The following is a 56921-nucleotide window of genomic DNA, read 5'->3' on the forward strand; positions in this document are numbered from 1 at the left end:
CCTTCTCGTCCGAGTAATACATGGACATTAGGATTGTTTTCAATATCTGTTATCTTTTTTGATTTCCGATCTGTTGCAATATATAACACAAAATCTTCGTGGAAAAACATCATAAAGGCACTATGAGGTTTATTTTCACGTACAGTAGATAATACACCAGTTCGTTGACCGCATATAATAGTTTCAATTTTTTCTTTTAAATGCATGCTTTTAGCCTCTTTTCATACTTTGTAGTTTTCTTCGTCAAAATAAGAATGAAGTATCTTTCATACTCTTTTCATCAAGATGATTTTTTAAACGTAATTGTGATGAAATCGGACAAGTTAGGAGAAGAATAATAATAATATTGAGGAGAAATACATACGATGGAAGGGTGAAAAGCATGTTTAATAAAATATTTCTTATAGTAGCACTTATAGGTGTACCACTATCTGTACTTGGAAAAACACTTCATTGGCCAGAAACAATTATGTTCGCTGTGTATTGTATTACGATTATCGCGTTAGCTGGTTTTATGGGGAGAGCAACAGAGAGTTTAGCAATTGTATCTGGTCCTAGAATAGGCGGATTATTAAATGCTACTTTCGGTAATGCAGTTGAACTTATCATTTCAATTTTTGCACTTCAAGCAGGGTTAATTGAAGTGGTGTTAGCTTCTTTAACGGGTTCTGTACTTGGAAATTTATTATTAGTAGGAGGACTATCCTTCTTTGTAGGTGGACTTAAATATAAAAGGCAAAGCTTTAACGTTTACGATGCAAGGCATAATTCAGCTTTATTAATATTTGCTGTTGTCGTAGCCTTTGTTATTCCAGAGATCTTTTCAATGAAGATGGACGCTGGCAAGACGTATCAATTAAGTATAGGTGTTTCTATTATTATGATTATCATGTACCTTGCTGCATTACTATTTAAGTTAGTTACGCACCGTGGTGTATATCAACATAAAAGTGACGAAGTAGCGCATGAAGAAGAGCCAGAGTGGTCGAAAGGGAAAGCACTCCTTATTTTAGCGATAGCAACACTGGCAGTAGCTTATGTGTCAGAGGCGCTCGTGCATACTTTTGAAACTGTTGCAAAATCATTTGGTTGGTCAGAATTATTTATAGGGGTTATTATCGTTGCAATTGTTGGAAATGCAGCGGAACATGCATCTGCAATTATTATGGCTTATAAAAATAAAGTAAATATTGCAGTCGAAATTGCAATAGGTTCTACATTACAAATCGCCATGTTTGTTGCTCCTGTACTAGTATTGCTATCTATGTTCTTCGCGCAGAGGATGCCTTTAGTATTTACCATACCAGAACTTGTATCTATGATTACAGCTGTTTTCTTAACGATTGCGATTTCAAATGATGGAGATACAAACTGGTTTGAAGGCGGCACTTTACTAGCGGCGTATGTCATTATGGGAATTGGTTTTTATTTATTATGAAAAATAGGCATAACAATTGTGCTCAGAGAAAACAATAAACAAAGTAGTATATATACCTTTACATAGGAAGGAGCCAGACAGGTGAAACGAGTATACAGCATATGTCTTTCAACTATGGTCTCGTTTATTTTATTATTTCCTAACATGAGTTTTGCAAAGACAACAGTAGGAACAAAAATGCCTTCATCTGTTTTAAATATTTCAAAAGACAATACATTTCCAAATGATGCGCAAGATTTGCCACGTTTACAGCCAAGTAAGTTTGCTCAAGAACTATTGAAAACAGCTAATATTAAAATTGAAAATCCAGACTTAATTCGGATGTTTAATGAAACGACAATTTCAAATGCGCCGCTTGCAGTAGGGTACCGGGCAAAAATTTATTTAGGTCAATGGGCTTTACATTATGAATCAGTAGACACATCGATTAATTGGGAATATAAACAAGTGAATCGAAATGTGTATGATAATCGCGGAGGAGACCGTTTATATCCACTTCGCTATAAGCAAGAAACACAAAAGACGGTTGAAGGCGATTTAACAGCAGATATGAAAGATGCTGCAGATGTGAAAAAAATGATGCTTCTCAAAGCGCTTGAAAAAGTACAATTGCCCCTTTCGTTTAAAACAACTATTGGTTATGGTACTGGACATGAGCGTGTGTATAATATTAGTCCGAGTCAACTCGGATATTTATACGCTTATACACCAGCAGTAAATGAAAAGGGAAAAGTAACATTTGGAGAAGTGTATCTTGTATTAAAGGGAAATCAAAAAAGACTTGTTGTGAAAAATATTACTTCTCAAGGAATTGGAGCGGCGATTCCAATTCATGATCATTTATTTTTTAAATTCATTTCTTCTTCCCACTCGCAATAACATAAAAAAACGTCAGCTTATAAGCTGACGTTTTTTTATAATGTAATGTTTGCTGTTTTTGATAAGAAATCTTCTGTCGGATAGTAGCTGTTTTTTACAAGAACATTTGGTCCAAGACATTTTACTGCAGGACAGTGACAGCTTAATGATTTTGCTGTTTTTGAAGCACTCCATTTGTCATATGCTTCTTGTAATGTGTTTGTTTGTATGTTTCCTAGAAGTGGAACATCACCAAAGTCCGTCACAATAATATTTCCATCGAAAATATTTACATTTAAACGAGAACGGCCATCTGGATCATTACGAACAGTGACATTTTTGCTCTCTTGTAATTTTTTAAATGTGGCAATGTCTCGCTCGTCATCGCTACAAGCATAGAAAGGTAACGTTCCAAATAACATCCATACATTTTCATCGCGAATTTCTAGTAAATGCTCAATTGCATTACGAATTTCAGCTTTTGTTAAAATCTCTAGATTACTCGCGAAGTCACTTGGATACATTGGGTGAACTTCATGACGTTTACAGCCCATCTCTTCGACGATTTGACGGTGAATATGTTCAATATGTGGTAGAGTTCTTTTGTTTAACATTGTTTCGGCCGATACAAGTACACCTGCATCTGATAGAGCCTTACTATTTGTAATCATTCTTTCGAATAATTTTGCACGTTGTTCGTAAGTAGGTTTACGCTCCATCATTGCAAATCCGCCTTCAACGAAGTCATCAATTGTTCCCCAGTTATGAGAGATATGCAACACGTCTAAATAAGGAATAATTTGTTCGTAACGTGCTAAATCTATAGTTAAGTTAGAGTTGATTTGAGTGCGAACGCCTCGTTCATGGGCGTATTTTAAGAGTGGTGTTACATAGTTGTCGACGGATTTTTTTGAAAGCATAGGTTCTCCGCCAGTAATACTTAAAGAACGTAAATGAGGAATCTCATCTAATCGTTTTAATAAAAGATCCATCGGAAGCGGATTTGGGTCTTTCGGCTGTAACGTGTAACCAACAGCGCAATGCTCACAGCGCATATTGCATAACGTCGTCGTTGTAAATTCAACATTTGTTAATAGTAGTTTGCCGTACTCTTCAAGGTCCATATACGCTTCCCATGGATCGTAAGAAGGAGTAATCGGCTTCATTTTTTGTGATATCGTCATATGAAATACTCCTTTGACTATTGAAATAACAATTTGTCCATTCTCTATAATAGAAGAATATGTGCTTTTTATAAAGTGAAACTTTTTAGCGTGAAAAGAGAGAGGGCTTACATTATAGTGGATGACTGTGACAAAATTGATGAAATTTCATGCCCATAGCAATCATTTTTGCGGTATAATAAAAGCAACTCGAATTAAAAGGAGAGTGCCTTCATGGGAAAAGCAATTCAAGATAAAGATACACAATTAGTATATTTAAAAGAGCGTTTAAATATGTTCATTGAAGTAATTGATACAATTGAACCTGAAGAAGTAGAATTAGAAGATGTAGATCGTCTTCTTGCAATGTTAGATGAATTAGAATTAAAATGTGAGCAATTTAAAAAAGACGAATAATATATTAAAAAGGCTGCCAATTCCAATTTGGTAGCCTTTTTCTGTGCGGATAATAGAAGGACGATAGAAAAAGAGGTATAATCAAGTTGTGAAAAATTTCATTTATGCTTTAATAGCGTGAAACAAATAAAAAGCTAAAGAGCATAACAATGGAATTTTCAGCTCATAACGTTTTGGTAGCGTTCACAATTGAGGGGGAAGTAACAATGGAAAAGCTTCAAGAAAGCATGTATCAACTAATTGTTGAAACGTCAACGAACTTACCGAAAGATGTTCGTCGTGCGATTCAACAAGCGAAAGAGCGAGAAAATGCAGGGACTCGTTCTGCGATGGCACTTGGCACAATTACAAATAATATTAAAATGGCTGATGATAACATCTCACCGATTTGCCAAGATACAGGGATGCCAACGTTTAAAATTTATACACCAGTTGGTGTGAATCAATTAAAGTTGAAGGAAGCTATCTATAATGCGCTTGAGCGGGCGACAAAAGATGGTAAACTTCGTCCAAATTCTGTTGACTCTCTTTTTGGAGACAATAGTGGAAATAATTTAGGACCAGGTACACCGGTTATTAAGTTTGAACAATGGGAAAAAGATTATATTGATGCACGTTTAATCCTAAAAGGTGGTGGCTGTGAGAATAAAAATATTCAATATAGCTTACCGTGTGAACTAGAAGGACTTGGACGAGCTGGCCGTGATTTAGAAGGAATTCGTAAATGCCTTCTTCATGCAGTATACCAAGCACAAGGTCAAGGATGTAGTGCTGGTGTAATTGGTGTTGGTATCGGGGGAGACCGCACATCAGGTTATGAATTAGCAAAAAATCAATTATTCCGTACATTAGATGATGTCAATCCAGTACCAGAGTTACAACAACTTGAAGAGTACGTATTAGAAAATGCGAATAAGCTTGGCATTGGTACAATGGGATTTGGTGGAGAAACAACTTTACTGGGCTGTAAAATTGGCGTGTATAACCGCCTGCCGGCTAGCTTCTACGTATCTGTGGCGTATAATTGCTGGGCATATCGCCGCCTAGGTGTAACAATCCATCCTGAAACAGGTGAAATTATGGATTGGTTATATCAAGAAGGTGAAGATACACTTCAGCATGAAGCACAAGAAAAAACAGAGCAACGTGAGATTGTATTACAAGCACCAATTACAGAAGAGCAAATTCGTGGACTTCGCGTTGGTGATGTTGTAACAATTAATGGCATGATGTATACAGGTCGTGACGCAATCCATAAGCATTTAATGGATAATGATTGTCCAGTAGATTTAAATGGACAAATTATTTACCACTGTGGTCCAGTTGTTGTGAAAGATGACAATGACAATTGGCAAATTAAAGCGGCGGGTCCAACGACAAGTATTCGTGAAGAACCGTACCAAGGCGATATTATGAAGAAATTTGGTATTCGCGCTGTTATTGGAAAAGGCGGTATGGGTGCGAAAACATTAGCGGCTTTAGAAGAACACGGCGGCGTGTACTTAAACGCAATTGGCGGTGCGGCGCAATATTATGCTGAATGTATTAAAGAAGTGAAAGATGTTGATTTCTTACAATTTGGTATTCCAGAAGCAATGTGGCATTTACGCATTGAAGGTTTTAAAGCAGTTGTAACGATGGACTCTCATGGTAATAGTTTACATGCAGATGTTGATAAAACATCACTTGAAAAATTAGCGAGCTTTAAAGAGCCGGTATTTAAATAAACAAAAATGCATCTCGAATCTTTCGAGATGCATTTTTTGGTATATATAGAAAAACATGCACAGCATGAAAGTAAGTAAGGAAACAGAAACTACAGGTACGATTATATATGGAAAGGAGACTATTTATGAAATATAAATGGTTATATATCGGTCTCATTTTTTCAATTATGATGGCACTTGTTCCAGTTTCGGCATTGGCTTATACAAATACTCCACATAACTGGGGAATCCCGCGTCCTAAAAATGAAACAGTACCAGATGCAGGAAAGTTATATACGGATTTACTGCAAAAAAATGGCGGGTTTTATTTAGGAGATACGAAGAAAAAAGATATTTATTTAACATTTGATAATGGATATGAGAATGGATACACAGGGAAAATCTTAGATGTATTAAAAGAGAAAAAAGTACCAGCAACTTTTTTTGTAACGGGGCATTACATTAAAACACAAAAAGATTTATTGTTAAGAATGAAGAATGAAGGACACATTATTGGAAATCATTCTTGGAGTCATCCTGATTTTACAGCGGTAAATGATGAGAAGCTTCGTGAAGAATTAACGAGTGTAACGGAAGAAATTAAAAAAGTAACTGGGCAAAAAGAAGTGAAATATGTACGTCCTCCGCGCGGCGTATTTAGTGAAAGAACGTTAGCTCTTACGAAAGAAATGGGCTACTATAATGTATTTTGGTCACTTGCATTTTTGGATTGGAAAGTGGATCAGCAAAGAGGATGGCAATATGCGCATAATAATGTTATGACGATGATTCACCCAGGATCTATTTTATTACTTCATGCAATATCAAAAGATAATGCAGAAGCACTTGCGAAAATCATTGATGATTTGCGCGAGAAAGGGTATCATTTTAAAAGTCTAGATGACTTAGTAAAAAGCAATCAACCGTAAGCATGTATGCTTACGGTTTTCTCATGCTATAATGATGTGTAAAAAGGATGGGGAAACGTATGTGGAGCGAACATGTTACGTTAGAGTATCCGTATCATTTTGAAGAAGTATTAAAACGTTTATCTTTTGATCCTCTTAACGTCATTCAATTAGATGAGAAAGTCATTTATATCCCGCTTTGTATAGACGAGGAACAGGTTATTGTTCGCTTGCAAGGGATTGGTACTGTTCAAAATCCACAGTTTTGGATTTCTAGTCAGACAGGAAATCCGGAGAAAGTTATGAAACGAATGAGGGCCATTTTTCATTGGAATGAACCGTTTCAAGATATACAAAATCATTTTTTAAACACATCATTACGTCCACTATTTGAAACATATGCTTATACTCCAATTATTTTAGAATTTGATTATTTTGCTTGTCTTCTTCGCTGTATCATTCACCAACAAATAAATTTGAAATTTGCTACTGTGTTAACAGAACAATTTGTGAAACGGTATGGAACAGAGAAGAACGGTGTATTCTTTTTCCCCACTCCGGAAATAGTAGCAAATATTTCAATAGAAGAATTGAGAGAGCAGAAGTTTAGTCAGCGAAAGGCTGAATATATAGTAGGATTAGGTCGAAGTATTGTCAGTGGTACATTAAATTTAGCGAGTATAGAAAATGAGACGGAAGAAGAAGTTTCAGCACAATTGTTGCCAATTAGGGGAATTGGTGCATGGACAGTGCAAAACTTTTTAATGTTTGGGCTTGGACGGAAAAATATGTTCCCGAAAGCGGACATTGGGATTCAGCGTGCAGTGCAAGGTATATTTCAATTAGATGATAAACCTGATGATGTATTTTTAGAAAAAGTGAAACAAGAGTGTGAACCATACTGCAGTTATGCAGCGTTATATTTATGGAAAAGTATAGAGTAGAGGTGTAATAATGATACAAAAGCAACATGAGAGTAAGTTGGAAGTTGGTCAAACGTTTCCTGTGACAATTAAACGTCTTGGGATTAACGGAGAAGGCGTTGGTTATTTTAAGAGACAAGTTGTTTTCATTCCAGGGGCATTACCAGGAGAAGAAGTTGTTGCAGAAACAACGAAAATTCAGCGTGGCTTCGCTGAAGCGAAAGTGAAAAAAGTTCGTAAAGCTTCACCGCATCGTGTGAAAGCACCGTGTCCAGTATATGAGGAGTGTGGCGGTTGTCAGCTGCAACATTTAGATTATAAAGAACAATTGAATCAAAAGCGTGATATCGTTGTACAAGCATTTGAGAAGTACATGAAAAACAGTATGGAAGAGAAAATTCGTCCAACGCTTGGCATGGAAAATCCATGGCATTACCGTAATAAGAGTCAATTACAAGTGGGGCGTAAAGACGAAAAGGTTATTACAGGGCTATATAAACAAAACTCACATCAGTTAATTGATATTGCTCATTGTATGATTCAACATAAAGCAACGAATGAAGCGACAAAAGTTGTAAGACGTATTTTAGAAAAATTAAATGTTTCTATTTACAATGAGAAAAAACAAAAAGGTTTAGTACGCACAATTGTAACACGTACTGCAGTTCAAACAGGGGAAGTACAAGTTACACTTATTACAACGAAAGAAGAATTACCAAATAAAGAACAATTTGTTGCAGAAGTACAAAAACAGATGCCAGCGGTTAAATCAATTATGCAAAATGTAAACTGGCGTAAAACATCTGTTATTTTTGGAGACAAAACATTTAAATTAGCTGGAAAAGAAGTAATTCAAGAAACACTTGGTGATTTATCATTTGAATTATCAGCACGTGCATTCTTCCAGTTGAATCCAGAACAAACAGTTGTTTTATATGATGAAGCGAAAAAAGCAGCTGCGTTAACAGGTGATGAGAAAATTGTAGATGCGTATTGTGGTGTTGGTACAATCGGACTTTGGCTTGCGAACGATGCAGCGGAAGTACGTGGTATGGATGTAATTCCAGAAGCGATTGCAGATGCAAGGAAAAATGCGAAGCGTCACGGATTTACAAATACGAAATATGAAGCAGGTAAAGCTGAACAATGGTTACCGAAATGGGTAAAAGAAGGATGGCGTCCAGATGTAATTGTTGTCGATCCACCACGTACAGGTTGCGATGATAAATTACTGGAAACAATTTTAAAAGTGAAGCCGAAACAAGTTGTGTATGTGTCTTGTAATCCTTCTTCATTAGCACGTGATGTACAAGCATTAATGAAGAGCTATGAAGTGGAGTATGTGCAACCAGTTGATATGTTCCCGCATACAGCTCACGTAGAAAATGTAGTGAAGCTTGTTAGAAAGTAAAGTTTATTAATATTCCCTCATGGTATGAGGGAATATTTTCTATGAAGGAGAATATTATGCATAATTATAAATTAACGATTCAGTACGATGGTGCACGTTTTAAAGGATGGCAACGTCTCGGTAATAATGATAATACGATTCAAGGAAAAATTGAAAGTGTCATATCTGAAATGGTCGGAAAAGAAATTGAAATTATCGGTTGTAGTAGAACAGACGCTGGTGTACATGCTTTGAATCAAGTTGCTAACTTTCAAAGTGATGAGAAGTTAGTGGAACATAAAGTGAAAAAATATTTAAATCAATATTTACCTAATGATATTAGCATTACGAATGTGGAAGAAGTATATGATCGTTTCCATGCTCGTTACAATTCTAAAGCAAAAACATATCTGTATAAAATTTGGAATGAAGAGCATACAAATCCATTTATGCGTAAATACAGCATGCATGTGAATAAAAAATTAAATGTGGAAAGCATGAAAGCAGCTGCGAAACATTTAGTTGGTTCACATGATTTTACTGCTTTTTCAAATGCGAAATCAAAGAAAAAATCTATGGTTCGAGAAGTATATACACTTGATGTGATGGAAGAGGCAGGGTTTGTACAAATTAGAGTAAGTGGTAACGGCTTCCTTCATAACATGGTAAGAAAAATTGTTGGAGCATTAATTGAAGTTGGATTAGGACAATTAGATGCTGAAGCAATTCCACAAATTCTAGAGGCGAAACAACGTAATCAAATTAATTGTCTTGCTGAGGCGAGTGGTTTGTATTTGGAGAATGTTGAGTTTTAATGGCAAATAAAAAAATCGGGCTAAGTAGCTCGATTTTTTTAGTATTACGAAGATTTCTCTTTTTTTATACGTATCTTCAAATTCCAAAAAGCAGCAAGCATAATAGCTGCAAAGGAGCCGCTAATTGTTCCAAATAGTTTTGCATAAGGAGAGCTGCTTACATCGGCATTAATGAATAACATCATACAGAGCATGGCAGGGAAAAAGTATAAGTATTGTAATAACTTTAATTTTTTATCATTACTCATATATATAGCCCCTTTCTAGCATGTTATATGTTTATTATAACATATTTTACCAAGTTGTTTTTACACTTGGAGACATGTTCATTTCATATGTGTAAATGCAGTTTTTTAATTCGATATTGTAAGTTTTGCCTACTTAATCCTAAAAATTTTGCAGCTTGTGAGATGTTACCATGATTCTCTTTAAGAATTTGGTTAATGTAGTTCTTTTCCATTTTTTCTATTGTGTGTTTTAAAGTTTTTGGTGCATCAGTATTGTGATTAGTTAGTGCATGTTGCATATTGAATTCTGTTTTTATTCGTTCACGGAAGCGAGTAGGCATATGAAACGCTGTAATGATGGTTTCATCTTCTATTAAGTTCATGGAACCTTCAATTATATGTTCCAACTCCCGTACGTTCCCAGGCCAATCGTATGCATAGAAAAATTCTCTTACATTTACATCTACATCGGTTACGTTTAGCCCGAATTGAGTATTATATTTTTCAATAAAGTGCTGAACAAGAGCTAGAATATCTTCTTTTCTTTCACGTAAAGGCGGAAGACATAAAGTAACGACGCTTAATCGGTAATATAAGTCTTCTCTTAATCGATTATGTGCGATGGCTTCGAAAGGATCTTCATTGATAGTTGCTATAATACGAACATCAATTTCTTTTTCGTGTGTGCCTCCGATTCTTCGTATTTTTTTTTCTTGTATAGCTCGTAGTAACTTCGCTTGAAGTGCTGGACTTAATGAGTTGATTTCATCTAATAACAAAGTTCCTCCGTTCGCTTCTTCAAATAAACCAGCTTTATCGATAGCTCCTGTAAATGCACCTCGGTTTGTACCGAATAATAAGCTTTCCATGAGTGTATCAGGTATAGCGGCACAGTTCTGTGAAATAAAGGGTTTTGTTGAACGCTGACTTTCATTATGGATGCTTTGTGCAAATAGTTCTTTCCCAGTGCCTGTTTCTCCTACTAGAAGTATGGAGGAAGATGTACGAATTACTCTTTTTCCTTCAGTAATGATTGATTGAATAGCTTCAGAATCACCAATTATGTGATCAAAGGTAAATTTAGTACTTTGTTTTCGAGAAGGGCCCATTCTTATTGTTTGCTTTAAGTTACTAATTTCTTTTGATATTTCAATAGCGCCTTTAATTTTTCCATTTTCTATTATAGGGAAAGTATCGTTAATCGTTGTAATTTCTTGTCCTTTATTGTTAAAATACGTTTGTTTTATATTTTTGTTTGTTTTTCCTAATTTTAATGCCTCTATAAGAGTACTATTTTTATTTTCTTCAAATGCAAATATTTCTAAAGGACTTTTATATAATACATCTGAGCGTTCCATTGATTCAATTTCCATCATTTTGCGGTTATAGATAATCGTTTTACTTTCCTCATTAATAATATGAATCCCGATATCGAGTTCATTGAGTAAAGTTTCATATAGCATGTTCATTTCAATGATCTGTTTAAAATTAATGTCTTCTGTACGCATAGATTATCTTCTCCTCATTTCACCCTATGAAGACTGACTTTTTATAATTTTATTAAAATTCTTATAAAACCGCAAAATTTTTTTGCTATTTTCCTTTTAAAACTTTTCAAATGATAGAAAAATTTTGCGGTTGTGCACGCTTTTTTGTGTAAAACTCTCATTTAATATATGAATTAGAGACTTGGTACGCATTTTGCATAAATAATATTTGAAATCTCTAGAGGGGAGAATATGAATTTTTACAGGATATACAACGTTTCGGTGTCAATTAATAAGAGGGAGGGGTTTATAAAGTGAAGACAGTTATAGAAGGTGTGTATAGTCCTTGTTATGGAAAAGTAGAGAAGTTATTTGTTACGGAAAGTTCTTACGTATACGAGTGGGAGAAATTAGCGTTAATTGAAACGATAGATAAACAGAAAGTAGAAATTAAGATAGGAATCAGTGGTTATATTGAATCATTAGAAGTAGTAGAAGGACAAGCTATTGCTGATCAAAAGTTATTAATAACAGTAAGGGATGACCTTTTAGTAACAGGCAGTGATTAATGTAAGTGATGTGTATTTTTGCTCTTTTAAATCATTATTTTTACGGTGAATAATTTTAAAAACGCTTACATTAAATGGATTGGCAAAGTGAAAAGGGGGGATTTATATGATGGATCAAAACCAAGGATTAAAAAGAGAATTGAAAAGCAGGCACATATTTATGATTGCACTCGGTGGAGTTATTGGTACAGGACTTTTTTTAGGATCAGGTTATACGATTCATGAAGCTGGGCCTGGAGGAGCAATTGTAGCCTATCTTGTCGGTGGATTTGTAATGTATTTAACGATGCTCTGTCTTGGAGAATTAGCGGTTGCGATGCCTGACGCAGGGTCTTATCAAACGTATGCGACAAAGCATATTTCTCCTGCAGCAGGTTATGTAGTGGGATGGATGTCGTGGTTAAACTGGTCTGCTACGATAGGCATTGAATTAATTGCAGTTAGTATTTTGATGAAACGTTGGTTTCCTGATGTACCGTCATGGATTTGGTGTGTAGTGTTCGCGGTATTGCTCTTTGCTATTAATGCGTTATCTTCAAGAAGTTTTGCGGAAGTGGAATTTTGGTTTGCAAGTATTAAAGTAATTACAATTATTGCATTTATTATTTTGGGCGGGGCAGCAATGTTTGGTTTTCTAGATATGAAAGGAAATGAACCAGCGCCAATGTTCTCTAGCTTTACTGATTATGGTGGATTGTTTCCAAATGGATTATCAGCCATTTTAATTACAATGATTGCAGTTAATTTTTCTTTCCAAGGAACAGAATTAGTTGGTATTGCAGCAGGTGAGAGTGAAAATCCAGAGAAAACAATCCCGAAGGCAATTAACAATACAGTTTGGCGTATACTTGTTTTCTTTGTACTATCTATTTTTATTCTTGCTGGACTATTCCCTTGGCAGCAAGCAGGAGTAATAGAAAGTCCATTCGTAGTTGTATTTGATAAAATTGGTATTCCTTATGCAGCAGATATTATAAATTTCGTTATTATTACAGCAGTACTATCCGTTGCGAATTCAGGATTATATGCAACTTCGCGTATGCTATGGTCTATGTCTAATCAAGGAATGATTAGTCCAATTTTTGGCAAGTTATCTAAAAACGGTGTTCCTATTTATGCATTAATCGTAAGCACAATTGTAGGGTGTCTCTCACTACTATCAGGTATTTATGCGGAAGATACAGTTTATTTATGGCTGCTTTCTATCGCTGGATTCGGAGCGATACTAGTTTGGGCATCTATTGCTTTATCAAATTTATTAGCTAGAAGGTCATACATGAAGCGGGGCGGGGATGTTAAGGACTTGAAATTTAAAACACCATTGTATCCATTTGTACCACTTCTTGCGTTAGTATTAAATTTAACAGTAATCGTTGGCATGGCCTTTATTCCAGAACAAAGAATGGCATTGTATTGTGGTATTCCATTTATGATTGTTTGCTTACTGTTTTATCGTGCTACAAGAAATAAGGGAAGTAATGTAGAGCATATTGAAAAGACAAATACAACGGAACTAGAGAGTTTATAATAGTGATTAATTAGGAGACTGTAAAATTGTAAACAGTCTCTTTTTTTGTGAAAATAAAGCTGGAAACATACTATGTATGCAAAGGGGAATTAGCGATGAATCCAGAAGTTTCGCAGTTGTTAAACCAAATAGATTCAAGGAAAGAGGAATTACTAGAACTTACAAAAACTTTAATTCGTTTTGAAACACCAGCACCGCCAGCGAGAAATACAAATGAAGCACAAGAATTTGTTGCAGAGTTTTTAAGAAAACGAAATTTTAGTATTGATAAATGGGATGTATATCCGAATGATCCGAATGTTGTTGGGGTAAAAAAAGGGATAAAAAGTGACTCATATAAAAGTCTTATTATTAATGGACATATGGATGTAGCCGAAGTGTCAGCAGATGAGGCGTGGGAAACAAATCCATTTGATCCATTTATAAAAGATGGCTGGTTAGTTGGACGTGGCGCAGCAGATATGAAAGGTGGGCTGGCTGGAGCGCTATTTGCCATTCAACTTTTACAAGAAGCTGGTATTGAATTACCTGGAGATTTAACTTTTCAATCGGTAATTGGAGAAGAAGTTGGAGAAGCAGGTACACTTCAATGCTGCAAAAGGGGTTACGATGCTGATTTTGCAGTAGTAGTGGATACGAGCGATTTACATATGCAAGGACAAGGCGGTGTCATTACTGGATGGATTACAGTGAAAAGTCCACAAACGTTTCATGATGCAACGCGCAGACAAATGATCCATGCTGGAGGACGTTTATTTGGAGCGAGTGCGATTGAAAAAATGATGAAAATTGTACAAAGCTTACAAGAATTAGAGCGCCACTGGGCAGTTATGAAAACATATGAAGGCTATCCATCTGGAACAACAACAATTAATCCAGCTGTTATTGAGGGAGGAAGGCATGCGGCGTTTATTGCGGATGAGTGCCGATTGTGGATAACAGTGCACTTCTATCCGAATGAAACACATGAACAAATAATAGACGAAATTGAAGAGTATATTGGAAAGGTGGCAGCTGCCGATCCATGGTTAAGTGAAAATCCGCCACAATTTAAGTGGGGCGGAGAATCAATGATTGTAGATCGTGGGGAAATTTTCCCTTCATTAGAAGTAGATAGTGAACATAAAGCTGTAAAAAAACTTAGCTCAGTACACGAGTCTACTCTATTAAAAAATGCAATTTTAGATATGTCTGCAACGGTAACTGATGGTGGTTGGTTTAGTGAGTTTCACATTCCAGCGATTATATATGGACCAGGTACATTAGAAGAAGCACATTCTGTAAATGAGAAAGTTGAAATTGAACAGTTAATTGAATTTACAAAAGTGATAACAACATTTATATATGAATGGTGCCACACGAAAAAATAGATTTGTATAGTAAAATCGTACGAGTATGTATACTTGTACGATTTTTTAGTGAACTATTTCAGAGTTGAATATAAACAACTGAAATAGTTCTTTATTTTGCTATGTCTTTCGTTTCATTTCAAGTAATTTCTCTTTTGCTAATTCAACGGCAATCGCATCATCTAAATAGCCAATTGGAAAGAGATAGTCGGGAATAATATCTGTCGATAAAATGAAATAAAGTAATGCGCTCCCAAGAACTGCACGTTCTTCTTTTGAAATGGTTTCATTGCAAAATTGTTGATACATATCTGTTAATTGTTCAATAAAAGGACCAGCACTATCAATTTGCTCTAATTTGCTTGCGAAACTGTCACGAATACGATTTTCGCCTTCTGTTGTCTGGGCATAGCGTTCGTAATTTTCGAGTTCTTGTTTTACGCGAGTTGTAGTGTAATCGAAATCGAATAAGTTAGAGGATTGTAAAGTTTGTTGAATGGTATCAAGAGATGTGTACATATCCGTTTTTTCTTTATTTATGTGAGGAGAATCAGGGTACATTTCATCAAATAACAATTGGGGTGGAACTTGAAGACATTCTGCAAATTTTTGTAGATGTTTTTGTTTTGGCGGTTGTTTGCCATTAATAATTCTTGAGACTGTTGCAGGATCAATATTTGTAAGTATTCCTAGTTGGCGCATAGATAGGGCGCGTTCTTTTAAAAGTTTTTTTATTAATTTACCAAGCCGATCATTCGGATTTTCATTAGCCATAGTGTAGGCACTCCTTTTTTAGTGTTGAAAAAATGTTGAGCATTTATTACAAGTATATGAAACAGACAGGCACAGTTGCTCAACATTTTCATAATATGCATTGAAAAGTGAGAAAAAGGGGTGACTATTTATGAGTACGGCAGGCTTATTTTCAATTTTTTTAATTGGGATCGCTTCTAATTTAGATAATGCAGGTGTTGGAATTGCGTATGGCATTCGTAAAATTCGTATTTCGTGGTTTAACAATTTTATCATCGCATTCTTCGGGTTTTTATTTACTTTACTAGCTGGATTTTTTGGGAACTGGATTGCGTTATTTATTTCAGAGTTTACAGCAAACCTGATTGGAGCAATCGTTTTAGGGATAATCGGGGTGTTTATTTTATGTCAGCCTTTCTTGAGTCAAAAAAATACTGTAGGTTCTAAAGGTGATAATGTACTTATGGGAATTTTACGTGATCCAGAAAAAGCAGATTTTGATGGCTCTAAAACAATTAGTTTTTCTGAAGCACTTGTTTTAGGAGTTGCATTATCTATTAATAATATTGCAGGTGGGTTTGATGCTGGGGTAACAAATTTAAATCTTTGGCTTACAGCGACTATTTCTGGGGTGTTTAGTTTTATTTGCATAAGTGGTTTTGCATATGTAGGGAAACGATATTTAGCAGCATACTTAGGGAAATGGGCGACGGTTATTGCAGGAGTGTTATTAATACTTATTGGGATTGATCAGTTGTTGTGAAAATAGAAAAGCAATGTTCGAGCATTTCCTCGGAAATACTTGAATAAATTGCATATATCGACATCGGATATTTACTTCTTAATAAATAAAAAGCACCTACATACTACATAGGTGCTTTTTAGCGTATGTCTTCAATTAATTGCTCTGATTCTTCATGCATACTGTATTCACTTAACACTTGGATGCAAAGCCATTTTAATTCCTCGATAGTATGCTCAAGTTCTTCAGGAAGCACATGATGAATGTCTTCAAGTCCCATCCCGAAATGAATAAGTTCAAGTACTTGATCATCGATGTTCCGATCCATTAATAATTCAAGTACTTCTAAATTGAATATGTATCGGTGAGCTTCGTCGAGTGAAACAACTTTTAACTTCAAGCTTTCTACAATACTCAATATAAAAAGAAGGATTGTTTTTTCAAGAACAGGTTGTTTTCCCATTTGAAATATTAGTTTCATCTTTCACACCTCCACATATAGCGCTAGGTTGTACTATATTATTCAGGAGGGGGGAACAAATATGCATGATATAGAGAAACTTTCAGCACTGTTTTTGTAAGAGGATTGATAACTGACAAAAGTGAGATTTTGGTGAAATAAAAAATCCTGCCAGTATAGCAGGATAACTCGCGATTAAAAAATACTCCAGCCTTCTTGAGCAGAAAGAAGTTCAAGAATTTTAAAACCAGCAATACTATTTCCGTTTGCATCTAAAGCTGGTCCGAAAATGCCGATTCCCATATCGCCTTTTACGCAGCCGAAAATACCACCCGCTACACCACTTTTTGCAGGGATACCAACGCGTATTGCAAATTCACCAGATTCGTTATACATACCACATGTGACCATAAATGTTTTGCAAATTTTTGTAATATGTTTAGGGATGATTTGTTTCTTTTTATATGGATCATATCCATCCATTGCAAAAATTAAGCCGATACGTGCTAAATCGATGCAGTTTACTTCAACTGCGCATTGACGAGTATATAAATCCATAAGTTCTTCAATATCACAATCGATAATACCGTTTTGTTTCATATAATAGCAAAGCGAACGATTTAGATAAGCTGTCTCTAATTCTGAATCGGCAACTTTAGAGGAATAATTAATAGTAGGGTTATCTGTTATTTCACGTACAAAATGAAGAATACGTTCCATTTTTTCCTCGTTATCTTTTCCTGCTAACATGCTTGTAATAGCTAATGCTCCTGCATTTATCATTGGATTAAGGGGTTTGGATGGACTTGTCGTTTCTAACTTAATAATAGAATTAAATGGGTCACCCGTTGGTTCCATTCCAACTTTGGAAAATACATATTCTTCACCACGGTCTAAAAGGGCAAGGGCAAGTGTAATTACTTTGGAAATACTTTGAAGAGTAAATAGTGTTTGTGAGTTGCCTGCATGGATATATTCTGTTTCTTTATGGAAAATGGCAATCCCTAAATCGTCTGGATTTGCATTTCCTAGTTCGGGGATATAAGTAGCAAGTTTTCCTTTTTTCGTATATGGTTTTACTTGTTCTAACAACTGCTGTAAGTTGTTTGTTTCAATGCACTGCATAGTACCAACGCTCCTATTTCGAATTAACTAAGTTTACTTTTCCCGATATGCTCGGAAATAAATAATAACATGAAAAAGTGGAATGATAAAACGAAAGTTATATGTTCTATAGTAGGTCGTTCTTTCAAGTCCTTTGTATTAAAAAAGGAGAATTTCCCTTTTATATAACAGTTTGGAAATAGGAGATTTATCCATAAAAAATTCGAAAATAAAAACTACACATCTATACAACTATATGTTATTATGGTTATGTAAATAGAAAGCGTTTTCTAAGGCGTACTTATAATGATAACGATTTCATAAATTTGATAGGGGGAATTAAAATGTTGCAGTTTTTACAACGTATTGGTAAAGCGTTAATGCTTCCAATCGCCGTACTACCAGCAGCAGGATTATTGCTTCGTTTAGGGCAACCAGATGTATTTGATATTCCTGTTATGGCACAGGCCGGTGCAGCAGTTTTTGATAATTTAGCACTCATTTTTGCAATTGGTATTGCAATCGGTCTTTCAGTTGATGGTAGTGGTGCAGCAGGTCTTGCAGGTGCAATTGGTTATCTAGTTATGAAAAACAGTATTGATGCACTTAGTAAGGGATATTCTACTGTAGAATTACAAGATAAATTAGGCAAAGTCCAAGATTTAATAGGTAATAGCGCTAATGTTGATCCATCTAAGCTTGCAGATACAATGACACAAGTATCTAAGGCAGCCGAATTATCGACTAAAGTGGATATGAAAGTTTTAGGTGGTATTATTGTTGGTGTTATAGCGGGACTTCTTTATAATAAATTCCATAAGATTAAACTTCCAGAATGGTTAGGGTTCTTTGCTGGAAAACGTTTCGTCCCAATTGTTACATCGGTTGTGATGTTAATATTAGGAATTCTATTCGCACAAATTTGGCCAGCAATTCAAAATGCTATCGATGCATTAGCTCATGGAATTGTTAATTTAGGGGCAGTTGGTTCAGGTCTATTTGGTTTATTAAACCGTCTATTAATTCCAATCGGTTTACATCATGTAATGAACACATATTTCTGGTTCGTACTTGGTGACTTTACAAATGCAGCAGGTAATGTTGTAAATGGTGATATTGCTCGCTTCCTTGCCGGAGATAAAACAGCGGGTATGTTTATGACTGGTTTCTTCCCAGTTATGATGTTCGGTTTACCAGCAGCATGTTTCGCAATGATTGCGGCTGCTAAACCAGAAAAACGTAAAATGGTTACAGGTATGTTAGGTGGTCTAGCATTAACTTCATTCTTAACTGGTATTACAGAACCAATTGAATTCTCATTCATGTTCTTATCACCAGTATTATATGGTATTCATGCTGTATTAACAGGTCTTTCTTTATTCATTACAACAACTCTTGGTATTCACGATGGTTTCACATTTAGTGCCGGTGCAATCGATTATTTCTTAAACTTCGGTATTGCAACAAAACCATTATTACTAGCGGGAGTGGGCTTAATTTACGCAGTAATTTATTTCGTTGTATTCTACTTCTTAATTAAGAAGTTCGACCTAAAAACTCCTGGTCGTGAAGACGAAGAGGAAGTAGCTGAAGGTGAAGAAGCTCCAGTTGCAGGTTCAATTGGTGAAACTTACGTAGCAGCTTTAGGCGGAAAAGAAAACTTAACAGTTATTGATAACTGTGCAACACGTCTACGCTTACAAGTAAAAGATGCTGGTCAAGTAAATGAAGCAGCATTAAAACGTGCTGGTGCAAAAGGTGTTATGAAATTAAGTAATACAAGTGTACAAGTTATCGTAGGTACAAATGTTGAATCTGTTGCCGATGATATGAAAAAACACGTATAAATAATGAGATAAGAGGATGTCTAAAAAGATTGATAACATCAATTTTTTACAGGATATCCTCTTTTTTTGTTAACAATTTAACGGGAATCTTACTTTTGTAAATTTTCTTTTTCTTTTTTGTACATATGGGTTGGTAATATGTGTAGTGCGTGATAAAGTAGGGATGATATAGAATGGATTATCCATAATCTACTAAAATAAATCTTTAGTAGAGGAATTAAATTATTGGTGAGTAAGGGGAAAAAAGCAATTATGGATCAGGAAAAAAATAATGCGAATGGGAAAGCAAATCGGCCGATTGTATACATAAAAAGGACAATCATTCTCGTCTTACTATTATCACTTGTATATTTCATGTATACAAAAATTGTTGCGCATAATAAGAAAGAAGAAACTTTAAAAGCGGCAGCAGAAATGAAGAAACAAGAAGAGCTAAAAAAGAAAGAAGAAAAAAAGAAACAAGACGTACAGAAGCAAAAACAAAAAGAGCAGGAAGAACAAGTGAAGCAAGCGCAAGCTGCGGAACAGCCTGCTGAAGGACCACCTCAAGAAATTAATGAAAACGCTCAATTGGACCAGTATTTACAAAACGCAGGATTTAGCGGGACAGCTGTTATTGTGAAGAACGGAAAAGTTCTTCTGAATAAAGGGTACGGTATGGCAAATAAAGAGCAGCAAGTACCGAATAATTCAGAGACGACTTTTTATATTGGCTCTATTTCAAAGGCGTTTGTAGCAACTGCTATTATGCAATTGAAAGATCAAAATAAATTACAAGTAGAAGATACTGTTGCGAAGTATATTCCAGATTTTCCACAAGGTAATAGTATTCAGCTAAAACATCTATTAACACATACATCAGGGATTCCCGAATATGAGCAAGGAAAAGAAGATATTTCTCATGAAGAACTGATAAAGCGAATAGGAAATCAAAAGCGTATTGGTGGTCCAGGAGAGAAGTGGAAGTATTCCGATTCGAACTACTCTATACTTGCATACATTGCCGAGAAGGTAAGTGGACAGTCGCTTGAAGAATATATTAAACAACATATTTTTGCTACTGCTGGTATGAAACATTCTGGTTTTGGCACAGCGTTAGAACAAACAAGATTCCCATCAACGGGTTATAAAATAGTAAATAATAATATGACAACACCTAATATTCCGAGCATGTCACAACTATATGGTTGTGGTGATATATATACGAGTGCACATGATTTATATTTATTTAACGAAGCGTTATACTCTGGAAAGTTAATTTCAAAAGCGAGTTACGATCAAATGTTTACAGCCGTGAAAAAAGATTACGGATTTGGCTGGTACGTAGACCCAGGAAGCTATTCGAATCACGGTGTAATGCCAGGTTGGAATTGTTTAAATGGATTTAGTAAAAACGGTAGTGTGTATGTTGTTTTATTATCTAACATTCAAAACAACATTAAATCATTTGGTAAAGTGAATAATGACATTTATACGATGTTGCGAAATATTGAAGTGTAAGAAACTATCCTTTTGGATAGTTTTTTTTTGCCCTGAAACAAATATTTCTTTTAGAAAATGTATGCCTTACCTATCACAAAAACATCTATTTTGTATACATTAAGATGTATGGATGTAAAATTTTATAATCTAAAAATAATAGGAGGAGAAGTGTATGTGTCTGTTCAGAAAATATTGGCATAAATTATCAAGATTGTTTAATAGACAATTAAGCTATTTTTTAGATGATAAATTATTGCCTGCTGTGGAACGACTTTTATTTTCGCAAAACTTTGCAAGGTTTATTCAAAGAAACTCTAAGCAAGCTACGGAAGAATTTATAAAATCAAGCCAATTTCAATCTATTATTTGTAACATTTTAAAAGAATGCAATACATCACCTTTTAAAGAAATTGCAAAGCAGTATTTAGGTAAAAACGTTGAAATTACGGTGACAGTTGGACAATTAACAGGTGTGATTGTAGCAGTTGGTGATGATTTCTTAACACTACAAGAAGGAATAGGGACGGAAGTTTTATTACCATTTACAAGTATTATATCAATAAAAGAAGCGTAAGAAAGGAGACTTATATATGTTATTTACTGATGAATTGCGTAACCATGTTGGTGAGTTAGTGCAAGTTGTTACAGCTGTAGAAATTGTTGCAGGCATTCTGTTATCTGTGACGGATGGGGCAGTAAGTGTTCGTACTTCTCCTTCTTATGGACCACCGGAAGATGTAATCGTGCGTACTCCTATTATTGCTTATGTTCGCTTGGAAGGGTAAGTGTGATACAAGTATGAGAGTATCAGTTGTTATTCCAGCGCACAATGAAGCGAGTACTTTATCACAAGTTTTAGTAGAAGTGGAGAAGCTCAAGCCTTACGAAATTATTGTAGTAGATAATGGCTCGACAGATGGAACGAAAGACATAGCGTTACAACATCATTGTCACGTGATTTATTATAAACATTCTCTTGGCAATGATGTTGGACGGGCTATTGGGGCTAGAGAAGCAAAAGGTGAAATTGTTTTGTTTTTAGATGGTGATATTGTTATTGATAGTAAAGAGTTACAACATTTCGTGAAAGGAATTCGACAAGGGCATCAAATTGTTGTGAATAATTTAACATGGTCGGTTTATTTAAAGATGAGACCACATTATACGACAGTTGGAAAGTTCATGTTGAATCGCTATTTGAATAAAAAAGAGCTTGTTGTTGGATCTTTAATCGCAATTCCACATGCGATGAGCAGGGAAGTTATCGAGAAACTTGGGTGGTGGAATTTAGCAGATCCAGCACTATTTCAAGCGATAGCGATGTCTAGAGGAGTAGATATTGTTGATACGGCTTCGGTCGATGTAATTCACACAAATAAGGTTCGTCCTGTGCATACAGGAACATCACCTGGTTCTCCTTATCCGAAAGCGACTAGCCGTATTATGGGTGATCATTTACGTGCTTTGCAATATGTAATCGAAACATATGGTAAACGCGGCGGTTTTTCGGAGGGAAACAGGGATAGGGAGTTTATAGGGAACTATAAACCAGTTGTATTAAAGAAGGAAAAAGCGAAATATAGTGCGATTATACCAGTGTCAGAAGAAAAAATGACGATAAGATCTGTTATACAAGAAGTGAAAAAAGCAGGGGTAGATGAAATTATTGTTGTCGCGAATGGAGCAGATTTTGAGACTGTTAAACAGGCAAAGTTAGAGAATGTTATTGTTGTTGAATTCGGGGAGGCGCTTGGACATAATGTAGCACGAGCGATAGGTGCCATGCATGCTACGGCAGATATTTGTTTATTCGTTGATGGTGATTTTGTTATTCCAGCAAAAAAACTCACTCCATTTTTGCAAGCTGTTGAAGATGGAAGTGACGTGGTTTTAAATGATTTACAATGCTTATTAGATATGTTTCATCCTGCAGATCCAATTAGTATGGGGAAATATTTTATGAATTTAGTAGCGAAAAGACCGGATTTATGGAATAACTCATTAACGGCAGTACCACATGCTATGCATAAAAGGGTAATAGAGAAAATAGGATATGACTCGCTTGTTATTCCGCCATTAGCTCAAATGAAAGCTATTTTGGAGGTTTTTTCTATTACAGCAGTAGAATTTGTAGATGTTATAAAAACCAATCGGGTACGCCCGGAGCAACATGGATTTGTAAATGGGCGTATTCCGGCATTTGACCGTATTTTCGGTGATCAACTTGAGGCGATTGCTTATCTATTGCAATATACAGACGAACGTGGGAGTTTTACAGATGGAGATCGCGATAGAGACACTATTCAACAATTGAGAAAGGAAGAAAAGAATACAGATGAATGCTAGTAGTAAAGTAGCTATTATTGGATTAGGGTATGTTGGTCTTCCTTTAGCAGTCCATTTTGCAGAAAGAGGACATACCGTACTTGGATTAGATAAAGATACTAGAAAAATAGAATCGATTATAAAAGGAGAAAGTTATATTCCAGATGTTTCTTCTAAAGTGTTGCAAAGTTTATTGACTAAAAATAAATTAATAGTAAATACACCAGATAAAGGTATTACTGATTTCCAAAGTAGTGATTATGTTATTGTTACTGTTCCAACTCCAATTAATGAACGAAGAGAACCAGATTTAAGTGCCCTCATTTCAGCTTCGCATTATATACAACAAAATCTCCAAAAAGGACAAACCTTCATTTTTGAAAGTTCCACATATCCAGGCACACTTGAGGAAGTTATTATTCCTATTATTTCTCAAGCTGGCCAAAAGGTAGGAGAAGATTTCTATATCGGATATTCCCCTGAGAGAATTGATCCAGCAAATAGTCAATATTCAGTTCAATCTATTCCAAAAGTTATTAGTGGACAAACAGAAAAGTGTAAACAAAAAGTACAGGATTTATATAGTACCATTTTTGACGTAGTTGTACCTGTTAGTTCGCCGAAAGTAGCAGAGATGTGTAAGTTATTTGAAAATATTCAGCGCTTAGTTAACATCTCTTTAGTAAATGAGTTAAACACATTATGTGAAAGTTTAGGGATTGATTTTTATGAGGCCATTGAAGCGGCATCTACAAAACCTTTTGGATTTACTCCGTATTGGCCAGGACCAGGGATAGGGGGGCACTGTATTCCCGTAGACCCCTTATATTTTCAATGGAGAATAAAAAAGAATGGGGCAATTAGTCAATTAATTGAGGCGGCACATGTAATTAATGAAGAAATGCCAGAGAAAATAGTCCGGAAAGTAAAGGGCATGGTGCAATCACCCGGACTAGTTTTAATTGTAGGAATCGCATATAAGAAAGATGTAAATGATTTGAGAGAATCACCGGCTTTGCCAATTATTCAATTACTAATAAAAGAAGGATACGAGATAAAATACCATGATTCATATATTTCTTCCGCGGAAATTGGAGATAAGGTGTATCAATCTGTTGCTTTGGATGAACAAACAGTTAAAGAGGCAGGTTGTATTTTAATTTTAACTGACCACTCTAATATCGATTGGAAGCTTTTTAAAGGAATGAACCGAGTAATAGATACACGGGGAATCGTAAAGAAGGTGAGTGTATGAGTAAGAAATGTTTAATTACAGGTGGGGCCGGATTTATTGGATCTCATTTAGCTGAAGAGTTGGTGAGAAGGGGTTATGAAGTCACGATTGTGGATAACTTCTATAAAGGGAAAAATAAGTATCATAATGAGCTAATGAGAGAGATTCGGGTTATTCCAATAAGTGTTTTAGATAAAAACTCTATTTATGAATTAGTAAATCAACATGATGTAGTGTTTCATTTAGCAGCAATTTTAGGTGTTAAAACGACAATGGAAAAAAGTATAGAGCTCATTGAAACGAATTTTGACGGAACGAGAAACATTTTACAAGCAGCATTAAAAGGAAAGAAGAAAGTAGTTTTTGCATCTACTTCAGAAGTATATGGTAAAGGCAAACCGCCTTTCTCTGAAGAAGGAGATCGATTGTACGGGGCAACTTCTAAAATTCGTTGGAGTTATGCAGTTTGTAAAACGTTAGAAGAAACATTATGTTTAGGATACGCATTAGAAGGCTTACCTGTAACGATTGTTCGTTATTTTAATATTTATGGTCCAAGAGCGAAAGATGGTCCATATGCAGGAGTAATCCCGCGATTTATCCGTGCAGCTTTGCAAGGAGAAGACATTCTCGTATATGGAGATGGAAAGCAGACACGTTGCTTTACGTATGTGAGTGATGCGGTAGAAGCAACAATTCGGGCAATGGATGAGAAGGTAAATGGTGAGATTATTAATATAGGTTCTGAGAACGAACAGAGTATAAAAGAAGTAGCAGAAACAATAAAAAAACTAACGAAATCTTCTTCGAAAATTGTACAAGTTCCTTTTGAGGAAGTATATCCACATGGCTTTGAAGAAATTCCGAATAGAAGGCCGAACGTAACAAAGTTAAGAGAACTTGTTCAATTTCAAGCGACAGTAACGTGGGAACAAGGATTGAAAGAAACTATTAAATGGTTTCGTGAAGAAAACAATGGCTAAGTCGCTATCAGTTATTATTCCTGCAAGTAATGAAGTAGATACGATTTCAGGAGTTATTCAATCGGTAAAACCGTTAAATCCAGTAGAGATTATTGTCATAGCAAATGGTTGTAATGATGGTACAGAAGAGGTTGCTGATCAGCTAGGTTGTAAAGTAATCAGGTATACAGAACTATTAGGAAACGATGTTGGGCGTGCAGTTGGCGCAAAACATGCGATAGGTGATGTATTACTATTTATAGATGGGGACTTTGCTATTCCAACTTCCAAATTACAATTGTTTCTTAATCCAATTTTACATGATCAGACTGACATCGTTTTAAATAATTTGGACGCATTGTTTTTAAAGAAACAAAAACCCCATTCCGTTACAGTGTGGCGTCAAATATTAAATGCAATGTTAGAGCGTGAAGAATTAAAGATAGATTCTTTATTATCTGTACCTCATGCGTTGACGAAAGAAGTCGTCCAAAGTATTGGATATGAATGTTTAGTTAATCCTATTGTAGCTCATTTACGTATAGCACAAAGTAAATGGAGAATTAACCGTCATTGTGCTATTGATGTTATTACGCCGAATAAATTTCGACCGATTGAACATGCTGCATATGGCACGAACCTTTCTCAATCTGAAAGACGAATGATAGGTGATCATATAGAAGCAGTTGCAGAACGAATAGTAAGCAGTGATATACGCGGGGGATATTATGATGGAAATAGGAAAAGGGATAGCGTCTATCATACTTTAAATTTCGAAGATTTTTATCAAGGATGGGGCGTTACATCCAATTTGTATAGAGAAAAGCAACTATCGGTTGTTATTCCTGTACAAAATGAAGAGAAAACAATTGGAAAGGTTATAGAAGAGCTTCGTAAAATTGAACCTTTTGAAATCATCGTTGTCGTAAATGGTTCGTCAGATAAAACAGCAACGATTGCAAAAGACAAAGGCGCAACAACCATTGTATATAAAGAAGCCCTTGGAAACGATGTAGGGCGTTCACTTGGAACTTATTTTGCAAAAGGAGAAATTGTGTTATTTATAGATGGTGATTTTGTTATTCCAGCTAGTGAACTATATCCTTTTGCAAAAGCTATTGCAGATGGAAAGGACGTCGCATTAAATGATTTAAATCATTATTTAGATTTAAGAGTACCACTTCATCTTGTAACTGCATTTAAGTATGCACTAAATTTAGCTTGTGATAGAAAGGATTTAGGGGTAGGCTCACTTATTGCGGTACCTAATGCATTTAGCCACAAGTGTTTGAAAGCAATTGGATATAAATCTTTATTGTCACCTTGTGTAGCACAGGTGAAGGCTCTTCTTTCTGGATTTGAAATTGCATGTGTATGTCGTGTTGAGGTTGATAAGATGAACCGTATTCGTCCCAGTGAACATTTTGCAAAAATAGGTCATCCTCCAGCTGTACTTCGAATTATAGGTGATCATATAGAAGGACTAGAGCAAATAATTGCATCAACAGACAATCGTGGCGGATTCTATGATGGCAATAGAAAAAGAGATGTTTTATAGAAGTAACAAAAAAAGTGTACAACATGTGTACACTTTTTTGTTCTGTTATAAAAACTATAACAGATTAGGAGATAAGAGTATTACAGCTCTACAATGGGTATTGTTCTTATATTACAAAATAGGACTCGTATATAAGGATACCAAAAAAATACAATTAAGGAAAGGGTTAATTTTAAAGACTTTTAAATGAAGTTAACACTATATATATAGTAGTTTGCTCAACATTTCACAAACATGTCACAACTATTTCGTTCACTTTCGTAAAAAAGTAGTATTCTAAGTGTGTAAGCTGTTATATAAAAAATCTTAGTCCTGTACTAATCAAAAATGGAGGAGATTAGGATGACTCAAGTATTAGAAAATGTTAAAAACGCATGGGAAAACTTTAAAGGTGAAAAATGGAAAGCAGAGATTGATGTTCGCGATTTCATTTTAAATAATGTAAACGTTTTCGAAGGAGACGAATCTTTCTTAGCAGAAGCAACTGAAGCAACGAAACAACTTTGGGATCAAGTAATGGATTTAACAACAAAAGAACGTGAAAACGGTGGCGTTCTTGATATGGATACAAAAATTGTTTCTTCTATTACATCACATGACCCAGGATACTTAAATAAAGATATTGAAAAAGTAGTTGGTTTCCAAACTGATAAACCATTTAAACGTTCTTTACAACCATATGGTGGTATTCGTATGGCAGAACAAGCTTGTGAATCTTATGGATACGAAATGGACAAAGAACTTAGTCGTATTTTTAGAGATTGGAGAAAGACTCATAACCAAGGTGTATTTGATGCTTATACACCAGAAATGAGAAATGCACGTAAATCAGGTGTTATTACTGGTCTTCCAGATGCATACGGTCGTGGACGCATTATCGGTGACTATCGACGCGTAGCATTATATGGTATTGATCATTTAATTGAAGCGAAAAAAGCTGATTTGAATTTAACTGGTGGTGTAATGAGCGAAGATACAATGCGTTTACGCGAAGAGTTATCTGAGCAAATGCGTGCACTTCAAGAACTAAAACAAATGGCTGCTTCTCATGGTTTCGATATTTCTAAACCAGCAACAAATGCACAAGAAGCATTCCAGTGGTTATACTTCGCATATCTTGCAGCGATTAAAGAGCAAAACGGAGCTGCAATGAGTCTTGGACGTACTTCTACATTCTTAGATATTTACATTGAAAGAGATTTAGCAAATGGTACTTTAACAGAAGAAGAAGTACAAGAAATTGTAGATCACTTCATTATGAAATTACGTCTTGTGAAATTCGCAAGAACACCTGATTATAATGAATTATTCTCTGGTGACCCAACTTGGGTAACTGAATCTATCGGTGGTATGGCATTAGATGGTCGTCCATTAGTAACAAAGAACTCATTCCGTTTCTTGCATACATTAGATAATTTAGGACCAGCTCCAGAACCGAATTTAACAGTTCTTTGGTCTAAACAATTACCAGAGAACTTTAAAAACTACTGTGCGAAAATGTCCATCAAAACATCAGCAATTCAATATGAAAATGATGACATTATGCGTGCTGATTACGGCGATGATTACGGAATTGCTTGTTGTGTATCTGCAATGAGAATCGGTAAGCAAATGCAGTTCTTCGGAGCTCGTGCAAACTTAGCGAAAGCATTATTATATGCGATTAACGGTGGTAAAGATGAAAAATCAAAAGCACAAGTTGGTCCTGAGTACGCACCAATTACTTCTGAAGTACTAAATTACGAAGAAGTTATGCATAAGTTTGATATGACAATGGAATGGTTAGCGGGTCTATATTTAAACACATTAAATGTTATCCATTACATGCATGATAAATATAGCTATGAACGTATTGAAATGGCACTTCATGATACAAATGTTCTTCGTACAATGGCAACAGGTATCGCGGGTCTATCTGTAGTAGCAGACTCATTAAGTGCAATTAAATACGCACAAGTAAAACCAATCCGTGATGAAAATGGTATTGCAGTTGACTTCGAGATTGAAGGAGACTTCCCAAAATACGGTAACAATGATGATCGTGTAGATGAGATCGCTGTAAATCTCGTGAAAACATTTATGAATAAACTGCGTAAACATAAAACATATCGTAATTCCGTTCATACAATGTCAATTTTAACTATTACATCTAACGTTGTATACGGTAAGAAAACTGGTAACACTCCAGATGGACGCCGTACTGGAGAACCATTTGCACCAGGTGCAAATCCAATGCATGGACGTGATACAAAAGGTGCATTAGCTTCATTATTATCTGTAGCTAAATTACCATATGAAGATGCACAAGATGGTATTTCTAATACATTCTCTATTATTCCAAAAGCACTTGGTAAAGAAGATGATGTACAAGTACGTAACTTAGTATCTATGCTTGATGGCTATGCAGTAAAAGAAGGCCATCACTTAAATATTAACGTATTTAATCGTGAAACATTAATGGATGCAATGGAACATCCTGAGAAATATCCACAATTAACAATTCGCGTATCTGGTTACGCTGTAAACTTTATTAAATTAACTCGTGAACAACAAATTGATGTAATTAACCGTACAATGCATGAAAGCATGTAAATGAAAAAAGTGTCCCTTCGCTTTTAATACATAGCGAAGGGAGGCTGTTTCAATAAAGGAGGAAGTAACATGGTAAAAGGAAGAATACATTCTGTAGAGTCTTGTGGTACTGTTGATGGCCCAGGGATTCGTTATGTCATATTTACACAAGGGTGTTTATTACGTTGTCAATATTGTCATAATGCTGATACGTGGGAAATCGGTAAAGGTAAAGAAATAACAGTTGAAGAAGTGATGCAGGATGTGACATGTTACCTTCCATTTATTGAAGCCTCCGGAGGCGGTATAACAGTTAGCGGTGGAGAGCCATTATTACAGCTAGACTTTTTAATTGAGTTGTTTAAAAAGTGTAAAGAGGCTGGTATCCATACAACAATCGACTCTTCTGGTGGGTGTTATTCTGAGGAACCAGAATTCCAAAATAAGCTAGATATTTTAATGGATTATACAGATTTAGTTTTATTGGATTTGAAACATATCGATTCCAAAAAGCATCGTAAATTAACAGGGAAACCAAATGAACATATTTTACAATTTGCTCGTTATTTATCGGATAAGAATAAAGCGATTTGGGTACGACACGTATTAGTTCCTGGTGTTACGGATAATGAAGAGGATCTACAAAAACTATCTAGCTTTATTCAAAGTCTGTCTAATGTTCAAAAAGTTGAAGTGTTACCATATCATAAGCTTGGTGTATATAAATGGGAGGCGCTTGGACACAAGTACCCACTCGCAAATGTAGAACCACCTACTGAGAAAAATGTAGAACATGCTAAACATATTTTACAAGCGGTCTAATCCAAATATTGGATTAGGCTTTTTGCTTTCTTTACAATAAAATCTAGAGTATATATTGATAAAAGAGTATACTGAAAGTAGAATATCCATAATTTTGTACGGATTAAGTGGATAAATTTACATAATTGTAAAGGGAAATCAAAATAGTAAAAAGAATTAAGAAGTAAAAGAGTGAGTATCATGGAATAGAGAAGATTTGTAAGTTATTGCGAAAGCTCTTATAGGAAAGTATAATGTAAAGATATGAGCACAGATAGGATTAAGGGGTCAATCTTATATGCTTTGCATATCCACGACAGGTACATAGCTGAAAAGGGAATTATTAGAATCTGTTTATGTAATTTTTAAGGAAAATGTTTTTCCTATTGTCGTATATGCAATATGGAGAAACAAAAAGCTAGGAGTGGATTTGTTTGATAAAAAACCCCAAGGTTTTAATATTAACTGCACATTACGGTAATGGTCATGTGCAAGTAGCAAAAACATTAGAACAAACATTTCGCCAAAAAGGAATTGAAGATGTTATTGTATGCGACTTGTTTGGAGAATCACATCCATTTATAACTGACATTACAAAATATCTATATTTAAAAAGTTATACAATAGGAAAAGAATTATATCGTTTGTTTTATTACGGGGTAGAAAAAATTTATGATAAGAAAATAGCATCTTGGTATGCGAACTTTGGAAGAAAACGTTTGAAAACACTGTTACAGGTGGAGAAACCTGATATTGTAATTAATACATTTCCAATTATTGCTGTACCAGAATTGAAAAAACAAACGGGGATTTCAATTCCTGTCTATAACGTATTAACGGATTTTTGCGTGCATAAAATATGGATTCATCGAGAAGTAGATCGTTATTTTGTTGCAACGGATTACGTGAAAGAATTGATGGTTGATATCGGTGTACCTGCGGAACAAATTGTTGAAACAGGAATTCCAATTCGGAGTAGTTTTGAGTTAAAGGTAAATTCAGACATCATATATAATAAATATCAGTTATGTAAGAATAAAAAGATTTTACTAATTGTAGCAGGTGCTCATGGGGTATTAGGAAATGTAAAAGAACTATGCCAATCATTTATGTCAGTGCCTAATTTACAAGTAGTTGTCGTTTGTGGAAAAAATGAAGCTTTAAAACATGATTTATTAAGTTTACAGAAGCAAAATTCCGATGCATTAAAAGTGTTTGGGTATGTTGAAAATATTGATGAATTATTCCGAGTTACTTCTTGTATGATTACGAAGCCAGGCGGAATAACATTAAGTGAAGCAGCAGCGTTGCAAGTACCTGTCATTTTATATAAGCCTGTTCCAGGACAAGAAAATGAAAATGCGATGTACTTTGAAAAAAAAGGAGCAGCAGTTGTCATTCGCGATGATAGTGAGGTTTTCGCAAAAACAGAGGCATTATTACAAGATGATGTGAAGCTTCTTCAAATGAAAGAAGCAATGAAAAGCATCTATCTTCCAGAGCCAGCTGGTCATATTGTAGATGCAATTTTGACAGAAAATCATGCAGAACCGCGTCATATACCTATTAAATCACCTGCTCTTGCACAATCTTTTACTTAATATGAAACCCTCTTTGTATATGTAAAGAGGGTTCTTTGTTATTTTCAAAGAAAATTTAGCTACTTATCCACAAAAGGATTGCGCTTTCATTAAACAGTAAAGTCGGAATATTAACAACTATATCCACATTGTCCACAATTTTTAGAAAAATATCCACAATTAAAACAGCTGATATATGCTTTAATATAGAAAAATATTAAGTGTTTTTGAAAATTACTAACAATTGCATCAGTTTTGTGGATAAAGTTGTCCACAGCAAAAAGGCCCCTTATGCATAAGCATAAGGGGCCTTTTTGCTTACTTCTATCAGTCGAGAAAATTATGTAATGAAAATGAATAATTAGGGGGGGAAACTTCTAATTATTCATTTTCACTTTAAATGCTTTTCGAGCGATATCCTGCTGCACGATCTGCTTTTTGAAATTCGCGTTGATAGAGAACTTCTTGTGTACTAGATAATGTGTTTTTTGCTTTATCACGTTTCTTTTTATCCATTACAAATCACCTCGTGTCTTAAAGTTACTATTTATCGTTTCCAAAGACATGAGGGGATATACGCATATGGAAAATGTTAATGATTGATTATCATTTCAGAAAATTTAGATTATGCTTCTTTTAATTGATGAGCATCTTGGAAGGTTGTATCTCGCATTGTAGCAAGTGTGTATTGATCTTTTGGAATTTCATATAAGTTATATACTTCTTCGTTTGCGTTAATTTCATCATATACGGCTTTTCTTGTTTCATTTGCTAGATTCACATATTGCAGTTTTTCTGCAGCTTTAATAGAACGAATATTTATTTTACGAATACGCATGAAAATTGTTTCAATATCTAATTCATAGAAAAGTTCACTAAAAAATGAATCTTTTGCCAATTTATTATAGCCTTTTCCATGATATGGTTTGCCAAGCCATGTCCCGAGAAATCCAGCTTTTTCTTGCACATCAAATAAAGTAATTGTTCCGATAGGGTTACCCCATTCATCTAAAATTGTGCGTGAAATTAATTCACCACGCTCTTCAGCTTCAATCGTTTGTTTCGTTAAGAATAAATATTCTTCATAAGAATAAGCCTTTTGACGCACAAAAGGGAAGACAGCTGGATCCACCATTAACTCGTATAGAACGTGGCTGTCGTGTAAGTCGCGTTTTTTCAACATACTAAATCCTCCTCACACGAGGGTAGCATGACGAAAAAACACCCCACCCTCGAAATTTTTATATCAATCTTTAAAAAATTTCGGGGTGGGAATCGAACCCACTAGAACCAGTTTCTAACGCTGGTGGCGCACCATTTGCCTTCCCCATTCATCAATTTGAAAATGATAATCACGACACAAATTGATTATGGTTTCATTCAGTTTATAATCGTATAATACTTTATCTAGTCAAAAAAATAAACTAGTTTTTTTTATTTTTTTTGTAAATTATTTTTCCATCAATCATAGTTAGTACAGGCTTGGCTAAATAATGGAAAGGATGATGAGTCCATAACACGAGATCGGCGTCTTTTCCAACCTCGATGCTTCCAATTCTATCCTCTAACCGCAAATTTCGCGCTGGGAATATGGTGATTCCTTCTAGTGCTGTTTTCTCGTCTAACCCTTCTCTTACTGCGACAGCAGCACAAATATTTAAATACTGAATGGGTGTATAAGGATGATCGGTTGTTATAGAAACTTCCACACCATTTTTGGATAATATATGGTAAGTATCCCATGTCTTGTTTTTTAGTTCGATTTTAGAACGGCGTGTCAGAGTGGGACCAACTGAAACCTTCAAATTGTGTTTCGAAAGCTCTTCAACAAGAAAGTGTCCTTCTGTACAATGTTCAATACGTAGATCGAGGTTGAATTCCGTTGCAAAGCGTAGCGCAGAACTAATATCATCTGCTCTGTGAGCGTGGATACGTACGGGTATTTCACGACGTAATGCTTTTAAAATAGGAAGCATTCGAAAATCAGCTTCGTGCCCGTAGTGTTGTGCTTCATAGAATGATTCCCGAAGTAACCCCATAATCCCCATACGTGTTATGGATTCTTTTGTTCCATTACTATGGACTTTTTTAGGGTTTTCTCCAAAGGCAATCTTTAAACCAGCAGGTTCTTGAATAATCATATGATCAATACAAGTTCCAGCTGTTTTTATTACACAAGTAGTACCCCCGATAATATTTTGACTGCCAGGCATAACGTGAACGGTTGTAATTCCATTTTGTACAGCGTCTTGAAAGGCGATATCGAGAGGATGGATTCCATCTAAAGAACGAATATGTGGTGTTGAAACTTCAGATGTTTCATTGGCATCATTTCCAGCCCAACCAGTACCTTCATCATAGAGACCAAGGTGAGTATGGACATCAATAAAGCCAGGTAAGAGATGGAGTGCTCGTGCATCTATAACGGTCATATCTTGAGTAGGTTGAATAAAAGGTTTGACCTCGGTAATTCGCTCTCCTGTAACGAGTACATCGCCTTGAAACTTTGGAGATGTAATAGGGTATACAATGGCTTGTTTGAGCAATATTTTCATAGGTACCTCATTTCTGTTACTTTATAATGCTAATGGAAGTTGAGGGAAAGTAACTGAAAGGTTATTTGTATGGTAATGCTTCGGATCCTAGAAAATGAAAGTTTTAAAAGGGCCCATGTAAAATTGTGTTTTAGAAGTACTACATTGTATGCGAAAGTATATTTTGTAATGCATGGTCTATTGCCGGAAATGTGTATTGATATCCATGTTTAATTGCTTTACTAGGTAATACATGTTGCCCTTCTAGTACAAGTATGCTCATCTCACCTAATAAGGCGTGAAGCATAAATGAAGGGACAGGCAGCCAATGTGGTTTTCTCGTTGCAGCAGCGATGGTCTTTCCAAATTCCTTCATTCTTATAGGTGTTGGTGCTGTCATATTAAGAGGACCATCAATTTCTTTTTTGTGTATGATGAAATCCATCATACGAACGACATCGTCTATATGAATCCATGATAACCATTGTTTCCCAGAACCAATGGTGCCGCCGATATAGAATTGATAGGGAAGTAACATTTTTGGCAAGGCTCCGCCATCTGCACCTAATACAACGCCAAATCTTGTGTAAATTGTTCTTATTCCGAGAGAACATGCTTTAGCTGCTTCTTGTTCCCATAAAAATACTGTTTCTGCTAAAAAGTCATTTCCGGGAGTTTCTTGTTGCTCAGTAAAAGACTCTACTTCAGATGTTCCGTAGTATCCAATAGCACTTGCATTAATAAATGTATGTGGTTTTTTATGGAGTGCCTGCAATTGTTTAATGAGTCCTTTTGTTGTTTGAATTCTACTGTTTAAAATGGCTTTCTTTTGTTTCTTTGTCCATCTACTATTAATAGACTCTCCGGCTAGATTAATAACTACATCAATAGAAGAGAGGGGGAAGGTTTGTAAATCTGGTGTCCATTGAACATACTGAAGGTTAGGGTCGGAAGTTTCAGTAGTTTTTTTTCGTGTGAGGATGTAAACAGTATATCCTTTTTGAACAAAAAAAGTAGAAAGATATTTACCGATAAAGCCTGTACCACCAGAAATTGCGATTTTCACAAGTATTTCCTCCTCATTATATATATTCTTGAAAAGAAAAAATGTTCCTCGACTATGTTAAAATAATAGAGAGGTGAGAGTATGGCTGTCATTACAAAAATAGAAGTACAAAAACGATCGAAAGAACGATTTAATATTTATATTGATAAAGGCCAAGGTGAAGAGTACGGGTTTAGTGTGGATCAAGTAATCTTAATGAAACATGGATTACAAAAAGGCTTAGAAATTGATGAAATAGAGTTAGGAAATATTTTGTACAATGAAGAGGTACAAAAAGCATATTTACAAGCAATCTCCTATTTATCCTATCAAATGAGAACAAAACAAGAAATAGAAGATTTTTTACGAAAAAAAGAAGTGGGACAGGCCATCATCTCTGAAGTCGTTTCGAAATTATTACATGACCGATATATTAATGATAAAGAGTACGCTGTTTTATATACGCGAACGCAAAGTAATGTGAATCGAAAAGGTCCAACTGTTATTAAAAGAGAGTTGTTAAATAAAGGTGTTCAAGATTTACTTATTATGCACAGTTTACAAGAATATCCGAAGGAAAAGCAAATTGAGAATGCCTTGTTTCTCATAGAAAAGAAGAAAAAATCTTATCAAAAGCATTCTTTTTTACAAATGAAGCTAAAGTTAGATGAGATGCTTGTTCGAAAAGGATATTCTAGAGAAGTAATTCAAATTTGTTTGGAAGAATTGAAAGACGAAAGAGATGACGAAAAGCAACAAGAAGCGTTACACTATCATGGGAATAAATATTATGAGAAATATAAGAAGTATGATGGATGGACATTTGAAAACAAGATGAAACAAGCGTTATATAGAAAAGGATTCTCGATTGATGAAATTGAGATATTTTTGCAAATGAAACGCGAAGAGGAATGAGGAGAATAAGATGAATATGCCAAAACGCTACAGTGAAATGACACCGCATGAGCTAAGGGAAGAAATTGGCGCTTTGAAGGAGCAAGCAGTAAAAGCTGAGCAGCTTGGGATTGTCAATGAATTTGATGTATTAATGAGAAAAATGGCAATGGCTCGTGCTTATATGACGGATATAAACAAGTTCCGTATTGGTGAAATATATGAATTAATAGAAGAACCTGGTGTATTATTTAAAATTACGTATTTCAATGGGGTATTTGCTTGGGGATATAAGCAAAATGATAATGAAGAGATTGGCATACCAATTTCCTTATTGCAAGAAAAATAAAAACCAGAGAGCACATATCTCTCTGGTTTTCATCTTTGGTAGGCGTTAAAGGAGATAGGAGATTCTAAAATTGGCGTTTTTTACATTCATTTGCCAATATAATGAGAGACTGGGTTTGTTGCGTCTGTCCGTTAACTTGCGCTTTCGCATGTTTTGGACGAGTCCACGTATGGTTAAATAATTCAGAACGACTATCTAAGCGATCACGGTAGCTCATCTTTATCACCTCGTGTAGGAAGTTAATTTAATTTGTACTACTCTTCCTGCTGATTTGCAGCACGCATACGTTCTTGTGGGTGCGTGTTAATTGTGCCGTTAGGTCGCTTCGAAGCGAAGCGTGATTTCGCTTTCGGCCGACCGTCGATTTTGCTGTTGTTTTTTGACTCAGACCAAAATTCGGCTTGTTTACCCATTGCGAACGCCCTCCTCCTCATCAGTTGATACCTCTTTAAGAAGTATCACTTATAGAATGTGCAAAACAGAAGAAACTATCCTTTAGAAATGAAGGGATAAATAGGTAAAAGGAGATTAGAACATGAATGATATTTATGAAGCATTAACGAAAGAATTATTAGACAAGAATGACAAGCTTTCTTACGGACAAGCTCGTGCATGGGTTGAATTACTTTGGGAAGATTTTCAAACAACTTATGCAAAATCAGGGCGTTATCAAGGTGAGGAAATGACTGAGCAAGTGGTACGATCATGGATTAATAATCATGGTGTACGCCTTCATGAAATGCGTACAAACAATCCGAAGTATAGTCATTTAATTAATCAAGAAGATCATTTGAAACATTAAAAAAAGCGACTTGAGTCGCTTTTTTTAATGTGGAAGTAATTCCAGTTTTTTTCGAAGTTTTTCTTCACTAAAAATCCATCCTGTATAGGAACTAATAATATTTAAATTATGGTCGAGCTGAACAATCGCGACAAATGGATAATAATCTTTACTTCGATACCGTAAATCAATGAATCGTACTTCGTAATAATGATCATGATCAAAAATATCCCAGCGATATACAGGAGAGAAAGATAGGAAGGCCGAGATGTTTTCATCTTGTTTAGCTGCTCGCATAATATCATTGTCTGGGAACGGTACCCGATCGAACTTGTCATATATCATGATGTTACCACGGTGCCATCTCGCAACGTAGTAATAATCAGCTGTAACGACTGCTAAATGATAATGATAAAATCGGTAAGAAGGAGAAATGATAATCTTTTCGACATTTTTGAAACGTTTGTGTACAACGCTTCTTATATTTCTGTGCATCATAATTCGTCCGATATAGTAAACAATCATTAATATATATGCTGCTAAGGCAGTGTATCCTTTATGAGAACCGACGAGCATGCAAGCAATTGCAAGTATATGGATAAAGAAAATTACGGTATCGAATGTATTAATCACGCCGAGTGCGACCCATTTTTTTGTGAAAGGCCGTAATGCTTGTGTACCATAGGCGTTGAAAATATCTACAAAGACGTGAAGGAAGACCGCAATAAATGACCAAAGTAGTAGATGAAGATATGGAGCGTCTGAAAAGAAGGCGAAAGAGATGCCACTTATAAGGAATGACCAAAGAATTACCGCGGGAATGGAATGAGTAACTCCGCGATGATTTCTTATATATTTAGCGTTATTACGCAATTTTAAAACTGTGTCAATGTCAGGAATGTTGGAACCAGCAATTGTAGCAAGCATAACAGCTTGTGGGCCAATATCACTTTGTGCTATGGCTGGATCTAATGTTGCTAAGCTACCTAAAGTGATACCCATAACAAGGTGAGTGGCTGTGTCCATAGAAATCCACCTCCGTTTTTTATTAATGTAACTCTTTTTATTCGATACCTCAAGTCCTTTGCCTTCAATTTCCTATGTCATCTTACTTAAATTTTTTCCTAAAATCTTTATAATAGTACTTATATGCAAAAAAATGAGGGGGATCAAGTTTGACACTTGAAATACTAAAAAATTTTAATATAGAGCAGTTTCAAAATGATTTAATTGGTTGGTTTGAAGAAGAACAGCGCGACTTACCATGGAGAAAAAATAAAGATCCATACCGCGTTTGGGTTTCGGAAATTATGTTACAGCAAACAAGAGTAGAAGCTGTAAAACCATATTACGCAAATTTTATGGGGAAGTTTCCTACACTTGAAGCGTTAGCGAACGCAGATGATGAAGAAGTATTAAAAGCATGGGAAGGTTTAGGATATTATTCTAGAGCACGTAATTTACATGCGGCAGTAAAAGAGGTAAAAGAAGTATACGGCGGGGTTGTACCGAGTGATGTAAAGAAAATTGAAAAGTTAAAAGGTGTCGGACCATATACAAAAGGCGCTATTTTAAGTATCGCATATGGTATACCAGAGCCGGCAGTTGATGGAAATGTTATGCGTGTATTATCTCGCATTTTATCAGTATGGGATGATATTGCAAAACCAAAGACTCGAAAAGTTTTTGAAGAGATTGTGCGTGAAATTATTTCGAAAGAAAATCCATCTTATTTTAATCAAGGTTTGATGGAGTTAGGTGCATTGATTTGCATTCCCAAAAATCCATCTTGCTTACTTTGTCCTGTACGTGAGCATTGCAGAGGATATGCTGAAGGTGTTCAAAAAGAACTACCAGTAAAAAGTAAAGCGAAAGCTCCTACAATGGTACCGCTTGTTGCAGGAGTACTTCAAACTGAAGATGGTCGTTACGTTATTAATAAACGTCCAAGTAGCGGATTATTAGCTAATATGTGGGAGTTTCCGAATATTGAACTTGGCGAAGGGATTCGAAGTCAGAAAGAACAGCTTATAGATTATATGAAAGAAAAGTTTGAGCTTTCGATTTCTATTGATGAGTACGCAATGAATGTACAACATACATTTACTCATCGTACTTGGGATATATTTGTATTTTACGGAAAAGTAACCGGTGATATTGTTGAAACAGATACATTGAAACTTGTATCGAAAAAAGCATTTGAGCAGTTACCTTTCTCTAAATCGCATCGTACGATTTATGAGAGTTGTGTTGAGAAAATTACAATGCAATAAACAAAAAAGTGTTCCCTAACTTGGGAACACTTTTTTAATCGTAAGAAATTTTTGTCCCATGAGTCCAACTGGCATCACCTTCTTGTAAGCCGCCCCTTGATTCGATCTCTATTACAATTTCTTTATAAATACTTTGCCCTTCCGCATTTAAATAGGGCAAAATCTGTTGTAATGAATGATGAAAATAAGCTAATTCATCTTCTTTCCATTCGTTTTTTGAAAGCATCGTTAGTTCAGTCATATCGCGTCCTATATACATATTTCCACCTCCATTTTCTATAGTTTGAATGAGTAACAAGAGATATATGCGGAATTTTTTCAAAAGAAAATTACGGATAGCTTCTAGTTGAATTGGTTACATTATTGATTGTGGAGGTGAGAAAGATGAGTAAAAAACAACAAGGTTATAACAAGGCAACTTCTGGTGCTAGCATTCAAAGTACAAATGCTAGTTATGGTACAGAGTTTGCAACTGAAACAAATGTACAAGCAGTAAAACAAGCAAATGCACAATCAGAAGCAAAGAAAGCACAAGCTTCTGGTGCACAAAGTGCAAACGCTAGTTATGGTACAGAATTTGCAACTGAAACAGACGTGCATGCTGTGAAAAAACAAAATGCTAAGTCAGCTGCAAAACAATCACAATCTTCTAGTTCAAACGAGTAATGAAAGAAAAACACTTCTCCAATTCGAGAGAAGTGTTTTCTTTGTGTGCGGGTCATTGTAATGAAAAGAAAGTGAACGACATAACTTCTAATAAGTCAACAAATGTTGTCAAAGGAGAAGGAAGTTAAAGATTAGAAATATGTAATTAGGAATAATAACTGATGAAGAAATCCAAAAGGGGGTAAGTAATGAACGATTTTGATAAGTTGGTGGGAGAACAATTGGAAACGATGGATGAGCTGTTAAAATTGCAATCACACTTAGAGAAGTATCAACAAATTGAAATGAATGAAAAAGAAACGTGCGATAAAAAAGAACTGCATTTTATCCGTCAGGAAATATATAGAACAGAAGTAGCGTTGAAGATGTTACATGAGAAATTTGAAGAACAAACGAATAGTGTAATCCAATCTTTTGCAACTGAAAAAATGATTTCAAATTTAGGATAAGATATATTATTGCCTTCAGGTGAAAAGTCCTTCAAATAGAGAGGGGCTTTTTCTATTACATGTCCTCGTTTATAAATAATACAGTACAATCCTTGTTTTCTGAGAAGATTGGGTATTATTGTATTCAACGATAAACCTCCTGCATATTCAGTGTGGAAAATAGAGTCTTATCCCTTTAGTTTTAAAATTTTGACAAAAAAGTTATAATAGAAGAAAAGTGAATGCCGTTCAAAGGGCATTTGCAGTTGAAAGAAGGGAGCATATATGGGATTTCCCAAAGAAGGAGAAAAAGTACAAATACATAGTTATAAACATAATGGCTCCATTCATAGAATGTGGGAAGAAACAACAATTTTAAAAGGGACACAGAGTCTTGTGATCGGAGCGAATGATCGTACAGTAGTTACAGAATCGGATGGCCGAACATGGATTACGCGTGAACCAGCAATTTGTTATTTTCATGCCAACTATTGGTTTAATGTGATTGGGATGCTTAGGGAAGAGGGCGTATATTATTATTGTAATTTAAGCTCCCCTTTTGCGTATGATTCTGAAGCATTAAAGTATATTGATTATGATTTAGATATTAAAGTGTATCCAGATATGACGTATACGCTTCTAGATGAAGATGAGTATGAAAAACATAGTCAAATTATGCAGTATCCACCTGTTATCGATACAATTTTAAAACGAAATGTAGCACATTTAACACAGTGGATTCATCAAAGAAAAGGTCCGTTCGCACCAGACTTCGTAGATATGTGGTATGAACGATATTTAATGTACAGAAATTAAAACAAACCTGCAGGGGGCTTCCCGGCAGGTTTGTCCTATTAGAGGGGGGATTATGTGCAGGGCATAAAAAGATATTTACAATTTGTTAAACCATATCGATGGCTTATCGCTATTACAATTATTATTGGACTAGTTAAGTTTGGTATCCCACTTATTATGCCGTGGTTATTAAAGTATATTATCGATGATGTAATTCAAGGCGGAGGTTCACTTCAAGATAAAACATCTCAATTAATAACAGCGATTGGAATTGCTTTTTTTATTTTTGCGGTATTAAGACCACCGATTGAATATTATCGTCAATATTTCGCGCAGCGTATCGCAAATACAATACTGTATGATTTGCGGAAGTATATTTTCGGTCACTTACAAAAGTTAAGTTTACGTTATTACTCCAATACAAAAACAGGAGAGATTATTTCGCGTGTCATCCATGATGTAGAACAAACGAAGGATTTTGTAATTACTGGTTTGATGAACGTCTGGTTAGATACTGCAACAATTGCTATTGCCATCATTGTTATGTTTTCTATGAATATAAAATTAACATTTGTTGCATTATTGATTTTACCTATTTATGTAATTGCAGTGAAATATTTTTTCGGACGTCTTCGGAAATTGACGAAAGAGCGTTCACAAGCGTTAGCGACGATGCAAGGGTATTTGCATGAACGTATTCAAGGAATGCAAGTGACACGTAGCTTTGCGTTAGAAGAGTATGAGGGGAAGCAGTTTGAAAAAAGAAATAATGAGTTTTTAACGAAAGCATTAACCCATACAAGTTGGACGGCGAGAACATTCTCGGCAGTAAATACGTTAACAGATTTAGGTCCATTACTTGTGATTGGTTTTGCAGCATATGAAGTAATTCAAGGGCAGTTAACGCTAGGGACGATGGTAGCTTTTGTTGGATATATGGATAGTTTATATAGTCCGCTTCGCCGCCTTGTTAATTCATCTACAACATTAACACAATCTTTTGCATCGATGGACCGTGTGTTTGAACTGTTAGATGAAAAATACGATATTGTTAATGTGCCAAATGCGGTACAAACGAAAAAATTAAATGGAGAAATTGTATTTGATAATGTTTCTTTTCGTTATAATGCAGATGAAAAAGAGATATTACACAACTTGTCATTAACTATGCAGCCTGGAGAGAAAGTAGCGCTTGTAGGAGCGAGTGGGGGAGGAAAGTCATCTCTTGCTAGTTTGATCCCGCGTTTCTATGATGTTTCTGAGGGAGCGGTTTATGTAGATGGGATAGATGTAAGAAAGTATAATATGAGAAATTTACGTAGTAATATTGGAATTGTACTGCAAGATAATTTATTGTTTAGCGATACAATTGGAGCTAATATATTATATGGAAATCCGAAAGCTACAGAGCAAGAAGTGATTGCAGCTGCCAAAGCTGCGCAAATTCATGATTTTATTATAGACTTACCAGATGGTTATAATACTGTCGTTGGAGAACGTGGTGTAAAGCTATCGGGCGGGCAAAGACAACGTGTGGCAATTGCACGAGTGTTTCTAAAGAATCCGTCGGTACTTATATTGGATGAAGCAACTTCGGCATTGGATTTAGAAAATGAAAGGTATATTCAAGAGGCGCTTCAGACGTTAGCTGCTGACAGGACGACGATTATAATCGCACATCGATTAGCGACGATTACGCATGTTGATACGATTATTTACATTGAAGACGGTGAGATTAAAGAGACTGGTTCTCATGAAGAGTTAATGCGAAAAAAAGGATTTTATTACAATTTATATCAACTTCAACATATAACAGAAACAGCTCCTTTAGCATAAAAGGAGCTGTTTTTTTATTCGTCTTCTTTTTTATCATCGATTTGGAGTTCTTTTTCTGGTTTATGGTATGTGTAGAAGCTATCTACAAGTAAATCTAAATGCTCTACTTCTTCACTATAGTTAATAATGGAAGAAATAAGAGGGAAGAGATGTAGCCATGTTTTATATGCTTCTTCATCGTCCTTATTTTGATATTCCATAAAGATATCAATTAATTCTTGTTTACCTGTTTCAACTTCATCAAGCATCTCAACAGATTGTTGTTTTTTTGCTTTACCAATAAATTTTAATAAAACTTGTTCATGATAATGCGTTAATGAGTCAAGTTCGTTTTGGATAGATTCCTGAAACTCTTCTGGCATGTAACGCAGTTCGTTTTCAGTACGGTGTAATGATTTTAACGTACTTAAAGCACGGCTTGTTGTCGCTAACATTTGTCTGAATAAAACGAGCTTACGAATTTTTGCGAACTTTACTTTTTTCGTGTAGCTTCTTTCTTCTTTATACAGCAAATAGTAATGGTTTAATTTGATCATTTTTTCTTTCATACGATCAATATCAGTTTTTAGCGTTGTAAAATCAGAAGCTTGCCTGCTATTCATTCGAATCCATTTTACAATTTCTTCTGTATTATCAACGATACGATGATAAAGTTTTGTTTCATATTTCGGCGGCATAAATACTAAATTTACAAGTGAAGCCGCAATAATACCAATCATAATCGTCGCAAAGCGAAGTAAGGCAAAACTAAAGAAATCTTCGCCTTGATACTCCATAATGGCGATAACTGTTACTAAGGCAATTGATATTGTGTTTTCTAATCGTAATTGCAGTGTAAGAGCAATTACTAATATACATGTTAATCCAATAATAAAAGGATTATGTCCAAAAGCAGTAGCAAATGCGATAGCAAATATCGCACCGATTACATTTGCTTGAATTTGTTCAAGTGCGGTTAAATAAGAACGGTATACAGACGGTTGAACAGCAAAGATAGCTGAAATTCCCGCAAATACCGGACTCGGTAATTGAAGTAAAATACAAGCAAATAAAGCTAACGTGATGGCAATACCCGTTTTTAAAATGCGAGCACCAAGTTTCATACCCTTAATAAGATCCTTTCTCTTGTCATAATGAATGTACAACATGATACTATACATTCATTACAATATGTTAGCAAGTGATATTTTAGTGACGTTAAAAGAAATTAGTATTCATTTTATCGCGCTAATTGTGAACAGTAAGATTCCCACCTCTAAATTCAGTAGCTGGATGCCGGTAAACGCTCAATTGCTGTAGGCTAATTAAAGTTTCACTTTATAATTTTTCCTAATTTCTTTTAAACATCAGTTTTTAGTAAAAAGACCTGCTGAATTTCAGCAGGTCTCAAATTGTTACTATAGATTACTATGAGAAGTGTACTTCGTCAATTTTTTCTTAATAATGAAAATTACTCATGTTACTCTGTTGAGATAGATGGATCTGCCTGTTCTTTTTTCGGGATAATTTCAAAAAACTGGTTCTGTATATCATCTAATAACGGGGTTAACAAAGCAACTTCCTCATATTGCTCATGCTCGTTTAGTACACGAATATAGTCTAACAATAATTCAGTTACATCTTTCAAACCGTTTTTACTAATTGGTTGTAATGTAACATTTGCCCCTTTTGCGATTCTTCTTTTTAAGGCTTGTTCTGTTAAGCCTAAGTTTGAATCATGACGTAAATAAACAACACCGCCAGTCATGCCGGCGCAAATCCATGGACCAGGGTCACCTAAAACAAGCGCTCGCCCATTTGTCATATATTCAAAAGCAAACCCTTTAATATTGGAGTATGCCCCTATATTCCCGTGCTCTTTTTCACGGAGTGGTTTTGTTATTCTACCTCCAATTATCATGTCTGCCCCAGAAAGGCGAATGCCAGCGCGAGCATCAGCGTTCCCTTGTACGTATAGTGCCCCTTTTTGTGCGCCATATCCAAATCCTTTTCCGACAGAACCGTTATAATATACTCCATCTTTTCCTTTTGATTTCGTTATATAAATCCCACCACCAAAGGAAGTTTTACCAATGCCATCTTGTGCGCCGCCATTTACGTGTATAAATAAATTTTCACTATTGTAAGCACCTAACCCATTTCCGGGAATAGAACCATTCGTATACTTTAATGTAAGTGGTTCAAGTTGAGTAGCTTCATATAGTTTACTGCGAACGCGATAACATGATTCTAGACCACCCATAACGCGTTGCTCTACACCAACGCCTACTAATTCTTTTGAGTCAGCGGAATGAACGGTTTTAAATTGTTTTTCCGGCACGTCTTCTGTTGTTGTAACAGATGGATGTTCTAGTATTTGTAGTAAATTACATAAGTTTAATAAATTTTTGCCTCGAACTTGCTCTAATAAATCAGAACGCCCAACAATTGCTTGTAAATTTGTATATCCAAGCTGTCCTGTTAATCGTTGTAGTTCTACACCGAAAGAGGTGAATAAATTTAACAGGCCGGCAACTGCGCTTTCTAATTCGCGCGGAACGAAGCGGCGTAATCCGTGTTCTTTTGCTTGTGCTTCAGACTCGATTTGTGTCGCAATTCCAACATGGCAAGTATCTAGATGGCACCCACGGCAAGTAGTACAGCCGATTGCAATCATTGATAGTGTGCCAAATCCAATACGGTTTGCTCCGAGGAGCATGATTTTCAAGGCATCATTTACACTTCGAATACCACCATCTGCCCAAATCTCTACTTTATGTCTCATACTTGCTTCTAATAAAGCGTTGTGAGCGGCTTTAACACCAATTTCTACAGGGAGACCTACATGCTGCAATGCGTGAATACGTGCAGCGCCTGTTCCGCCATCGAATCCGCTAATGTTAATAAAATCAGCACCAGCTTTGGCTATACCGACAGCAATTGTTCCGATATTAGGAACGACAGGGACTTTCACGGCTACTTTGGCAAGTTGATTAGCTGTTTTAATTTCTGTAATCATTTGAGCTAAATCTTCAATTGAATAAATATCATGGTTATTAGAAGGTGAAATTAAATCTGAGCCGATTGTCGCATTACGTGCTTCAGCTATTTTGGCTGTCACTTTTGAACCAGGTAAATGTCCACCTTCCCCAGGCTTTGCGCCTTGACCGATCTTGATTTCAATTAAGTTTGATGAGTTTAGTAGTTCGGCATTTACTCCAAATCGTCCAGATGCCACTTGTTGTCCACGTGTATGTGGGTATTTCCCAATCATATCTTTAATTTCGCCGCCTTCACCGTTCAAGCTAATCATATTTAGCTGATCGGCAGCTTCTGCATATGCACGAAAGGCGATTTCGTTTTGAGAACCAAATGACATAGAACTAATAATAAATGGTAAATTATGATTTTGAATGCCGATAGATACCTCTTCAGTTGGAACGACATGTTTTGTTTGTTTCGTTTGAACAAGATGTCTGATTGCGATTGGGTTATTCTCTTCTAGTTCACTTAACTTGTCGCGGTAATCATCATAAGAATTTCCTTTTGCAACATCGCCAATTGCTTTCCAAATTCGCGGGAATATATGAAATGATTTTCGCATTCTAATTTTAGGATTGTTATAATCCTCTGCTCGTATTTTTGCATCTTCAGTAAGTGATTCAAGTGAAAAAGCTAAATCATTTGAACCGAAGAAATTTGTAATTTGTAATATATTTGCAATTTCCTCATGTAACCCAATAGATGAATAGAGACGTCCGTAACCACGTAACTCATGAATTCCAATTGTTGAAATGACTTTTTCTAGTCCTTTATTAAGCGCATTATACAGATTCGTAATTGGTATTTTTGTTCCATCATTTACAGTCGCGAATAATAAATATGGATTAATACTATCTGCTCCTAATCCATATAGCGTTACAATGTCATGTAAGGAGCGAAGGGCACCAGAACGTATAACGAGAGAACAATTGCGGCGTAATTTATTTTCACTTAATGCTTGATGTACTTTAGCGGTAACTAAATGTGGATCAATCCACAAGCGTTCATTTAGATGAGCTTTTGCGTCATCTAATACTAGTAGAGAAGCACCATTGTTAACAGCAGCTATCGCTTCAGAACTAATGCGGCTTAATGCACATTGCAGGGTTTCTGACGAGCTGAATGTAGCAGAGATTGTGGCGATAGAGTTATGAGTCATAAATAGCTCTATGAGTTGTTCATACGTAATTGTGTGTAATTCCTCTGCAATAGGTTGTGCCACGCTGCCTTCTAAAATAATTGGTGAAAGCATTTCAACTACAAATGGCCGTTTTGCGCCGCTTAATAAACTTGGACGCTCTCCAAGTACAGTACGTGTAGAGAAGTGTTCAATTTCACGGTCACGGTCAATTGCAGGGTTTGTAACAACAGCTACACTTTCTTTAATAAAGTCAGCGATATTTCGTCTATCAGTATCGAGTGCGGCAAGTGGTGAGTCATGCCCAAGTGAGCGTATTGGCTCAACGCCTTTTGTTGCCATCTGTTCAAGGAGCTGAATATGTTCTCGGTCCCATCCGAAAGCGACGTATTGTTTCGTTTCAACTTGAACAGAATCACATAGCCCTTGGATTTTTTTCGTTTCAGGGATAGATAAATTTAAATGGTAATTGGTAGTATCAATTCGCTTTTTAAAACGGTTATATACTTGGATTTGATATTTGTCATATTCATAAAGAACAAGTTCATCTTGTTCATTCCATTTTAATCCAACCTTTTCTCCAGGGGCGAGTGGTTTTGGTTCTGCTACATATTTAGTTGGTGATACAACTCCAGGTTCAGAAGAGAAAATATAAGAGCTCTCTGTCTCTACTTTCCATACTGGGCGTAATCCAAGGGAATCAACACTGAAAACAGCTTCATCTTTAAAACGGGAAATGATGCCAGCTGGTCCTTGTGCAAAATGTCCCCATGCTTCACGTATATACGTATATAAATCTTGTAAAGGTGTTTCATAAAGTTTAATTTCATTAATAATTGGAGGGAACAATATTTCCATTGCTTCAAATAAACTGTAGTCGTATTGAACAAGTAGAGTTTCTAAGGTGCGGTTTAAATCTTGAGAGTCACTGCCCCCAGCAGTAAGTGGTACATCAATCATTTCAGCTTGATCGCGTAATTTTGCGATTGTGTTAATTTCACCATTATGTCCGAGAATGCTAAATGGTTGTACACGAAAAAAATTAGATAATGTATTAGTAGAGTAGCGGTTATGTCCTAATGTCATAGTTGAAGCGATAAGTGGATGTTGTAAATCATTATAGTAGGCAACAAGTGTATCACCAGCACCTAGAACTTTATATACAACATGATCACGACTTAATGAAGCAACATGAATTGCTTCGTTTTCCTCTATTTTTATTGTGACAGAAAATAATGTTTGCTCAATATTTGTAATTTCGTTTTCTGCGATAAGGGCAACTTGCCAAAATAAAGGTTCTTCTTGTTTACCAAGTGGACCGAGTGCATCGGAGTTTGTTACATCATCACTTTCGAAAATGATTGTAAATTTTTTGTTGTTTAATTGCGTACGAATATAATCTTTTAAGATAGTAATGTTTTCTTTTTTATTTAGAAAAAAATGTCCAACGATAAAGTGGGGATGATCCACAATCGTTGGATTATATCCGCTACTTTTTAGTTTTTCATTCCAAAGCGCTTTTGGTACATCAATGTGAATGCCGATGCCATCGCCCTCACCATTAATGAAACCAGCTCTATGATTCATTTTGACGAGTGATTGAATACAAAGGTCAATGTTTTCTTTTGTAGCAATTTTTCGTTTCTCCATAACGGAAACGATTCCACACGCATCGTGTTCTGCATTTCTATAATCTCGAAATAAAGACGGTGTCCATGTATTTTTTGTATTGAGCATCCGTCAATCCCCCCTCTTGTAAAAGTTAGAATAATCTTACTATTTAAGGTGCAAATCACCTTGTACACAGAGATAGTAATGCTGTAAAAGAATATAAAACAGATAATTATGAATAATTATACTATTAATACGGGATTTATGAAATAGAAAAAAGGAAAAAAGAAAGGTGAGCTTTCTTTTTTCCTTTTAATGACGGGATTATTTATTGTCTGCTAGGGCAGCAAATGCTCTGCCGACAGCTTCGATTGTATATTCAATATCTTCTTTTGTATGTTCTGTCGTTAAGAACCATGCCTCGTATTTAGAAGGTGCTAAGTTAACTCCTTCTTGAAGCATAAGCTTGAAGAATTTACCGAACATTTCACCGTCTGTATCTTGTGCGGCATCGTAATCTTCAATTGTATTTGTTGTGAAGTATACAGTTAAAGCTCCTTTTAGACGGTTTAATGTAATGTCGATATTATGTTTCGTTGCTTGCTCTAAAATTCCTTTTTCAAGCATTGCACCAAGTTCATCTAATTTCTCATAAAGTCCTTCTTGTTGAAGCACTTCTAGACAAGCGATACCTGATGCCATAGAAGCAGGGTTTCCTGCCATTGTACCAGCTTGGTATGCAGGTCCAAGCGGAGCAACTTGTTCCATAATTTCTTTCTTACCACCGTAAGCACCGATCGGTAAACCGCCGCCAATAACTTTACCAAGCGCTGTTAAGTCAGGTGTCACACCAAGTAAGTCTTGAGCACCACCGTACATAAAGCGGAAAGCAGTAATAACTTCATCGTAAATTACTAGTGCGCCAGCTTCGTGAACAAGTTCATTCACTTTTTCAAGGAATCCTGGTTTAGGCTCTACAATACCGAAGTTTCCAACAATCGGTTCTACAAGGATAGCTGCTACTTCATGACCCCATTTATCTAACGCCTCTTTTAAAGTTTCTACATTATTAAATGGAACGGTAATAACTTCTTGTGCGATACTTTGTGGTACGCCAGCTGAGTCAGGAGTTCCTAAAGTAGAAGGACCAGATCCAGCTGCCACAAGTACTAAATCAGAATGGCCGTGGTAACAACCAGCAAATTTCATGATTTTTGTGCGACCTGTATAAGCACGAGCAACACGAATCGTTGTCATCACTGCTTCGGTACCAGAGTTTACAAAACGGACTTTATCTAATGCAGGCATTGCTTCTTTTAACATTTTTGCGAATTTTACCTCTAGCGCTGTTGGTGTTCCATAAAGTACCCCATTTTCAGCAGCTGTTGTAATCGCTTTTGTTATATGCGGATGAGCATGTCCGGTAATAATAGGACCGTATGCTGCTAAATAATCGATATATTTATTTCCGTCTACATCCCAGAAATAAGCGCCTTTCCCGCGTTCCATAGCAACAGGAGCGCCGCCGCCAACTGCTTTAAAAGAACGAGAAGGACTGTTAACACCGCCAACGATATGCTCTAAAGCTTCTTTATGTAATTCTTCTGACTTTGTGAATTTCACTACAATTCATCTCCTTACAAAAATCTATGTATTATTCTAACATGTTTTTCGAAAAGACGTATTGTTTGTGATAGCGAAGGCAGTTGGGTAAACTATTCGTTGTGACATTTAGGAGGGGGGTCCGATTATGAAATCGGTAATTGAGGTACAAGGGTTACGTAAAGAGTTTACAGCCTATTCAAGTCGTCCGGGCTTAAAGGGTGCATTTCGCGATTTATTAAATCGTAATTATAAAATAGTACCAGCAGTAAATGATGTATCTTTTACTGTAAAGCAAGGTGAAATGGTTGGTTATATCGGTGAGAACGGTGCTGGTAAATCAACAACAATTAAAATGCTTACGGGGATTTTGACTCCGACATCAGGGCAAATCACAGTAAATGGAATGAATCCACATAAACAAAGAGAAGAATTTGTAAGAACAATTGGTGTTGTCTTTGGACAGCGCTCGCAACTTTGGTGGGATATTGCAGTCCAAGAATCGTTTCGTTTATTAAAGAAAGTGTATGGTGTATCAGACGCTCAGTATAAGGAGCATATGGAGCACGTAATTGAAACGTTAGATATAGGGCCTTTATTAGATAAACCAGTTCGAAAATTATCTCTTGGTCAAAGAATGCGTTGTGAATTAGCAGCAGCCTTAATTCATAATCCACCGTTATTATTTTTAGATGAGCCAACAATTGGGTTAGATGTACTTGTGAAATTGAAAATACGTGAATTTTTAAAAGAAATGAATGAACGTTATAAAACAACAATTTTATTAACTACGCATGATATTACGGATATTGAAGCTTTATGTGAGCGTGTTATCATGCTGGATGAAGGAAATATTATGTATGACGGTTCTTTAAATAATCTTCGTACGCAGTGGGGAGCAGAGAAGGAAATACACTTTCAGTTTGTTGCACCAGTTTCCTATCAGGCTTTATCAATGGTTATGCCAGATAATCATGTTGTTTGGTCGAAAGCGAAAGAGGAAAACGCATGGGTTGCAAAAATTCCGAATGAAGAAGTTGTTATTTCGATGCTTATTTCTAAAGTAGTACAAGCATTTCAAATTAAAGATTTAAAAATTAACGAAGTGTCTACAGAGGAAATTATTCGTAACATTTATGAAGAAGGTATTACGCATGGGTAAGTATATTGAAATGATTCGAATTCGCTTTTTAATGATGCTTGCGTATCGCACAAACTATTATAGCGGGATTTTAATTTATACAATTAATATCGGCGCATATTATTTTTTGTGGCAAGCAATTTATAGCGGAAAAGAGAATATTGAAAGTTTATCTATTTCGCAAATGACTACGTATATCGCAATCGCGTGGATGGCACGTGCGTTTTATTTTAATAATATAGATAGAGAAATTGCGATGGAAATTCAAGAAGGCCGTGTGGCTGTAGAATTAATTCGTCCTTACAACTATTTAGGTATGAAAGTTATGCAAGGTCTTGGCGAGGGGATATTCCGTTTTGCATTCTTTTCCATCCCGGGCATGGTTATCGTTACGCTATTATTTTCATTGCAAATTACAACGAATTTTCAAACGTGGTTATATTTCTTCTTATCTTTAATATTTAGTTTTATTATTAATACACAAATTAATTTAATGACGGGAATGCTTACGTTTTTCCTATTTAATAATAGTGGAATTATGTATGCAAAACGCGTTGTTATTGATTTATTTTCAGGTCTATTATTACCAATTAGTTTTTATCCGTTATGGGCCCAAAAAGCAATGATGTTTTTACCGTTTCAGGCTATTAGTTATATTCCAAGTATGATTTTTTCTGAAGGTATACAGGGGAGTAAGTTGTATGAGGCTTTAGTATTTCAAGTGATTTGGGCAATTGTACTTATTATTCCAATTGTACTCATGTGGAGAACGGCGAGAAAACGTCTAATTGTACAAGGGGGATGATGAGATGCTATATATAAACTTATTTTTACAATATGCAAGTCAATATATAAAAACGAAATTGGAGTATCGAGGCGATTTTATCGTTGGTTTACTTTCTGATTTATCGCTTCAAGCAGTTAATTTAATATTTATTCTCGTTGTATTTGGGCATACACAAGCATTGAAGGGATGGAGTCGAGAAGAGGTAATCTTTATTTATGGTTTCTTTTTAGTACCATTTGCCATCTTTTCAGCTTTCTTTAATATATGGGATTTTAATGATCGATACATTATTAAAGGGGAGATGGATCGTGTATTAACGCGACCGATCCATAGCCTATTTCAAATTATATTAGAAAGAATGGAACTTGAATCTTTAATTGGAGCCATTACAGGGATTGTTGTAATGGGATATGCAGCTGTGGAGTTACAATTATCTTTTTACTGGTATGATTTCTTCTTATTTATATTGATGGTAGGAGGAGGAGCACTTGTATATGGAGGGATATTTGTTACGCTTGCGAGCCTTGGTTTTTGGTCGGATGCGAAAAGTTCAATTATGCCCCTTATGTATAACATAGGTAATTACGGGCGCTATCCTGTTAATATTTATAATCGTGTAATTCGTTTCATTTTAACGTTTGTTTTACCGTTCGCGTTTGTTGGAGTATATCCAGCAGCGTACTTTTTAAGAAAAACAGAATGGAATAGTTATGCATTCGCGACGCCACTTGTTGGTGTTATCTGTTTTACAATTGCAATCAACCTCTGGAACCAAGGAGTAAAAAGATACCGTGGCGCGGGTAATTAATTATAGAAGCTTGTTCGTTTCTAAGGGATAAATCAGTCCTCCACCTCATACATATAAAATGAGGTGGAGGACATGTTATGGGGATTTATTCTATTAATTGCAGCAATCGCTATTTTGAAAAGTGTCCAATTATTATGGAGTTCCTATTCAGATTCAACGCGTTTTTTTTCGCTGTATAATTTGGCCACATTATTTTTGATCTATACAACAGTACTGATCGCGTTTGGATTAAGTTACGTTGTATTAGAGGAAATGGGTTTCGCAGTTTTGAAAGAGGACGGAGAAAGTTTGAACGCTCATTCTTTTCAACTCGTTGAAGTTTGTTTATATTTTAGCGCAGTTACTTTATTGTCTGTTGGATATGGTGACATATCTCCGATTGGAATTGGGCGATGGATTGCAATTGCAGAAGCGCTAATTGGATATACACTCCCTTTTGCTTTTGTGATGAGGTCTGTAATAGACAATGAAAAATAAGGAAGCATTTGTTATAGTAAAGGAAAAGAGTAGGAGTGATAGCAATGATTACAGTAGGAGAAATGGCATCAGAATTCACATTAGAGGGAAGTAACGGAGAAGAAGTTAGCCTAGCTGATTTCCGCGGTAAAAATGTAGTTCTCTATTTTTACCCGAAAGATATGACGCCAGGATGTACAACTGAAGCATGCGATTTTCGTGATGCGTATGGAGTATTTCAAGAGAAGGATACGGTTATTCTTGGAGTAAGTCCTGATTCAGCGAATAGACATTTGAAATTCATTGAGAAACATGAATTGCCATTTACACTTTTAGTAGATGAAGATCATAAAGTAGCAGAGTTATACGATGTTTGGAAGTTAAAAAAGAACTTTGGGAAAGAGTATATGGGAATCGAGCGTTCTACATTCCTTATTAATAAAGACGGTGAACTTGTAAAAGAGTGGCGTAAAGTGAAAGTGAAAGGACATATTGAGGATGTTCTTTCTTATATAAAATAAATCTACGTTGGAGATAAAATATGCAGAAACAAGGCAAGTGTCTATACATATTTTACTGCCTTACATAAAGTGGAAGTGTAGGGCATACCTCCTCAGATGATAGTATTCCAAGTGCGATTATGTCGCACTTTTTTCTATTTAATATATGAAGAAAAAGGGAAAGATACATAAAAACAAGTCCTGAATATAAAAATAAACCACATACTTATAGTAGAAATATTGACGATTTATAAGAAAAGGAGTACACTCTTTATAAGAATTATAAAATAATAATCCGTATAGAATCGGGGTGCATGACGGTGGTCAAAGAAGAATTAAAAGAAGCGCTAGAAATGCTGAAAAATACGGGTGTACGCATTACTCCACAGCGTCATGCTATTTTAGAGTACCTTGTGGAATCAATGACGCACCCAACAGCGGATGATATTTATAAAGCATTAGAAGGTAAGTTTCCAAATATGAGTGTTGCAACTGTCTATAATAACTTACGTGTGTTTAAAGAGGTTGGACTTGTAAAGGAATTAACTTATGGAGACGCTTCAAGTAGATTTGATTATGTTACAAGTCAACATTATCATGTGATTTGCGAAAAATGTGGTAAGATTGTTGATTTTCCTTATGGAGGCTTGGAAAAGCTGGAAGAGGAAGCTGCGAAAACGACAGGCTTCGTTATCAATAGTCATCGCTTAGAAATTTATGGCGTTTGTCCAGAGTGTCATAAGGCGTAATATATAATAAAGAAAGAGGCTGACGGCTATACGTCAGCCTCTTTCTTTATTATATAAGGATTAGCGTGAGGTTAATCGGGATTTACAGTGCTAAGTTAGTAAGAAGGGTTAGATAAAAGTTTGTCGAATTTACTTTGTATTGGTGGAAATGAATTCTTGGAGGGGACATTTTGAAGAAATATGAGATTAAAAGTGACATTCCAACATTGGAAGAATATAAATATTTATGTGATTCTGTGGGATGGACTAATTATATGAACTTTGAGGTGGTGGAAATATCACTTCAAAATTCGATTTACTGTATAACAGTCAAGGATAATAATCAAATCATCGGCATGGGCAGAATTGTTGGTGATGGGGCTATCTATTTCTATATTCAAGATATAGTGGTTCATCCAGAGTATCAAAAGAATGGTATTGGAAAGAAAATAATGAATACTTTAGTAGAATACTTAAATCAGAATGCTCCAGATAAAGCATTCATTGGTTTGTTTGCGTCGCAAGGGAAAACGTCATTCTACGAAAAATATGATTTTAAAGATTATTCGCCTAACATGACAGGGATGTTTACTGTTATTTCGAAAAAATAGGTGTAATAAATTTAATAAAACAATTAAAAAGTTGATTTCTTAAGAAATCAACTTTTTAATGAGTTGAAACGTTTGTAGTGTTGCAAACTCGTATTTCCCTTGATACTTATGATTTATAACTCTTCTTATTATACTTTTCATCAAATTCTTTTCCTTCTAGATCTCGATCTAGTGTTAAAGGTTGATTGCAGTGCATACATGCATCGACACGGCCGAGCATTTTTGTTGGCTTATCACAGCTGGGACAAATAATTTGGATAGTCTTAGTAGATAACATACCAATCCAAAAGTAAACGACAGTGCTAGCGATAACAGCTAAAAAGCCAACCATCATAAAAGTTGTCATGATAATAATGTTTTCGCGGAAAAAGACACCTAAGTATGCAATGAAGAGGCCGATAAATACTAAACTTAATGCAAAGGTCCGGATTTTATTGATTTTGTTTGAATACTTAATGCTCATTCTCACCACACTCCTATAATAATAATATAACATAAAATTTAGAATTTTCACTCTCGTGTAAATTGATAAAGAGATAAGATATGAAATGGATAGGAGAGGAGCCATGAAGAATGAATGGGTGCTATAATGATTTTTACAGCGATTTTTAAGTTTTTAACGGGATGTGAAATTTTTTTGTAAAAAGTATTGACCCTGTATATACTGCATGATATATTAATAACCGTCGCTGATGCGGAAACGCAGAAAACGACAAAAAA

Annotated in this window: 58 protein-coding genes and 1 pseudogene (1 of these 59 cut by a window edge); 40 read left to right on the forward strand and 19 right to left on the reverse strand. The window is 35.5% G+C overall.

Features of this window, described 5'->3' with window-relative positions; genetic code table 11:
• Positions 1 to 206 carry the 5' end (the start) of a pyridoxamine 5'-phosphate oxidase family protein gene (locus tag IBT51_RS18595; protein ID WP_016083647.1) on the reverse strand. It extends 211 nt beyond the left edge of the window, so the window shows 206 of its 417 coding nt (coding positions 1-206); the start codon lies at positions 204 to 206; its stop codon lies beyond the left edge, outside the window.
• Positions 207 to 382: 176 nt separating this feature from the next.
• On the opposite strand from IBT51_RS18595, the gene cax reads away from it, so the two are divergent.
• Positions 383 to 1438: a calcium/proton exchanger gene (gene cax, locus IBT51_RS18600; RefSeq protein ID WP_000482133.1), complete on the forward strand. Its 1056-nt coding sequence runs from the start codon at positions 383 to 385 to the stop codon at positions 1436 to 1438.
• 81 nt (positions 1439 to 1519) lie between these two features.
• Positions 1520 to 2317 carry a YfkD famly protein gene (locus IBT51_RS18605; protein ID WP_002083605.1) on the forward strand — a complete coding sequence of 266 codons (798 nt, stop codon included), beginning with the start codon at positions 1520 to 1522 and terminating at the stop codon, positions 2315 to 2317.
• Positions 2318 to 2352: 35 nt separating this feature from the next.
• On the opposite strand, the gene yfkAB is transcribed toward IBT51_RS18605, so the two are convergent.
• Entirely contained in the window at positions 2353 to 3480 is a 1128-nt protein-coding gene (gene yfkAB / locus IBT51_RS18610; RefSeq protein ID WP_000156025.1) for a radical SAM/CxCxxxxC motif protein YfkAB, read from the reverse strand.
• 213 nt (positions 3481 to 3693) lie between these two features.
• Between yfkAB and IBT51_RS18615 the strand changes: the two genes are divergently transcribed.
• The 6 genes from IBT51_RS18615 (at position 3694) to truA (ending at position 9618) form a co-directional block, all read left to right on the forward strand.
• Entirely contained in the window at positions 3694 to 3876 is a 183-nt protein-coding gene (locus IBT51_RS18615; protein WP_000513558.1) for an SE1561 family protein, read from the forward strand.
• A 206-nt stretch (positions 3877 to 4082) separates the two neighbouring features.
• Positions 4083 to 5603 (forward strand): class I fumarate hydratase, encoded by a 1521-nt coding sequence (fumA, locus tag IBT51_RS18620; protein ID WP_000413530.1) that lies wholly within the window; start codon positions 4083 to 4085, stop codon positions 5601 to 5603.
• Between the two features lie 125 nt (positions 5604 to 5728).
• Positions 5729 to 6511, forward strand: coding sequence for a delta-lactam-biosynthetic de-N-acetylase (gene pdaA / locus IBT51_RS18625; protein ID WP_000875959.1), 783 nt, complete (start codon positions 5729 to 5731; stop codon positions 6509 to 6511).
• Positions 6512 to 6570: 59 nt separating this feature from the next.
• Complete coding sequence (locus IBT51_RS18630) at positions 6571 to 7434, forward strand: DNA-3-methyladenine glycosylase family protein (protein ID WP_000269416.1); 864 nt, start codon at positions 6571 to 6573, stop codon at positions 7432 to 7434.
• Positions 7435 to 7444: 10 nt separating this feature from the next.
• Complete coding sequence (gene rlmD / locus IBT51_RS18635) at positions 7445 to 8824, forward strand: 23S rRNA (uracil(1939)-C(5))-methyltransferase RlmD (RefSeq protein ID WP_089170364.1); 1380 nt, start codon at positions 7445 to 7447, stop codon at positions 8822 to 8824.
• Positions 8825 to 8880: 56 nt separating this feature from the next.
• Complete coding sequence (gene truA / locus IBT51_RS18640; RefSeq protein ID WP_053565330.1) at positions 8881 to 9618, forward strand: tRNA pseudouridine(38-40) synthase TruA; 738 nt, start codon at positions 8881 to 8883, stop codon at positions 9616 to 9618.
• Between the two features lie 44 nt (positions 9619 to 9662).
• On the opposite strand, the gene IBT51_RS18645 is transcribed toward truA, so the two are convergent.
• On the reverse strand, positions 9663 to 9866 hold the full coding sequence (locus tag IBT51_RS18645) for a hypothetical protein (RefSeq protein ID WP_000063858.1): 204 nt from the start codon (positions 9864 to 9866) through the stop codon (positions 9663 to 9665).
• A gap of 83 nt (positions 9867 to 9949) precedes the next feature.
• Entirely contained in the window at positions 9950 to 11353 is a 1404-nt protein-coding gene (locus IBT51_RS18650) for a sigma-54 interaction domain-containing protein (RefSeq protein WP_200458719.1), read from the reverse strand.
• A 293-nt stretch (positions 11354 to 11646) separates the two neighbouring features.
• Between IBT51_RS18650 and IBT51_RS18655 the strand changes: the two genes are divergently transcribed.
• The 3 genes from IBT51_RS18655 to IBT51_RS18665 all read left to right on the forward strand — a co-directional run bounded on the left by IBT51_RS18655 (position 11647) and on the right by IBT51_RS18665 (position 14799).
• On the forward strand, positions 11647 to 11901 hold the full coding sequence (locus IBT51_RS18655; protein ID WP_000859489.1) for a biotin/lipoyl attachment domain-containing protein: 255 nt from the start codon (positions 11647 to 11649) through the stop codon (positions 11899 to 11901).
• A gap of 106 nt (positions 11902 to 12007) precedes the next feature.
• The gene (locus IBT51_RS18660) at positions 12008 to 13429 is read left to right on the forward strand and encodes an amino acid permease (RefSeq protein WP_200458718.1); all 1422 of its coding nucleotides are present in this window, start codon (positions 12008 to 12010) and stop codon (positions 13427 to 13429) included.
• A gap of 95 nt (positions 13430 to 13524) precedes the next feature.
• Entirely contained in the window at positions 13525 to 14799 is a 1275-nt protein-coding gene (locus IBT51_RS18665) for an acetylornithine deacetylase (RefSeq protein WP_053565329.1), read from the forward strand.
• Between the two features lie 99 nt (positions 14800 to 14898).
• On the opposite strand, the gene IBT51_RS18670 is transcribed toward IBT51_RS18665, so the two are convergent.
• A complete protein-coding gene (locus tag IBT51_RS18670) occupies positions 14899 to 15552 on the reverse strand; it encodes a DUF1232 domain-containing protein (protein ID WP_001262777.1) in 654 nt (217 codons plus the stop codon).
• 130 nt (positions 15553 to 15682) lie between these two features.
• Between IBT51_RS18670 and ytaF the strand changes: the two genes are divergently transcribed.
• Positions 15683 to 16294 carry a sporulation membrane protein YtaF gene (gene ytaF / locus IBT51_RS18675; protein WP_065481910.1) on the forward strand — a complete coding sequence of 204 codons (612 nt, stop codon included), beginning with the start codon at positions 15683 to 15685 and terminating at the stop codon, positions 16292 to 16294.
• A 118-nt stretch (positions 16295 to 16412) separates the two neighbouring features.
• On the opposite strand, the gene IBT51_RS18680 is transcribed toward ytaF, so the two are convergent.
• Both IBT51_RS18680 and glsA read right to left on the reverse strand, forming a co-directional pair.
• Positions 16413 to 16754, reverse strand: coding sequence for a DUF3969 family protein (locus IBT51_RS18680; protein WP_000766603.1), 342 nt, complete (start codon positions 16752 to 16754; stop codon positions 16413 to 16415).
• 174 nt (positions 16755 to 16928) lie between these two features.
• Positions 16929 to 17858 carry a glutaminase A gene (glsA, locus tag IBT51_RS18685; protein WP_001149850.1) on the reverse strand — a complete coding sequence of 310 codons (930 nt, stop codon included), beginning with the start codon at positions 17856 to 17858 and terminating at the stop codon, positions 16929 to 16931.
• A gap of 69 nt (positions 17859 to 17927) precedes the next feature.
• Here glsA and IBT51_RS27325 point away from each other — a divergent pair.
• The 13 genes and pseudogenes from IBT51_RS27325 (at position 17928) to IBT51_RS18745 (ending at position 32218) form a co-directional block, all read left to right on the forward strand.
• A pseudogene (locus IBT51_RS27325) lies at positions 17928 to 18040 on the forward strand (transcriptional regulator).
• A 141-nt stretch (positions 18041 to 18181) separates the two neighbouring features.
• Positions 18182 to 19684, forward strand: a complete 1503-nt coding sequence (nagE, locus tag IBT51_RS18690; RefSeq protein WP_000938907.1) for an N-acetylglucosamine-specific PTS transporter subunit IIBC — start codon at positions 18182 to 18184, stop codon at positions 19682 to 19684.
• 252 nt (positions 19685 to 19936) lie between these two features.
• Positions 19937 to 21184, forward strand: coding sequence for a serine hydrolase domain-containing protein (locus IBT51_RS18695; RefSeq protein ID WP_200458717.1), 1248 nt, complete (start codon positions 19937 to 19939; stop codon positions 21182 to 21184).
• 154 nt (positions 21185 to 21338) lie between these two features.
• Positions 21339 to 21740 (forward strand): LSm family protein, encoded by a 402-nt coding sequence (locus tag IBT51_RS18700; protein ID WP_048563992.1) that lies wholly within the window; start codon positions 21339 to 21341, stop codon positions 21738 to 21740.
• Between the two features lie 16 nt (positions 21741 to 21756).
• On the forward strand, positions 21757 to 21951 hold the full coding sequence (locus IBT51_RS18705) for a hypothetical protein (RefSeq protein WP_000899471.1): 195 nt from the start codon (positions 21757 to 21759) through the stop codon (positions 21949 to 21951).
• A 13-nt stretch (positions 21952 to 21964) separates the two neighbouring features.
• Entirely contained in the window at positions 21965 to 23512 is a 1548-nt protein-coding gene (locus tag IBT51_RS18710) for a glycosyltransferase family 2 protein (RefSeq protein ID WP_234465784.1), read from the forward strand.
• Positions 23502 to 24746 carry a nucleotide sugar dehydrogenase gene (locus tag IBT51_RS18715; protein ID WP_071730629.1) on the forward strand — a complete coding sequence of 415 codons (1245 nt, stop codon included), beginning with the start codon at positions 23502 to 23504 and terminating at the stop codon, positions 24744 to 24746. The genes IBT51_RS18710 and IBT51_RS18715 overlap by 11 nt, the downstream gene beginning before the upstream one ends.
• The gene (locus tag IBT51_RS18720) at positions 24743 to 25708 is read left to right on the forward strand and encodes an NAD-dependent epimerase/dehydratase family protein (protein ID WP_064532189.1); all 966 of its coding nucleotides are present in this window, start codon (positions 24743 to 24745) and stop codon (positions 25706 to 25708) included. Before IBT51_RS18715 ends, IBT51_RS18720 begins: the two co-directional genes overlap by 4 nt.
• Positions 25701 to 27245 (forward strand): glycosyltransferase family 2 protein, encoded by a 1545-nt coding sequence (locus IBT51_RS18725; RefSeq protein WP_053565323.1) that lies wholly within the window; start codon positions 25701 to 25703, stop codon positions 27243 to 27245. Before IBT51_RS18720 ends, IBT51_RS18725 begins: the two co-directional genes overlap by 8 nt.
• Positions 27214 to 27435 carry a hypothetical protein gene (locus IBT51_RS18730; RefSeq protein WP_002094217.1) on the forward strand — a complete coding sequence of 74 codons (222 nt, stop codon included), beginning with the start codon at positions 27214 to 27216 and terminating at the stop codon, positions 27433 to 27435. The genes IBT51_RS18725 and IBT51_RS18730 overlap by 32 nt, the downstream gene beginning before the upstream one ends.
• Before the next feature lie 152 nt (positions 27436 to 27587).
• A complete protein-coding gene (gene pflB / locus IBT51_RS18735) occupies positions 27588 to 29837 on the forward strand; it encodes a formate C-acetyltransferase (protein WP_000195468.1) in 2250 nt (749 codons plus the stop codon).
• Positions 29838 to 29906: 69 nt separating this feature from the next.
• A complete protein-coding gene (gene pflA / locus IBT51_RS18740; protein ID WP_000238463.1) occupies positions 29907 to 30638 on the forward strand; it encodes a pyruvate formate-lyase-activating protein in 732 nt (243 codons plus the stop codon).
• 413 nt (positions 30639 to 31051) lie between these two features.
• Complete coding sequence (locus tag IBT51_RS18745; protein ID WP_200458715.1) at positions 31052 to 32218, forward strand: diglucosyl diacylglycerol synthase; 1167 nt, start codon at positions 31052 to 31054, stop codon at positions 32216 to 32218.
• A 375-nt stretch (positions 32219 to 32593) separates the two neighbouring features.
• Here IBT51_RS18745 and IBT51_RS18750 read toward each other — a convergent pair whose 3' ends face one another.
• From IBT51_RS18750 to IBT51_RS18765, 4 genes are all read right to left on the reverse strand, one after another.
• Positions 32594 to 32713, reverse strand: a complete 120-nt coding sequence (locus IBT51_RS18750; RefSeq protein WP_000358482.1) for a YfhE family protein — start codon at positions 32711 to 32713, stop codon at positions 32594 to 32596.
• A gap of 109 nt (positions 32714 to 32822) precedes the next feature.
• Positions 32823 to 33380 carry a GNAT family N-acetyltransferase gene (locus tag IBT51_RS18755; RefSeq protein WP_000914737.1) on the reverse strand — a complete coding sequence of 186 codons (558 nt, stop codon included), beginning with the start codon at positions 33378 to 33380 and terminating at the stop codon, positions 32823 to 32825.
• Positions 33381 to 33621: 241 nt separating this feature from the next.
• Positions 33622 to 34752 carry an amidohydrolase gene (locus tag IBT51_RS18760; protein ID WP_000698297.1) on the reverse strand — a complete coding sequence of 377 codons (1131 nt, stop codon included), beginning with the start codon at positions 34750 to 34752 and terminating at the stop codon, positions 33622 to 33624.
• Positions 34753 to 34891: 139 nt separating this feature from the next.
• Positions 34892 to 35797: a TIGR01777 family oxidoreductase gene (locus IBT51_RS18765; protein WP_053565321.1), complete on the reverse strand. Its 906-nt coding sequence runs from the start codon at positions 35795 to 35797 to the stop codon at positions 34892 to 34894.
• An 81-nt stretch (positions 35798 to 35878) separates the two neighbouring features.
• Here IBT51_RS18765 and recX point away from each other — a divergent pair, with 81 nt between their 5' ends.
• A complete protein-coding gene (recX, locus tag IBT51_RS18770) occupies positions 35879 to 36691 on the forward strand; it encodes a recombination regulator RecX (RefSeq protein ID WP_053565320.1) in 813 nt (270 codons plus the stop codon).
• Between the two features lie 10 nt (positions 36692 to 36701).
• A complete protein-coding gene (locus IBT51_RS18775) occupies positions 36702 to 37019 on the forward strand; it encodes a YfhH family protein (protein WP_200458714.1) in 318 nt (105 codons plus the stop codon).
• A 64-nt stretch (positions 37020 to 37083) separates the two neighbouring features.
• Here IBT51_RS18775 and IBT51_RS18780 read toward each other — a convergent pair whose 3' ends face one another.
• Both IBT51_RS18780 and IBT51_RS18785 read right to left on the reverse strand, forming a co-directional pair.
• Positions 37084 to 37236, reverse strand: a complete 153-nt coding sequence (locus IBT51_RS18780; RefSeq protein WP_000122093.1) for a YpzG family protein — start codon at positions 37234 to 37236, stop codon at positions 37084 to 37086.
• A gap of 37 nt (positions 37237 to 37273) precedes the next feature.
• Positions 37274 to 37432: a small, acid-soluble spore protein K gene (locus IBT51_RS18785; protein WP_098679270.1), complete on the reverse strand. Its 159-nt coding sequence runs from the start codon at positions 37430 to 37432 to the stop codon at positions 37274 to 37276.
• Positions 37433 to 37554: 122 nt separating this feature from the next.
• Here IBT51_RS18785 and IBT51_RS18790 point away from each other — a divergent pair, with 122 nt between their 5' ends.
• The gene (locus tag IBT51_RS18790; RefSeq protein WP_000998159.1) at positions 37555 to 37821 is read left to right on the forward strand and encodes a YfhJ family protein; all 267 of its coding nucleotides are present in this window, start codon (positions 37555 to 37557) and stop codon (positions 37819 to 37821) included.
• Between the two features lie 24 nt (positions 37822 to 37845).
• Here IBT51_RS18790 and IBT51_RS18795 read toward each other — a convergent pair whose 3' ends face one another.
• A complete protein-coding gene (locus tag IBT51_RS18795; protein WP_000379115.1) occupies positions 37846 to 38826 on the reverse strand; it encodes a metal-dependent hydrolase in 981 nt (326 codons plus the stop codon).
• 149 nt (positions 38827 to 38975) lie between these two features.
• On the opposite strand from IBT51_RS18795, the gene mutY reads away from it, so the two are divergent.
• Positions 38976 to 40073, forward strand: coding sequence for an A/G-specific adenine glycosylase (gene mutY / locus IBT51_RS18800; RefSeq protein ID WP_088022131.1), 1098 nt, complete (start codon positions 38976 to 38978; stop codon positions 40071 to 40073).
• Between the two features lie 34 nt (positions 40074 to 40107).
• Here mutY and IBT51_RS18805 read toward each other — a convergent pair whose 3' ends face one another.
• Positions 40108 to 40332: a hypothetical protein gene (locus IBT51_RS18805; RefSeq protein WP_000275439.1), complete on the reverse strand. Its 225-nt coding sequence runs from the start codon at positions 40330 to 40332 to the stop codon at positions 40108 to 40110.
• Positions 40333 to 40457: 125 nt separating this feature from the next.
• Here IBT51_RS18805 and IBT51_RS18810 point away from each other — a divergent pair, with 125 nt between their 5' ends.
• The 4 genes from IBT51_RS18810 (at position 40458) to IBT51_RS18825 (ending at position 43798) form a co-directional block, all read left to right on the forward strand.
• Positions 40458 to 40739: a gamma-type small acid-soluble spore protein gene (locus tag IBT51_RS18810; RefSeq protein ID WP_000039034.1), complete on the forward strand. Its 282-nt coding sequence runs from the start codon at positions 40458 to 40460 to the stop codon at positions 40737 to 40739.
• A 188-nt stretch (positions 40740 to 40927) separates the two neighbouring features.
• Positions 40928 to 41188, forward strand: coding sequence for a YgaB family protein (locus IBT51_RS18815; protein ID WP_088022132.1), 261 nt, complete (start codon positions 40928 to 40930; stop codon positions 41186 to 41188).
• A gap of 264 nt (positions 41189 to 41452) precedes the next feature.
• Positions 41453 to 41983 carry a nucleoside tri-diphosphate phosphatase gene (ntdP, locus tag IBT51_RS18820; protein WP_000506627.1) on the forward strand — a complete coding sequence of 177 codons (531 nt, stop codon included), beginning with the start codon at positions 41453 to 41455 and terminating at the stop codon, positions 41981 to 41983.
• Positions 41984 to 42037: 54 nt separating this feature from the next.
• Positions 42038 to 43798 (forward strand): ABC transporter ATP-binding protein, encoded by a 1761-nt coding sequence (locus tag IBT51_RS18825; protein ID WP_001161604.1) that lies wholly within the window; start codon positions 42038 to 42040, stop codon positions 43796 to 43798.
• A 14-nt stretch (positions 43799 to 43812) separates the two neighbouring features.
• Here the strand turns inward: IBT51_RS18825 and IBT51_RS18830 are convergent, their stop codons facing one another.
• The 3 genes from IBT51_RS18830 to hemL all read right to left on the reverse strand — a co-directional run bounded on the left by IBT51_RS18830 (position 43813) and on the right by hemL (position 51191).
• On the reverse strand, positions 43813 to 44901 hold the full coding sequence (locus IBT51_RS18830) for an aromatic acid exporter family protein (protein ID WP_000765787.1): 1089 nt from the start codon (positions 44899 to 44901) through the stop codon (positions 43813 to 43815).
• 356 nt (positions 44902 to 45257) lie between these two features.
• Positions 45258 to 49694, reverse strand: coding sequence for a glutamate synthase-related protein (locus IBT51_RS18835; RefSeq protein WP_200458713.1), 4437 nt, complete (start codon positions 49692 to 49694; stop codon positions 45258 to 45260).
• 198 nt (positions 49695 to 49892) lie between these two features.
• Positions 49893 to 51191, reverse strand: a complete 1299-nt coding sequence (hemL, locus tag IBT51_RS18840; protein ID WP_053565316.1) for a glutamate-1-semialdehyde-2,1-aminomutase — start codon at positions 51189 to 51191, stop codon at positions 49893 to 49895.
• Between the two features lie 127 nt (positions 51192 to 51318).
• Here hemL and IBT51_RS18845 point away from each other — a divergent pair, with 127 nt between their 5' ends.
• The 7 genes from IBT51_RS18845 (at position 51319) to IBT51_RS18875 (ending at position 56201) form a co-directional block, all read left to right on the forward strand.
• The gene (locus tag IBT51_RS18845) at positions 51319 to 52332 is read left to right on the forward strand and encodes an ABC transporter ATP-binding protein (protein ID WP_089170375.1); all 1014 of its coding nucleotides are present in this window, start codon (positions 51319 to 51321) and stop codon (positions 52330 to 52332) included.
• The gene (locus tag IBT51_RS18850; RefSeq protein WP_000521519.1) at positions 52325 to 53116 is read left to right on the forward strand and encodes an ABC transporter permease; all 792 of its coding nucleotides are present in this window, start codon (positions 52325 to 52327) and stop codon (positions 53114 to 53116) included. The genes IBT51_RS18845 and IBT51_RS18850 overlap by 8 nt, the downstream gene beginning before the upstream one ends.
• 4 nt (positions 53117 to 53120) lie before the next feature.
• Complete coding sequence (locus tag IBT51_RS18855; RefSeq protein WP_000965774.1) at positions 53121 to 53906, forward strand: ABC transporter permease; 786 nt, start codon at positions 53121 to 53123, stop codon at positions 53904 to 53906.
• Positions 53907 to 53978: 72 nt separating this feature from the next.
• Positions 53979 to 54383 carry a potassium channel family protein gene (locus IBT51_RS18860; protein WP_000964343.1) on the forward strand — a complete coding sequence of 135 codons (405 nt, stop codon included), beginning with the start codon at positions 53979 to 53981 and terminating at the stop codon, positions 54381 to 54383.
• Between the two features lie 44 nt (positions 54384 to 54427).
• Entirely contained in the window at positions 54428 to 54883 is a 456-nt protein-coding gene (gene bcp / locus IBT51_RS18865) for a thioredoxin-dependent thiol peroxidase (protein WP_200458712.1), read from the forward strand.
• Between the two features lie 299 nt (positions 54884 to 55182).
• Complete coding sequence (gene perR / locus IBT51_RS18870; protein ID WP_000237829.1) at positions 55183 to 55611, forward strand: peroxide-responsive transcriptional repressor PerR; 429 nt, start codon at positions 55183 to 55185, stop codon at positions 55609 to 55611.
• A 170-nt stretch (positions 55612 to 55781) separates the two neighbouring features.
• Positions 55782 to 56201: a GNAT family N-acetyltransferase gene (locus IBT51_RS18875; protein ID WP_000759744.1), complete on the forward strand. Its 420-nt coding sequence runs from the start codon at positions 55782 to 55784 to the stop codon at positions 56199 to 56201.
• Positions 56202 to 56307: 106 nt separating this feature from the next.
• Here the strand turns inward: IBT51_RS18875 and IBT51_RS18880 are convergent, their stop codons facing one another.
• Positions 56308 to 56664 carry a YgzB family protein gene (locus IBT51_RS18880; RefSeq protein ID WP_000025058.1) on the reverse strand — a complete coding sequence of 119 codons (357 nt, stop codon included), beginning with the start codon at positions 56662 to 56664 and terminating at the stop codon, positions 56308 to 56310.
• Positions 56665 to 56921: the final 257 nt, after the last annotated feature.

This window comes from Bacillus sp. S71 (genome assembly GCF_016625265.1).
In the GTDB taxonomy this organism is placed as follows: domain Bacteria; phylum Bacillota; class Bacilli; order Bacillales; family Bacillaceae_G; genus Bacillus_A; species Bacillus_A cereus.

Bases quoted from the DNA above. Each gene is read 5' to 3' on its own strand.
- yfkAB (WP_000156025.1), bottom strand. From the start codon at position 3,480: ATGACGATATCACAAAAAATGAAGCCGATTACTCCTTCTTACGATCCA.
- bcp (WP_200458712.1), top strand. From the start codon at position 54,428: ATGATTACAGTAGGAGAAATGGCATCAGAATTCACATTAGAGGGAAGT.
- IBT51_RS18695 (WP_200458717.1), top strand. From the start codon at position 19,937: ATGGATCAGGAAAAAAATAATGCGAATGGGAAAGCAAATCGGCCGATT.
- IBT51_RS18670 (WP_001262777.1), bottom strand. From the start codon at position 15,552: ATGGCTAATGAAAATCCGAATGATCGGCTTGGTAAATTAATAAAAAAA.
- IBT51_RS18660 (WP_200458718.1), top strand. From the start codon at position 12,008: ATGATGGATCAAAACCAAGGATTAAAAAGAGAATTGAAAAGCAGGCAC.
- IBT51_RS18680 (WP_000766603.1), bottom strand. From the start codon at position 16,754: ATGAAACTAATATTTCAAATGGGAAAACAACCTGTTCTTGAAAAAACA.
- rlmD (WP_089170364.1), top strand. From the start codon at position 7,445: ATGATACAAAAGCAACATGAGAGTAAGTTGGAAGTTGGTCAAACGTTT.
- pdaA (WP_000875959.1), top strand. From the start codon at position 5,729: ATGAAATATAAATGGTTATATATCGGTCTCATTTTTTCAATTATGATG.
- IBT51_RS18810 (WP_000039034.1), top strand. From the start codon at position 40,458: ATGAGTAAAAAACAACAAGGTTATAACAAGGCAACTTCTGGTGCTAGC.
- pflB (WP_000195468.1), top strand. From the start codon at position 27,588: ATGACTCAAGTATTAGAAAATGTTAAAAACGCATGGGAAAACTTTAAA.
- IBT51_RS18795 (WP_000379115.1), bottom strand. From the start codon at position 38,826: ATGGACACAGCCACTCACCTTGTTATGGGTATCACTTTAGGTAGCTTA.
- IBT51_RS18775 (WP_200458714.1), top strand. From the start codon at position 36,702: ATGAATATGCCAAAACGCTACAGTGAAATGACACCGCATGAGCTAAGG.
- IBT51_RS18850 (WP_000521519.1), top strand. From the start codon at position 52,325: ATGGGTAAGTATATTGAAATGATTCGAATTCGCTTTTTAATGATGCTT.
- IBT51_RS18780 (WP_000122093.1), bottom strand. From the start codon at position 37,236: ATGAGCTACCGTGATCGCTTAGATAGTCGTTCTGAATTATTTAACCAT.
- IBT51_RS18630 (WP_000269416.1), top strand. From the start codon at position 6,571: ATGTGGAGCGAACATGTTACGTTAGAGTATCCGTATCATTTTGAAGAA.
- nagE (WP_000938907.1), top strand. From the start codon at position 18,182: ATGTTGCAGTTTTTACAACGTATTGGTAAAGCGTTAATGCTTCCAATC.
- truA (WP_053565330.1), top strand. From the start codon at position 8,881: ATGCATAATTATAAATTAACGATTCAGTACGATGGTGCACGTTTTAAA.
- IBT51_RS18615 (WP_000513558.1), top strand. From the start codon at position 3,694: ATGGGAAAAGCAATTCAAGATAAAGATACACAATTAGTATATTTAAAA.
- fumA (WP_000413530.1), top strand. From the start codon at position 4,083: ATGGAAAAGCTTCAAGAAAGCATGTATCAACTAATTGTTGAAACGTCA.
- IBT51_RS18705 (WP_000899471.1), top strand. From the start codon at position 21,757: ATGTTATTTACTGATGAATTGCGTAACCATGTTGGTGAGTTAGTGCAA.
- recX (WP_053565320.1), top strand. From the start codon at position 35,879: ATGGCTGTCATTACAAAAATAGAAGTACAAAAACGATCGAAAGAACGA.
- IBT51_RS18835 (WP_200458713.1), bottom strand. From the start codon at position 49,694: ATGCTCAATACAAAAAATACATGGACACCGTCTTTATTTCGAGATTAT.
- IBT51_RS18860 (WP_000964343.1), top strand. From the start codon at position 53,979: ATGTTATGGGGATTTATTCTATTAATTGCAGCAATCGCTATTTTGAAA.
- IBT51_RS18880 (WP_000025058.1), bottom strand. From the start codon at position 56,664: ATGAGCATTAAGTATTCAAACAAAATCAATAAAATCCGGACCTTTGCA.
- IBT51_RS18720 (WP_064532189.1), top strand. From the start codon at position 24,743: ATGAGTAAGAAATGTTTAATTACAGGTGGGGCCGGATTTATTGGATCT.
- IBT51_RS18725 (WP_053565323.1), top strand. From the start codon at position 25,701: ATGGCTAAGTCGCTATCAGTTATTATTCCTGCAAGTAATGAAGTAGAT.
- cax (WP_000482133.1), top strand. From the start codon at position 383: ATGTTTAATAAAATATTTCTTATAGTAGCACTTATAGGTGTACCACTA.
- glsA (WP_001149850.1), bottom strand. From the start codon at position 17,858: ATGCAGTGCATTGAAACAAACAACTTACAGCAGTTGTTAGAACAAGTA.
- IBT51_RS18700 (WP_048563992.1), top strand. From the start codon at position 21,339: ATGTGTCTGTTCAGAAAATATTGGCATAAATTATCAAGATTGTTTAAT.
- IBT51_RS18750 (WP_000358482.1), bottom strand. From the start codon at position 32,713: ATGGATAAAAAGAAACGTGATAAAGCAAAAAACACATTATCTAGTACA.
- IBT51_RS18645 (WP_000063858.1), bottom strand. From the start codon at position 9,866: ATGAGTAATGATAAAAAATTAAAGTTATTACAATACTTATACTTTTTC.
- IBT51_RS18760 (WP_000698297.1), bottom strand. From the start codon at position 34,752: ATGAAAATATTGCTCAAACAAGCCATTGTATACCCTATTACATCTCCA.
- ntdP (WP_000506627.1), top strand. From the start codon at position 41,453: ATGGGATTTCCCAAAGAAGGAGAAAAAGTACAAATACATAGTTATAAA.
- IBT51_RS18650 (WP_200458719.1), bottom strand. From the start codon at position 11,353: ATGCGTACAGAAGACATTAATTTTAAACAGATCATTGAAATGAACATG.
- IBT51_RS18855 (WP_000965774.1), top strand. From the start codon at position 53,121: ATGCTATATATAAACTTATTTTTACAATATGCAAGTCAATATATAAAA.
- IBT51_RS18815 (WP_088022132.1), top strand. From the start codon at position 40,928: ATGAACGATTTTGATAAGTTGGTGGGAGAACAATTGGAAACGATGGAT.
- ytaF (WP_065481910.1), top strand. From the start codon at position 15,683: ATGAGTACGGCAGGCTTATTTTCAATTTTTTTAATTGGGATCGCTTCT.
- IBT51_RS18755 (WP_000914737.1), bottom strand. From the start codon at position 33,380: ATGTTGAAAAAACGCGACTTACACGACAGCCACGTTCTATACGAGTTA.
- IBT51_RS18710 (WP_234465784.1), top strand. From the start codon at position 21,965: ATGAGAGTATCAGTTGTTATTCCAGCGCACAATGAAGCGAGTACTTTA.
- IBT51_RS18845 (WP_089170375.1), top strand. From the start codon at position 51,319: ATGAAATCGGTAATTGAGGTACAAGGGTTACGTAAAGAGTTTACAGCC.
- IBT51_RS18715 (WP_071730629.1), top strand. From the start codon at position 23,502: ATGAATGCTAGTAGTAAAGTAGCTATTATTGGATTAGGGTATGTTGGT.
- IBT51_RS18730 (WP_002094217.1), top strand. From the start codon at position 27,214: ATGATGGCAATAGAAAAAGAGATGTTTTATAGAAGTAACAAAAAAAGT.
- IBT51_RS18785 (WP_098679270.1), bottom strand. From the start codon at position 37,432: ATGGGTAAACAAGCCGAATTTTGGTCTGAGTCAAAAAACAACAGCAAA.
- IBT51_RS18790 (WP_000998159.1), top strand. From the start codon at position 37,555: ATGAATGATATTTATGAAGCATTAACGAAAGAATTATTAGACAAGAAT.
- IBT51_RS18665 (WP_053565329.1), top strand. From the start codon at position 13,525: ATGAATCCAGAAGTTTCGCAGTTGTTAAACCAAATAGATTCAAGGAAA.
- IBT51_RS18805 (WP_000275439.1), bottom strand. From the start codon at position 40,332: ATGTATATAGGACGCGATATGACTGAACTAACGATGCTTTCAAAAAAC.
- pflA (WP_000238463.1), top strand. From the start codon at position 29,907: ATGGTAAAAGGAAGAATACATTCTGTAGAGTCTTGTGGTACTGTTGAT.
- IBT51_RS18830 (WP_000765787.1), bottom strand. From the start codon at position 44,901: ATGAAACTTGGTGCTCGCATTTTAAAAACGGGTATTGCCATCACGTTA.